Origin of the sequence: Rhizobium sp. WSM1274 (genome assembly GCF_025200775.1) — a bacterium.
Taxonomy (GTDB): domain Bacteria; phylum Pseudomonadota; class Alphaproteobacteria; order Rhizobiales; family Rhizobiaceae; genus Rhizobium; species Rhizobium leguminosarum_I.
The window spans coordinates 4155654-4212487 of record NZ_CP104138.1 but is presented as its reverse complement, the minus strand read 5'-3'; the positions used below and the strand labels follow the sequence as shown (position 1 = coordinate 4212487).

The 56834-nt window shown below is 61.1% G+C and carries 53 protein-coding genes and 1 tRNA gene (2 of these 54 cut by a window edge); 29 read left to right on the top strand and 25 right to left on the bottom strand.

The genetic code is table 11. The features are described 5' to 3' along the window. Positions 1-544, bottom strand: partial view of an arginase gene (rocF, locus tag N2600_RS20830; RefSeq protein WP_170257092.1) — the 5' portion only. 392 nt of this gene lie to the left of the window's left edge; only the first 544 of its 936 coding nucleotides appear in the window; it begins with the start codon at positions 542-544; its stop codon lies off the left edge, out of view. Between the two features lie 124 nt (positions 545-668). Between rocF and N2600_RS20825 the strand changes: the two genes are divergently transcribed. Beyond that, positions 669-1106 (top strand): Lrp/AsnC family transcriptional regulator, encoded by a 438-nt coding sequence (locus tag N2600_RS20825; protein ID WP_260297287.1) that lies wholly within the window; start codon positions 669-671, stop codon positions 1104-1106. Between the two features lie 59 nt (positions 1107-1165). On the opposite strand, the gene N2600_RS20820 is transcribed toward N2600_RS20825, so the two are convergent. The 3 genes from N2600_RS20820 to N2600_RS20810 form a co-directional block, all read right to left on the bottom strand. Further along, on the bottom strand, positions 1166-7909 hold the full coding sequence (locus tag N2600_RS20820; protein WP_260298854.1) for a translocation/assembly module TamB domain-containing protein: 6744 nt from the start codon (positions 7907-7909) through the stop codon (positions 1166-1168). A gap of 66 nt (positions 7910-7975) precedes the next feature. Further along, on the bottom strand, positions 7976-9904 hold the full coding sequence (locus tag N2600_RS20815; protein WP_260297286.1) for an autotransporter assembly complex protein TamA: 1929 nt from the start codon (positions 9902-9904) through the stop codon (positions 7976-7978). 169 nt (positions 9905-10073) lie between these two features. Beyond that, the gene (locus N2600_RS20810; protein WP_017966299.1) at positions 10074-10331 is read right to left on the bottom strand and encodes a YMGG-like glycine zipper-containing protein; all 258 of its coding nucleotides are present in this window, start codon (positions 10329-10331) and stop codon (positions 10074-10076) included. A 326-nt stretch (positions 10332-10657) separates the two neighbouring features. On the opposite strand from N2600_RS20810, the gene hemA reads away from it, so the two are divergent. The 7 genes from hemA to N2600_RS20775 all read left to right on the top strand — a co-directional run bounded on the left by hemA (position 10658) and on the right by N2600_RS20775 (position 19395). Beyond that, a complete protein-coding gene (gene hemA, locus N2600_RS20805; protein WP_260296825.1) occupies positions 10658-11872 on the top strand; it encodes a 5-aminolevulinate synthase in 1215 nt (404 codons plus the stop codon). 360 nt (positions 11873-12232) lie between these two features. Further along, complete coding sequence (locus N2600_RS20800; RefSeq protein ID WP_260298853.1) at positions 12233-13195, top strand: LacI family DNA-binding transcriptional regulator; 963 nt, start codon at positions 12233-12235, stop codon at positions 13193-13195. Positions 13196-13264: 69 nt separating this feature from the next. Then, the gene (locus N2600_RS20795) at positions 13265-14503 is read left to right on the top strand and encodes an ABC transporter substrate-binding protein (RefSeq protein WP_162116829.1); all 1239 of its coding nucleotides are present in this window, start codon (positions 13265-13267) and stop codon (positions 14501-14503) included. Between the two features lie 74 nt (positions 14504-14577). Next, a complete protein-coding gene (locus N2600_RS20790) occupies positions 14578-15495 on the top strand; it encodes a carbohydrate ABC transporter permease (protein ID WP_020486161.1) in 918 nt (305 codons plus the stop codon). Continuing rightward, positions 15492-16355 (top strand): carbohydrate ABC transporter permease, encoded by an 864-nt coding sequence (locus tag N2600_RS20785; protein ID WP_260297284.1) that lies wholly within the window; start codon positions 15492-15494, stop codon positions 16353-16355. Before N2600_RS20790 ends, N2600_RS20785 begins: the two co-directional genes overlap by 4 nt. A 20-nt stretch (positions 16356-16375) precedes the next feature. Then, positions 16376-18298: a glycoside hydrolase family 127 protein gene (locus N2600_RS20780; protein ID WP_260297283.1), complete on the top strand. Its 1923-nt coding sequence runs from the start codon at positions 16376-16378 to the stop codon at positions 18296-18298. A 23-nt stretch (positions 18299-18321) separates the two neighbouring features. Then, positions 18322-19395, top strand: a complete 1074-nt coding sequence (locus tag N2600_RS20775; protein ID WP_260297282.1) for an ABC transporter ATP-binding protein — start codon at positions 18322-18324, stop codon at positions 19393-19395. A gap of 56 nt (positions 19396-19451) precedes the next feature. Here the strand turns inward: N2600_RS20775 and dxr are convergent, their stop codons facing one another. Beyond that, positions 19452-20642 (bottom strand): 1-deoxy-D-xylulose-5-phosphate reductoisomerase, encoded by a 1191-nt coding sequence (gene dxr, locus N2600_RS20770; RefSeq protein WP_260297280.1) that lies wholly within the window; start codon positions 20640-20642, stop codon positions 19452-19454. A 383-nt stretch (positions 20643-21025) separates the two neighbouring features. On the opposite strand from dxr, the gene N2600_RS20765 reads away from it, so the two are divergent. Together N2600_RS20765 and N2600_RS20760 are read left to right on the top strand one after the other, a co-directional pair. After that, positions 21026-21676, top strand: a complete 651-nt coding sequence (locus N2600_RS20765; protein WP_162116823.1) for a hypothetical protein — start codon at positions 21026-21028, stop codon at positions 21674-21676. Positions 21677-21739: 63 nt separating this feature from the next. After that, complete coding sequence (locus tag N2600_RS20760) at positions 21740-22030, top strand: BON domain-containing protein (RefSeq protein ID WP_017966309.1); 291 nt, start codon at positions 21740-21742, stop codon at positions 22028-22030. Between the two features lie 79 nt (positions 22031-22109). Here the strand turns inward: N2600_RS20760 and N2600_RS20755 are convergent, their stop codons facing one another. Then, positions 22110-22262 (bottom strand): hypothetical protein, encoded by a 153-nt coding sequence (locus tag N2600_RS20755; RefSeq protein ID WP_017966311.1) that lies wholly within the window; start codon positions 22260-22262, stop codon positions 22110-22112. A 129-nt stretch (positions 22263-22391) separates the two neighbouring features. Continuing rightward, entirely contained in the window at positions 22392-22634 is a 243-nt protein-coding gene (locus tag N2600_RS20750) for a hypothetical protein (protein ID WP_162116822.1), read from the bottom strand. 159 nt (positions 22635-22793) lie between these two features. Here N2600_RS20750 and N2600_RS20745 point away from each other — a divergent pair, with 159 nt between their 5' ends. Next, positions 22794-23312 carry a DUF2937 family protein gene (locus N2600_RS20745; RefSeq protein WP_260297279.1) on the top strand — a complete coding sequence of 173 codons (519 nt, stop codon included), beginning with the start codon at positions 22794-22796 and terminating at the stop codon, positions 23310-23312. A gap of 159 nt (positions 23313-23471) precedes the next feature. On the opposite strand, the gene eat is transcribed toward N2600_RS20745, so the two are convergent. From eat to N2600_RS20730, 3 genes are read right to left on the bottom strand one after another with little or no spacing between them, the layout of a single operon-like run. Next, positions 23472-24836, bottom strand: coding sequence for an ethanolamine permease (gene eat / locus N2600_RS20740; RefSeq protein ID WP_260297278.1), 1365 nt, complete (start codon positions 24834-24836; stop codon positions 23472-23474). 29 nt (positions 24837-24865) lie between these two features. Then, on the bottom strand, positions 24866-25612 hold the full coding sequence (gene eutC, locus N2600_RS20735) for an ethanolamine ammonia-lyase subunit EutC (protein ID WP_260297277.1): 747 nt from the start codon (positions 25610-25612) through the stop codon (positions 24866-24868). Then, entirely contained in the window at positions 25609-27006 is a 1398-nt protein-coding gene (locus N2600_RS20730; protein ID WP_260297276.1) for an ethanolamine ammonia-lyase subunit EutB, read from the bottom strand. Before N2600_RS20730 ends, eutC begins: the two co-directional genes overlap by 4 nt. 912 nt (positions 27007-27918) lie before the next feature. On the opposite strand from N2600_RS20730, the gene N2600_RS20725 reads away from it, so the two are divergent. Beyond that, positions 27919-28107, top strand: coding sequence for a hypothetical protein (locus N2600_RS20725; protein ID WP_260297270.1), 189 nt, complete (start codon positions 27919-27921; stop codon positions 28105-28107). Between the two features lie 107 nt (positions 28108-28214). Here the strand turns inward: N2600_RS20725 and N2600_RS20720 are convergent, their stop codons facing one another. From N2600_RS20720 to N2600_RS20705, 4 genes are all read right to left on the bottom strand, one after another. Beyond that, positions 28215-28640: a hypothetical protein gene (locus N2600_RS20720; protein ID WP_260297268.1), complete on the bottom strand. Its 426-nt coding sequence runs from the start codon at positions 28638-28640 to the stop codon at positions 28215-28217. Between the two features lie 268 nt (positions 28641-28908). After that, positions 28909-30630, bottom strand: coding sequence for an AAA family ATPase (locus tag N2600_RS20715; protein ID WP_260297266.1), 1722 nt, complete (start codon positions 30628-30630; stop codon positions 28909-28911). Between the two features lie 351 nt (positions 30631-30981). Beyond that, a tRNA-Arg gene (locus tag N2600_RS20710) sits at positions 30982-31058 on the bottom strand. A gap of 54 nt (positions 31059-31112) precedes the next feature. Next, entirely contained in the window at positions 31113-32276 is a 1164-nt protein-coding gene (locus N2600_RS20705; RefSeq protein WP_260297265.1) for a M20 aminoacylase family protein, read from the bottom strand. A gap of 156 nt (positions 32277-32432) precedes the next feature. On the opposite strand from N2600_RS20705, the gene N2600_RS20700 reads away from it, so the two are divergent. Continuing rightward, positions 32433-33566: a D-alanyl-D-alanine carboxypeptidase family protein gene (locus tag N2600_RS20700; RefSeq protein ID WP_260297264.1), complete on the top strand. Its 1134-nt coding sequence runs from the start codon at positions 32433-32435 to the stop codon at positions 33564-33566. Positions 33567-33584: 18 nt separating this feature from the next. After that, positions 33585-34769 (top strand): CobW family GTP-binding protein, encoded by a 1185-nt coding sequence (locus N2600_RS20695; RefSeq protein ID WP_260297263.1) that lies wholly within the window; start codon positions 33585-33587, stop codon positions 34767-34769. A gap of 98 nt (positions 34770-34867) precedes the next feature. Here the strand turns inward: N2600_RS20695 and N2600_RS20690 are convergent, their stop codons facing one another. From N2600_RS20690 to N2600_RS20670, 5 genes are all read right to left on the bottom strand, one after another. Beyond that, complete coding sequence (locus N2600_RS20690; protein WP_064247684.1) at positions 34868-35092, bottom strand: sulfurtransferase TusA family protein; 225 nt, start codon at positions 35090-35092, stop codon at positions 34868-34870. Between the two features lie 5 nt (positions 35093-35097). Next, positions 35098-36318, bottom strand: a complete 1221-nt coding sequence (locus tag N2600_RS20685; protein ID WP_260297262.1) for a L,D-transpeptidase family protein — start codon at positions 36316-36318, stop codon at positions 35098-35100. A 197-nt stretch (positions 36319-36515) separates the two neighbouring features. After that, positions 36516-37469, bottom strand: coding sequence for an acetyl-CoA carboxylase carboxyltransferase subunit alpha (locus tag N2600_RS20680; RefSeq protein WP_222279671.1), 954 nt, complete (start codon positions 37467-37469; stop codon positions 36516-36518). Positions 37470-37531: 62 nt separating this feature from the next. Next, positions 37532-38485, bottom strand: coding sequence for a site-specific tyrosine recombinase XerD (xerD, locus tag N2600_RS20675; RefSeq protein WP_260297261.1), 954 nt, complete (start codon positions 38483-38485; stop codon positions 37532-37534). 5 nt (positions 38486-38490) lie between these two features. Next, the gene (locus tag N2600_RS20670) at positions 38491-38667 is read right to left on the bottom strand and encodes a hypothetical protein (RefSeq protein WP_017966325.1); all 177 of its coding nucleotides are present in this window, start codon (positions 38665-38667) and stop codon (positions 38491-38493) included. A gap of 148 nt (positions 38668-38815) precedes the next feature. Between N2600_RS20670 and N2600_RS20665 the strand changes: the two genes are divergently transcribed. From N2600_RS20665 to N2600_RS20655, 3 genes are read left to right on the top strand one after another with little or no spacing between them, the layout of a single operon-like run. Next, positions 38816-39406, top strand: a complete 591-nt coding sequence (locus tag N2600_RS20665) for a shikimate kinase (protein ID WP_260297260.1) — start codon at positions 38816-38818, stop codon at positions 39404-39406. Continuing rightward, a complete protein-coding gene (gene aroB, locus N2600_RS20660) occupies positions 39403-40533 on the top strand; it encodes a 3-dehydroquinate synthase (RefSeq protein ID WP_260297259.1) in 1131 nt (376 codons plus the stop codon). Before N2600_RS20665 ends, aroB begins: the two co-directional genes overlap by 4 nt. Beyond that, positions 40533-41843 carry an HlyC/CorC family transporter gene (locus N2600_RS20655; protein ID WP_170260984.1) on the top strand — a complete coding sequence of 437 codons (1311 nt, stop codon included), beginning with the start codon at positions 40533-40535 and terminating at the stop codon, positions 41841-41843. The genes aroB and N2600_RS20655 overlap by 1 nt, the downstream gene beginning before the upstream one ends. A gap of 48 nt (positions 41844-41891) precedes the next feature. On the opposite strand, the gene N2600_RS20650 is transcribed toward N2600_RS20655, so the two are convergent. Then, on the bottom strand, positions 41892-42176 hold the full coding sequence (locus N2600_RS20650; RefSeq protein WP_260297258.1) for a BolA family protein: 285 nt from the start codon (positions 42174-42176) through the stop codon (positions 41892-41894). A gap of 102 nt (positions 42177-42278) precedes the next feature. On the opposite strand from N2600_RS20650, the gene N2600_RS20645 reads away from it, so the two are divergent. From N2600_RS20645 to N2600_RS20625, 5 genes are all read left to right on the top strand, one after another. Then, positions 42279-42896: a J domain-containing protein gene (locus tag N2600_RS20645; RefSeq protein WP_017966330.1), complete on the top strand. Its 618-nt coding sequence runs from the start codon at positions 42279-42281 to the stop codon at positions 42894-42896. Between the two features lie 310 nt (positions 42897-43206). Then, the gene (gene cobS / locus N2600_RS20640; protein WP_170260985.1) at positions 43207-44199 is read left to right on the top strand and encodes a cobaltochelatase subunit CobS; all 993 of its coding nucleotides are present in this window, start codon (positions 43207-43209) and stop codon (positions 44197-44199) included. 12 nt (positions 44200-44211) lie between these two features. Next, positions 44212-46113, top strand: coding sequence for a cobaltochelatase subunit CobT (gene cobT, locus N2600_RS20635; protein WP_162116807.1), 1902 nt, complete (start codon positions 44212-44214; stop codon positions 46111-46113). 13 nt (positions 46114-46126) lie between these two features. After that, complete coding sequence (locus N2600_RS20630; RefSeq protein ID WP_260297257.1) at positions 46127-47149, top strand: esterase-like activity of phytase family protein; 1023 nt, start codon at positions 46127-46129, stop codon at positions 47147-47149. A gap of 58 nt (positions 47150-47207) precedes the next feature. Next, positions 47208-47774 carry an ATP-binding protein gene (locus N2600_RS20625; protein WP_222293066.1) on the top strand — a complete coding sequence of 189 codons (567 nt, stop codon included), beginning with the start codon at positions 47208-47210 and terminating at the stop codon, positions 47772-47774. 6 nt (positions 47775-47780) lie between these two features. On the opposite strand, the gene N2600_RS20620 is transcribed toward N2600_RS20625, so the two are convergent. Both N2600_RS20620 and rpmB read right to left on the bottom strand, forming a co-directional pair. Then, entirely contained in the window at positions 47781-48416 is a 636-nt protein-coding gene (locus tag N2600_RS20620) for a VUT family protein (RefSeq protein WP_260297256.1), read from the bottom strand. Positions 48417-48528: 112 nt separating this feature from the next. Continuing rightward, positions 48529-48825: a 50S ribosomal protein L28 gene (gene rpmB / locus N2600_RS20615; protein ID WP_003543341.1), complete on the bottom strand. Its 297-nt coding sequence runs from the start codon at positions 48823-48825 to the stop codon at positions 48529-48531. A 242-nt stretch (positions 48826-49067) separates the two neighbouring features. On the opposite strand from rpmB, the gene N2600_RS20610 reads away from it, so the two are divergent. Next, positions 49068-49850: a DUF3108 domain-containing protein gene (locus tag N2600_RS20610; protein ID WP_162116804.1), complete on the top strand. Its 783-nt coding sequence runs from the start codon at positions 49068-49070 to the stop codon at positions 49848-49850. Between the two features lie 30 nt (positions 49851-49880). Beyond that, on the top strand, positions 49881-50771 hold the full coding sequence (yddG, locus tag N2600_RS20605) for an aromatic amino acid exporter YddG (protein WP_222293068.1): 891 nt from the start codon (positions 49881-49883) through the stop codon (positions 50769-50771). A gap of 81 nt (positions 50772-50852) precedes the next feature. Here yddG and N2600_RS20600 read toward each other — a convergent pair whose 3' ends face one another. Next, complete coding sequence (locus N2600_RS20600; protein ID WP_168324669.1) at positions 50853-51275, bottom strand: cupin domain-containing protein; 423 nt, start codon at positions 51273-51275, stop codon at positions 50853-50855. Continuing rightward, the gene (gloB, locus tag N2600_RS20595) at positions 51275-52045 is read right to left on the bottom strand and encodes a hydroxyacylglutathione hydrolase (RefSeq protein WP_170257065.1); all 771 of its coding nucleotides are present in this window, start codon (positions 52043-52045) and stop codon (positions 51275-51277) included. Before gloB ends, N2600_RS20600 begins: the two co-directional genes overlap by 1 nt. 53 nt (positions 52046-52098) lie before the next feature. On the opposite strand from gloB, the gene N2600_RS20590 reads away from it, so the two are divergent. From N2600_RS20590 to N2600_RS20575, 4 genes are all read left to right on the top strand, one after another. Further along, positions 52099-52890 carry a class I SAM-dependent methyltransferase gene (locus N2600_RS20590; RefSeq protein ID WP_162116800.1) on the top strand — a complete coding sequence of 264 codons (792 nt, stop codon included), beginning with the start codon at positions 52099-52101 and terminating at the stop codon, positions 52888-52890. Positions 52891-53113: 223 nt separating this feature from the next. Continuing rightward, positions 53114-54211, top strand: a complete 1098-nt coding sequence (hisC, locus tag N2600_RS20585) for a histidinol-phosphate transaminase (protein WP_260109578.1) — start codon at positions 53114-53116, stop codon at positions 54209-54211. Continuing rightward, complete coding sequence (locus N2600_RS20580) at positions 54208-55131, top strand: prephenate/arogenate dehydrogenase family protein (RefSeq protein WP_018482773.1); 924 nt, start codon at positions 54208-54210, stop codon at positions 55129-55131. The genes hisC and N2600_RS20580 overlap by 4 nt, the downstream gene beginning before the upstream one ends. 8 nt (positions 55132-55139) lie before the next feature. Next, a complete protein-coding gene (locus tag N2600_RS20575; protein WP_222279651.1) occupies positions 55140-55559 on the top strand; it encodes a GNAT family N-acetyltransferase in 420 nt (139 codons plus the stop codon). Here the strand turns inward: N2600_RS20575 and N2600_RS20570 are convergent. Then, positions 55556-56572 (bottom strand): DUF2125 domain-containing protein, encoded by a 1017-nt coding sequence (locus tag N2600_RS20570; RefSeq protein WP_260109577.1) that lies wholly within the window; start codon positions 56570-56572, stop codon positions 55556-55558. The genes N2600_RS20575 and N2600_RS20570 overlap by 4 nt on opposite strands. A gap of 51 nt (positions 56573-56623) precedes the next feature. Here N2600_RS20570 and N2600_RS20565 point away from each other — a divergent pair, with 51 nt between their 5' ends. Next, positions 56624-56834 carry the beginning of a gamma-glutamylcyclotransferase gene (locus N2600_RS20565; RefSeq protein WP_162116796.1) on the top strand. Its footprint extends 320 nt past the window's final position, so only the first 211 of its 531 coding nucleotides appear in the window; the start codon lies at positions 56624-56626; its stop codon lies off the right edge, out of view.

Sequence of the window (56834 nt, the reverse complement as noted above, 5' to 3'; positions counted from 1 at the left end):
CCGAACGGATGCCGACCTGGAAGACGTTCTTTGGATCGACGAACGGACGGTCCTTCGGCAGGATCTCGGCGAACTCCGCCTCGCCGCAGAAGAAGGCGACGGGCATGCCGTGAATATTGCCGGAGGGCGACGTTGCCGGAGAATTGAAATCGGCATGGGCATCAAGCCAGAGCACGAAGAGCGGGCGGCCTTTGCTGGCGGCATAGCGGGCCATGCCGGAGACGGTGCCCATAGAAAGGCTGTGGTCGCCGCCGAGAATTAGCGGAAAACGGCCGGAGGCGGCCACGTCGTGGACGCTGCTTTCGAGCGCGCGGGTGAAGGCGCCGACAATCCTCAAATTGTGAGCCTTCGGGTGATTCGGCAGGTCCATCGCCGGCACGATCCTGAGATCACCGATATCGGCGACGTCATGGCCAAGCTCGATCAACGTCTGGTCGACGCCGGCAATGCGCAGGGCGGAAGGGCCCATGGCAGCCCCTCTGCGGCCGGAGCCTTCTTCCAGCGGCGCGCCGATGAGGGTGACAGATCGCGATTGGGCATCCATTTCGAGGGCTCCGTGGTTGTGGCCTGTTTCGACCGATATTGGGGTAAAGTGCTGGTAGCAAAAAGATGGAAAAACGTCAGAAATGGAATATGATTGCGCAGATTGATAAATCTATTTTGACAAAGTGGGCAGCGTGGACGATCTCGACACCGAACTTCTCAGTGCACTTCGCCATAACGCCCGGATTTCCGTCTCGTCGCTTGCCGCGATGACAGGTGCATCGCGGGCGACAGTTGCCGCCCGTATCGACCGGCTGGTCGCCAGCGGCACCATTGTCGGCTTCACCATTCGCACCGGCCATGAGACGCGGTCCGCCGGCGTGCGCGCCATCGTCATGATCGAGGTGCTGGGCAAGCTCGCCGACAGGGTGGCCGATCAGTTGAGGGGCCTGCCGCAGGTGCGCGCGCTTCACAGCACCAACGGCAAATGGGATTTCGTCGCCGAGCTCGAGGATCGCGATCTTGCCGCCTTCGACGAGACGCTGCGCCGCGTCCGGCTGATCAACGGCATCAATTCGACCGAGACCAACATCCTTCTCAAGACAAGCAAAACCGGTTTTTAAGCCGGCTTAAAGCTTGTGCATGCTGTCCGCAAACTGCTGCATAGCTTCGGGAGGATGCATCAGTATTCTCGTTCGTAGACAATCCCGGCTTCGCCCTCACCGTTGCCACCGGCCCCTCCGCGCAGCTTGACGCCGCGGCCGACATCGAGGTTGATCACCGCCTTGGCGCCGGCCGAACCGCCCTGCTGCAATTCGAAATAGGTGCGATCGTTGAGATAGCGGCCGACGCTGACGCTCGTCTGGCCCTTGGAATCGGTGCTGACGTCGAAATCGTCGACGCCGAGTTGATTGCGTAGGCCTTCGAAAAGCGAGGTGGAGCGGTTGCCGGCCAGCTGACTGACGGCATCGGCGAGCTGAGCGATCTGCACCGGCGAGAGCTTCGACATCGACTGGCCGAAGATCAGCTGTGCCAGCACCTCGTCCTGCGGCAGCTCGGGCGAGGAGGAGAAAGTGATTGCGGGATCGGTGGCAAGGCCCGCGACGTCGACGGTCAGCGTCGTCGTGCCGGAGGACGATGTCGCTTCCATATCGAGCGCCGGCGTCAAGTCGCCGGCAAAGGTGATCCTGCTCTTGTCAGAGAAGTCCAGGCGGCGGTTGAGAATGGTCAGGCGGCCGCGGCGCATGGTGAAACCGCCGGTCACGATGGGTGCAGCCGCCGTTCCGCGGATCGTCACCTGGCCGCCGAGTTCGGCGTCGATGCCGCGGCCGCGAACGAAGATATGCGAAGGCGCGTCGATTTCGAGATCCAGCGTGATCACGGAGGATTTCTCCCCAGGTTTGCGCTCGCCGTTATCGCGCATCTGCGCAAGCACGGCGCGCGGCGCATTCTTGTGCCGGATGTCGATTTCTCTCAGCGAGGTCGGCAGTTTTTCCGGGACCGTGATTGAGGTCTTATCCAGCAGCAGTTTGCCGCTCAGCGTCGCACTGGCGATCGGCCCGCGCAGGCCGACCGTGCCGTTGACGGTCGAGACGACAAGCGTTCCATCGACGTAGACCGCTTTGTCGAGCTTGATCGAAATGTCGGCGGGAAAGCCGCCAGCCGGCTGGATGCCGATCGTGCCGCTTGCAGAAATCGTGCCGCCGCCGCCAAGGTTGCCGCTGAGACGCGATATTACGGCCTGGCTGCCATTGAAGGTTACGGTTGCCGCGAGATTGTTGACCGCCAGATTGCGCCGGACGTCGACGAGCTTGGCGCCGTTGGTCGAGACCGTGCCATTGATGACGGGTGCTGCGGCCGTTCCGCCAATCTGGAGATTGACAGTGGCGACGCCGTCCGCGACGAGGCCCTGCTGCGCGAGCGGGGCGCCGAGCACGGCAAAGGGAAGATTGCCTGTGAAGTGCATGTCGATGGCGCGATTGCCTGTGATCACGACACTGCCGCCGCCCTTCAGCGACATGCCGGCGTCACCGGCAAGGCTGGTGTCGACCGTCAGCTTGTTTCCGGCAAGTTTGCCTGACGCACCGATGGTGAACGGCGAAAGGCCGGCGCCTTTTGTCTGGCTCGTCCCTGCGTTCTTCCAATCGACCTTGAAATCGACCGACGGCGCCGATAGCGCGCCGGTGGCCTTTACGGTCGCCGAGACCGCGCCTTCAGCGGCAAGGCCGGGAACGAAGCCGTTGGCGATGCCGGCCGGAACATTGGTGGCGTTCGCCGTGACGTCGACCGAGCGGATCGACGTGCCTGCGATCGAAAGATCGCCGGCTGCTTTCAGCGCAATGCCGCCGCCGCCAGTCAGGTTCGCGTCGAAATCCAGCCTGTCACCGGCATATTTTCCCGTTGCCGCCAGCGCGAGGCGGGACAGGCCGGCTGCCTTGGTGTGGCTGGTCGCGGCATCCTTCCAGTCGAGCTTGAAATCGACGATCGGATTGGCCGGCGTTCCCGACGTTATGGCGCTTGCCGAAAGCGTGCCTTCGGCACCGAGGCCGGGAACGAAGGCATTTGCGATATTTGCCGGCAGCGCCGGGATATCGGCATTGATCGAAAGGTCCCGGATGGCGGTTCCCGCGATCGTGACGCCGCCCTTTGCCTTGGCCAACACGCCGTCCTTGCCGGCGAGATTAGCGTCGAAATCGACCCGGTCATTGGCGAACTTGCCGGATGCCGCAGCGTTCAAGCCCGAAAGGCCGCTGCTCTTGGTCTGGGCGGTCGCGGCGTTCTTCCAGTCGAGCTTGAAATCGACCGCCGGCTTTGGAAGTGTGCCAGAAGCCGATGCCGTTCCCGAGACGGTGCCTTCTGCGGCAAGACCCGGGACGAAGCCGTCGGCGAGGCCTGCCGGAAGGTTGGCGAGATCGGCCTTGACGTCAAGGTTGCGAACCGACGTGCCTGAAATCGCAACGTTGCCGGCGGCCTTCAGCGAAAGGCCGCCCTGGCCGGCGAGATTGGTATCGAAATCGAGCCGGTTGTCGGCAAAGCGTCCCGATGCGGCAAGTGCCAGGCCGGAGAGGTGCGCGAGTCGGGTCTGGCTGGTCGCAGCGTCGGTCCAGTCGAGCTTGAAGTCGGCTTTCAGTGCGGCGAATGTTCCGGCGGCGGACATGGTGCCGGAAATCGTGCCGCCGGCCGCGAGATCGGGAACGAAGGCATTTGCGAGGCTGGCGGGAAGCTTGGCGATCTCGGCATCGACCTTGATGCTGTCGATCGCCGTACCAGCCAATGCGACATTGCACATGGCCTTTAGTGAAAGGTCTTTATCGCCGCTGACCGCCGCGTTGAAATCGAGCTTGTTTTCGGCAAATTTTCCCGATGCGGTCACGCCGAGCGCTGCAAGGCCGGCCCGTTTCGTATGGCTCGTCGCAGCATCTTTCCAATTGAGATCGAAATCGGCATTCGGGGCGGAGAGCGACCCCCTAGTCACAATCTTTCCCGAGATCGTACCTTCGGCGGCGAGATCGGCGACGAAGCCGTTTGCGATGTTTGCCGGAACATTGGCCAGCACGGCATCGACGTTCACGGTGTCGATTGTCGTGCCTTTTACGGCAACATTGCCGTTTGCTTTCAGGGAAAGGTTGTCGGCGCCCTCTATCGCTGTGTCGAAATTGAGCTTGTTTTCGGCGAATTTTCCCGAGGCGCTCACGTCGAGCGCTGCAAGGCCGGCGCGTTTCGTATGGCTGGTCGCGGCGTTTTTCCAATCAAGATCGAAGTTGGCGTTCGGGGCGGAAAGAGAGCCGATAGCCGCGATGCTTCCCGAGATCGTGCCTTCGGCGGCGAGATCGGCTGCGAAGCTGTTTGCTATGTTTGCCGGAACGTTGGCCAGTGCGGCATCGACCTTGACATTGTCGATCGTCGTGCCTTTTAGGGCAACATTGCCGTTTGCCTTCAGCGACAGGCTGTTGGCACCGCCGATCACTGTGTCGAAATCGAGCTTGCTGTCGGCGAATTTTCCGGATGCCTTGACGGCGAGGTCGGCAAGGCCCGCACGCTTCGTCTGGCTCGTCGCAGCGTCTTTCCAATTGAGATCGAAATCGGCACTCGGGGCGGAGAGCGACCCGCTGGCGGAGATCTTTCCAGAGATCGCGCCTTCGGCGGCGAGATCGGGGACGAAGCTGTTTGCGATATTTGCCGGAACATTCGCTAGTGCGGCGTCGACCGTGAGGTTGCCGATCGTCGTGCCCGTGGTGGCGATATTGCCGTTTGCCTTTAAGGAGAGGCTGTTGGCGCCGCCGATCACTGCGTCGAAATCGAGCTTGCTGTCGGCGAATTTTCCGGATGCCTTGACGGCGAGGTCGGCAAGGCCCGCACGCTTCGTCTGGCTGGTCGCAGCACTTTTCCAATCGAGATCGAAATTGGCGGTGGGAGCAGCGAGCGAGCCGGAGGCGGCCAGTTTTCCTGTAATCGTGCCTTCGGCGGCGAGATCGGGAACGAAGCCATTGGCAATGCGGGCAGGCAGGTTGAGGATATCGGCATTGACATCAAGCACCGGCGCCTTCGGGTCGGCGAGCGCGACATTGCCGGCGGCCTTCAGCGACAGGCCGTCATTGCTGCCAATCGTCGTGTCGAAATCGAGCTTGCTGTCGGCGAATTTGCCGCCGGCGGTGATGCCGAGCGGTGCCAGGCCCGCCCCCTTGGTCTGGCCCGTCGTCGCATCCTTCCAGTCGAGCTTGAAGTCGGCGACCGGTGCTGCCGCCGTTCCGGTTACGGCAATCGTTCCGGAGATCGTGCCGCCGGCTGAAAGGTTGGGCACGAAACCGTTGGCGAGCGCTGCTGGCAGCTCGTGGATGTCTGCATCGAGCTTCAGCGTTTCACCGGCGGAACCGGTGACGGTCACCGAACCGGTGCCGGTCTTCAGCGTCAGTCCGTTCAGACTGGCGGCACCGCCGCCGATGGCGACCTGCGTCGGTGCGGCAAGCTCGATCGGGATATTGCGGGGGCTTGCCGAAAAGCGATCGAGGTTCAGCTGCATCGTACCGGCCGCCGCCTCGATATTGCCGGCCGCCAGCACGGGATTGCCGTCATAGGCAGCATCGAGATCGAAGTCGGTATGGTCTTGCTGCTTGGCAAAATCGAGCGAAAACCCGGCCAGCCTGTTCGTTCCGACACTCACCTCCGCGGCCTTGACCGTACCTTTTGCGGCAAGGGCTTTGAGATCGCTGACCGTGACATCGATATCCGGCTTGGCGATCGCAAGCGTATCACGGCGGATCGATCCGCCTGTTGCAAGCAGCTTGAGCGCAATCCTGCCGCTATCGCTGCTCACGCCAAGCGACCCCTTGAGATCACCGTCGGCTTTCTGTCCGCCGAGTGCGGCAAGCAGGCCGACATTGGGGAAATCGAAGGTCAGTGCGCCTGTTGGCTCCAGGGAAGGCGAGAATTCCACATTGCCGGTCAGCCGGTTGCCGCCGATATCAGCGGTCAAAGCCGGAATACTCGTCTTGCCGTCCCGCGAACTGATGTCACCGTTGATGCCGATCGGCTGGCCGTCGATCGTGCCGGTGGCGGCGATCCTGCCCTGCGGCGCCTTGGGATCGGCGAGCCCTGACAGGTCGATATTCAGATTGCCGAGCACGCGGTCGGCCATTTCAAGGCTGGCGGCCTTCAGATTGGCCGTCACCGAGATTGCCGGGAGCTCACCGCCAACTCTCAATGCATAACCCGCGCCACCACTGGCGCCGGGGATGAGCTTGCCGATGTCAGGCAACCGGCCGGAGAGATCGGCATTCAACATCCCGTCGTCGAGCGCGACGTTGCCGGCGGCTTCGAGCGTGCCGGATTTCAGGACGATGTTGGACAGCGCGAATTTTGACGGGATGGTGCCGACCATCTGGCTTTCGAGCGAGATCGGTCCGTCGAACCTGCTTGTCACCGCAGCCGGCAGGGCTGCCGGGTCGATGGTGAGCTTGAGGTTGCCGGTCAGCGCCTTGTCTGCCAGCCGATAGGATCCGTTGAGGCCGCCGTTGATATTGGCGCTTTCGACGGTGGTGGCGTTGAAGCCCATGCCACTGGGCGAGATCTGCAGCGGCGAGGCGATCGTGACCGGGCCCTGGACGGCGCGATTGAGGTTCGGGTCGGAGAAGGTTACGTCGCCGGCAACGAGGCGCAGCTGGACGCTGCCGGAACGCGCGGCGAGATTGAAGGCGTCGCTCTTTGCGGTCAGCTTGATGTTGCCGATATTGGCCTGCGGAAGGGTTGCGGTGTCGAGTGAGCCGCTGACGTTCAGCCGGGCGGCCTGCGCATCGCCTGTGAGCGCCAGGTTGAGGCCTGATATAAGAAAGCGCGCTTCGCCTTCGGCGAGCGGCCAGCGGAAATCGACAGGCCCCGACGTGCCGAGCAGATTGGCGTTCAGGCTGTTATTGCCGGCCGGATCGAGGGTGCCCGAGGCGGCGATCACCACGCTGCCGGTGGCGATATTGCCGGTCTGGATATCGATCTTGCCGTGATTGTCGAAGGTCGTGGCAAGATCGATATTGGTCTGGCCGGCAAAAAGCGGCCGGAATGCCGATGGAAGCAGCGAGCTCAAGTCACCGCCACCCTTGAGGTCGAGATGGTGCAGCCCGTCTGCCGTGATCTGATGCCGGGCCTCGATTGCGGCGCGCTGCTGCCCGTCGAGGGCGGCCTGCACTTTGCCTTTCCAATCGGATATCGGCCCCTGGCCGTCGAGATCAATGTTGACCGCCGGGCTGTCCGGCAAGCCGAGAAAGCCCGCCAGCAGCCCGCCCTTCGGCTCGGACAGCTGCGCCTTCAACCGCAGCCGGTTTTCGGCCGGCGCAAAGGCGATGTCGGCGGCAAGCCGCGCATCCGGGACCGCGTGACGGCTGACATTGACGACGGCCTCGCCGCCATCGCCATTTGCCGCAAGGCTGCCTTCGGCGGCGAGCGCAAAGGCGCGGCCGGCAACAGGTGCGGCAAGTTTGATATCGGGCAGCGCGACACGGTCTATATCGACCTTGATCGGAAGATTAAATCCGCCTGAATTTTCAGCTCCGGGCCGCGAGGGCAGGGTGCGCACCGGCTTGCGCAGCACGTTGATCGCTTCGATCTCGAAGCGTTTGGCATGGAAAGTTCCCGTCAGCAGCGCAAGCGGATTCCAGTCGATCGCGACGCCATGAATTTCCGCAAAGACGCCCCTGGTGTCGGAGATGGAAATCTCGGCGGCCCGCAGACCGCCGGTCAAAAGGCCTTGCGGTTCGCGAACCTCGATCGTCATGTCGCGGTTGGAAAGCGTGGAGGCTACCTTTTCGGTGACGATGCGAGCGCCAAAACTGGTGAAGCCGAAGATCGCCAGTGCCACGACCGCGAGAATCAAAGTGGCACCGACGGCATAGCCGGTGAGCCGTACGATCCAGTTAACGATTTTTGCCAGCGTTTGCATCGGCGCGGACACTACCCCGTTTTCATGACGGCTCACAGATCGGTAAACACAGCGGAAACGGCAACCCTAGAAGGATTGGCCAATGCCGGCGTAGATTCCGTAATCTGTGCCATCTTCGTACTTGTTTAGCGGCACGGCAAAATCAAGCCGCAGCGGGCCGAAAGGCGTTGCATATCGTATTCCGGCGCCGGCGCCGGCGCGGATATCGGAAAAACCCGGAAAGGTGCTGTCCGATACCGTGCCGACATCGACGAAGGGCACGATGCCGATCGTATCGGTGATCTTGATGCGGGCCTCCAACGAACCGGTCACATAAGAGCGGCCGCCGGTGGCATCGCCATTGTCGTTATAAGGCGAGATTTCCTGATAGCTGTATCCGCGCACAGAACCGCCGCCGCCGGCAAAGAAGCGTTGGGTGGCGGGAATGTCCCCAATGCTATCGCCGCCGATCAGGACGCCGGCGGCAACCTTGCCGGCAAGCACCAGGCCGTCTTCCTGGCCGAACGGCAAATAGCCGGAAATCGAGCCCTCGAATGCCGCATAGGGCGTGGCGTTGAAGATTTCGTAGCCAGGCTTTGCCGAGAGCGTCGCGCGATAGCCTTCCGTTGGGTTGAACTTGTCGTCGCGTGCATCGCGATCATATTTGATCGGCAGGGTGAAGGTCAGATAGTCGTTCGTGCCAAAGGCGTCGTCGTCGCGCTCCCAGCTGACCTCGCCGCTCGCCGAGACGGTGTCCCGGTCGGTCAGCTCGTAGGAAAGGCCGAGCGAGGCGGTGACCAGCGTCGCGTTGTAAGCATCCGGATTTTCGGTCTTGGCGACGATGCCGGCCTTCAAGGTGGCGGCGGGGAAGAAGGCGCCGGGCTTGGTGAAGAGGATGCCGGCGGAATAGTCGAGGCTGCCGACATCCGTCGTTTCGCCAAGCCTGGAGACCGATCCCTCGATCCTCAGCGTTTCGGCTTCGCCGAACAGGTTGCGGTGGCCCCAATAACCCTGAACACCGAAGCCGTCGGTGGTGGAATATTGCGCGCCGACGCCGAAGTAGCGCCTCTTGCCTTCGGAAACCTCGATCGTCATCGGCAGCGTGCCATCGGATGCCAGCGCATCGCCTTGGTGGATGGTGACGCTCGAAAAGACACCGAGGGCGCGCAACCGCTCGCCGGCTTTCTTCAGTGCTTCCGGGGAATAGGCTTCGCCCTTGTTCAGCCGGGAATAACGCTGGATGAAAGCCGGCTTGACGGTCTTTTCGCCGGTGACGCCGACATCGCCGATCGGGGCGACGGGACCGCCCTCGGCAGCAAGGACGATATCGACGGTATCGCTGTTGTGATCGGCGACGACCTTGCGTTCGGTTAACTTGGCAAACGGCCGGCCTTCGCTCTTCAATTGTTCGACGATCTTGTCGCCGGCCTTGATGATGGCGAGCGAGCCGGCCTCAGCGCCCGGGGCGAGATCGTAATCGGCGGGATTATGGTTCGCAGCATCGCCGCCGAACTGTACTTCCCTGACCTTGAAAACGGGGCCGGGAGCAATGTCGACGGTGACGGGGATCGGGCCTGACCGGTCGAATGTCGGATTGGGTGGCAGGTCGTCGATATTCTTGCCGTCGATGGTGATCGTCACCAGGCCGCCATAACGGGCCTTTTCATAGAGAGTGGCGATCAGGCGCTCTCGGTCGTCGCGCGCCTTGACGACGATGCCGAGATCGCCGGACACCGGCTGCTTCTGGTCGCTGACGAGACGGGAACTGTTTTCCAGCGCTTCTTTCAGGTCGGGATCGGCGGTATCGGCTTTAAGGTCGACGTGGTAGCGCACCGGATCGGGCACCTGTTCGCCTTCGTCTTCTTCTTTGCCGAAAATGGTGATGCCGAAAAGCTTGAAGGCGTAAGCGTCGCCGATCAGGACCGGTGAGAACGCAGCTGCCGCTGCGACCACCATCATGGTGCCTGTTCGCCGATACGCAGTACTTGTTTTCGGACCTGTCCCTCTAATCCGCATCCGCCGCTTTTGGTTACGCCTATGATGAAGCTTCGTTGCCCAGCCGTGAACAGCTTAGCGATAAAATCGCGCGGGGTGTACCATTTTAAATTGCCAACGCACTAATTTAGCACAAAAAATCCCGGACCTGTGTCCGGGATTTCCTGGATTTAGCGATTTCAGGGTGCTCTCACCGAGGGCAACTATCGATGTAGCGGCGACCGTAGCGGTCGCGATAGTAGCATTGGCCGGGCTGTTCGGCGACGCTGCCGATAAGGGCGCCGGACACGCCGCCGATCGCGGCGCCGACTGCCGCGCCACGAACATTGCCGGTGACTGCGCCGCCGATGACGGCGCCTGATGCAGCGCCGATGCCGGCGCCCTGCTGCGTCGGCGTGCAGCTTGCAATCGACAGGCCGACCAATGCGAGTATGACAGCTTTCTTCATCTTTTCTCTCCGAGGTTGTTGCCCAGCGGGCAAAGGCCGTCCCTTCTATTTTTTTGTCAGGCTAGACCGAAAACTATGTCGGAAGAAAGGGTTGTCCATCCGGTGTGCTGATTTTTTTGCGATCGGGCCGGGTCGCCTTTTGCACGGTGCGCAAGCTCCCCCTGCCTTCTGCGGCATCAATTTCGTTGATCGCGGCGCGCATATTTTTTATCTGGAATCATTCAAAAATCTGGGCCTTTTGCCGCAGTTGATGTTAAAGCAAAGGGTAAGCATTGACGCGCGGACGTCCAGTCATCAAGAACATCTGCGCGATACTGGAGCACATGATGGATTTCGAAGCGTTTTTCAAAGACGAGCTGGACGGGCTTCATAGCGAAGGCCGTTACCGCGTTTTTGCCGATCTCGAGCGTCACCGCGGCAATTTCCCCCGCGCGACGCGTCACACCGCGGATGGCCAAAAGGAAGTCACGGTCTGGTGCTCCAACGACTATCTCGGCATGGGCCAGCATCCGAAGGTGATCGAGGCGATGAAGAACGCCATCGACCACTGTGGCGCGGGTGCGGGAGGCACCCGCAATATTTCTGGCACCAACCATCATCACGTCATGCTCGAGCGTGAGCTTGCCGATCTGCACGGCAAGGAAGCAGCGCTGATCTTCACCTCGGGCTATGTCTCCAACTGGGCAGCGCTCGGCACGCTCGGCGCCAAGATCCCCGGCCTGATCATCTTCTCCGACGCGTTGAACCATGCCTCGATGATCGAGGGCATCCGCTACGCCAAGTGCGACAAGGTGATCTGGAAGCACAATGACGTGGCCGATCTCGAAGCCAAGCTCAAGGCCGCCGATCCGAAGGCGCCGAAGCTGATCGCCTTCGAGAGCGTCTATTCGATGGATGGCGATATCGCCCCGATCAAGGAAATCTGCGACCTCGCCGACAAATACGGGGCGATGACCTATCTCGACGAAGTGCATGGCGTCGGCATGTATGGCCCGCGCGGCGGCGGCATTGCCGAGCGCGAAGGGCTGATGGACCGGCTGACCGTGATCGAGGGCACGCTCGGCAAGGCGTTCGGGGTGATGGGCGGCTATATCGCCGCGTCGACGGCGCTTTGCGATTTCATCCGCTCGTTTGCGTCCGGCTTCATCTTCACCACGGCGCTGCCGCCGGCGCTGGCAGCCGGCGCCGTCGCCTCGATCCAGCACCTGAAGGTCAGCCAGTTCGAGCGCGCCCGCCATCAGGACCGTGTCCGCAAGCTGAGGGCGCTGCTCGACCAGCGCGGCATTCCGCATATGCCCAATCCGAGCCATATCGTGCCGGTGCTGGTCGGCGATGCGGCCAAGTGCAAGTGGATCTCCGACCTGCTGCTCGACAATTGCGGCGTTTACGTTCAGCCGATCAACTATCCCACCGTGCCGAAGAAGACCGAGCGCCTGCGCATCACGCCGACGCCGCTGCATTCCGACGCCGATATCGCCCATCTGGTCGAGGCGCTGCATTCGCTCTGGTCGCGCTGCGCGCTCGCAAGGCACGTCGCCTGACTTTTTCGATGATCGCTTGGTTCGAACCGTAATTCAGGGCCTCCGCCGGAGGCTCTGACAGCGATCGATCTTGCTCTCGCAAGACGCCGCAACAGGCCCCTTTGCCCGCCCAATCTCATCCGCTCTGCACTTGGTCTGAACGCCGATAACACGTCGCAATCGGCCTGACCGATACGCATGGATCTTTTCCCTGTGCTTGCCCTTCCCGCAAACTGCATTGCCGATCCGGCCTTTGTGCCGCATGAGAAAACCTTTTCTCACTTGACATAAGGTTTGGTAAAAGCTTTTCTCAGATCACTTCAGAAGGAGGACGTTCTGAACATATCGGGAGGAAAAAGAGGCAGGATCACCATCCACGAGGTGGCGGCGGCTGCCGCGGTGAGCATCTCCACGGCGTCGAAAGCTCTCAACGATACCGGCCGGATGGGCTCGGAAACGCGCGAACGGGTGAAACGGATTGCCGCGGAAATTGGATACCGGCCGAATGCGCTGGCCAGAGGTCTTCTCAGCAAGCGCAGCTTCACCATCGGGCTGCTGACGAACGACACTTACGGCCGGTTCACGCTGCCTGTTATGGCGGGGATCTCCGACGCTCTCGTCGATCACGGTGTTTCGGTCTTCCTGTGCGCGATCGAAGACGATCCGGCGCTCGCCCAGATCCATGTCGACGCGATGCTGGACAAACAGGTCGATGGCATCATCGCAACCGGCAAGCGGCTGGACAGGCGCCTGCCTGTCGACCTGTCGAATTTGCATGTGCCTGTCGTCTACGCGTTCACGGAGGGGACGCAGAACAGCGTTACTTTTCGTTCGGACGATGAACAGGGTGCGAGGCTCGCCGTCGAGTGGCTCGCGAACATCGGGCGGCGGCGGATTGCCCATATCACCGGGCCGGAAGAGTTCTTCTCGGTGCGGGAGCGTGCCGGCGCCTATCACGAGGTGGCCGGTCACCGCGAGCCAGTGCTCTACGGCGTCTGGTCGGAAAGCTGGGGCCATGACGCAGTCGAGCAGCTTTGGAAGAGACCCGGAGAAAAACCGGATGCGCTCTTCTGCGGCAATGATCAGATCGCCCGAGGTGCTGTGGATGCGTTGCGCGAGCGCGGCGTCAAGGTGCCGCAGGACGTCTCGGTCATCGGCTTCGACAATTGGGAGATTGTCGCGGCCCAGACGCGGCCGCCGCTGACGACGGTGGATATGGAATTGAAGGAGCTCGGGCGGCAAGCCGGATTGACGGTGCTTGCGCTTGCTGAAGGACGGCCTGTCGAGCCGGGCGTGAGGAAATTGCCGTGCCGGCTGATCGTCCGGCAATCATGCGGGGGGTAAAGCCCTCGGGGATGAGAACACGTGAATGAGCAAAGGCGCGAGGAGATGCGCCATATCGGGAGGAGTGTCATGATCAAGCGTCTATTGGCGGCGACCAGCATCGCTACCTTATGTCTGGTGTCGGCCGCGTCGGCCGCCGAAAATGTCGAAATGTGGGTTCGCTCGGGGATCGGCGACGCCTTCAAGAAGGTCGTCGAAGCCTATAATTCGGGTCACGAGAACAAGGTCGTGATGACCGAAGTGCCGTTTTCCGAGCTCGTGCAGAAATATGCGACGGCAATCGCCGGCGGACAGGCGCCGGACGCGCTGTCGATGGATCTCATCTATAACCCGGCCTTTGCTGCGGCCGGCCAGCTGGAAGACCTGACGGACTGGGCGAAATCGCTGCCCTATTTCAACTCGCTGTCGCCCTCGCATGTGCGCCTCGGCACCTATCAGGGCCGGATCTACGGCCTGCCGCTGTCGGTCGAGACATCGGTCTTTGCCTGGAACAAGGATCTCTACAAGAAGGCGGGTCTCGACCCGGAAAAGGCGCCGGCCAACTGGGATGAAATCACCGCCAATGCCGAGAAGATCCGGGCCTTGGGTGACGATACCTACGGCTTTTATTTCTCCGGCGGCGGCTGCGGCGGCTGCATGATCTTCACCTTCACGCCGCTCACCTGGGGTGCCGGCGCCGATATCCTGTCGGCCGACAGCAAGACGGCAACGCTCGATACCCCTCAGATGCGCAAGGCCGTCGATATCTACCGCAACATGGTCAAGAAGGACTTGGTGCCGGCGGGTGCGGCCAGCGACACCGGCGCCAACTTCCTGACCTTTACCAACGGCAAGATCGGCCAGCAAAGCCTCGGCGCCTTTGCCATCGGCACGCTGGTGACCGAGCATCCCGATATCAACTTCGGCGTGACGCTCATCCCCGGCGTTGACGGCAAGCCTTCGTCCTTTGCCGGCGGCGACAACTTCGTCATCACCAAGGGCACGAAGAAGATCGACGCGGTGAAGGGCTTCCTCGAATATGTCTATTCGATGGACGGCCAGAAGATCATGGCGAAATACGGCAGCCTGCCGACGCGCGGCGATATCGCCGACAAGGTGCTTGAGGGCCTCGATCCGCGCATGCAGGTTGGCCTGAAGGCGATCAGCGTCGCTAAGACACCCTATACGCTGCAATTCAACGACCTGATCAACAGCGCCAACGGGCCATGGGCAAGCTTCACCAATGCCGCGATCTTCGGCGACGATGTCGACGGCGCGTTTTCGAGCGCCCAGTCGGAAATGCAATCGATCATCGATAGCGGCCAGTAATCTCTCCCCGGCCGCGGCCGGGGAGCGGTGGCAGCTTCCCGGCCAATCCCACTCGACAGACGCGGAGCGTTTTGATGACCGGTTCCGGTTCAGAGACTCTATTGCCTCAGCGCAGGCGACGGCGCAGATCGAACTGGCGGGGTCTTGCCTATATCGCGCCGGCCATGGCGCTCGTCATGGTCTTCTTCATCATGCCGGTTCTCTTCACCGGATGGATGAGCCTTCACAACTGGCCGCTGATGGGGGCGTCGCGCTGGATCGGCTTCAACAATTATTTTCGCATGGCCAACGACACCCGCTTCATGGCGGCGCTGAATTTCACGGCCTACTATACCGTGATCGTCACCATCGCGATCTTCGCGATCGCCTTTCCGCTCGCCATCTTCGTCGAAAAGGAACGGCAGTTCGTCAGCGCCTATCGCACGATCATCTTCCTGCCCGTCGTGGTCGGTCTTGCCACCGCCTCCCTGCTCTGGGTCTGGCTCGCCAATGTCGATAGCGGCTTCATCGGGCCGGCCTTGAAGGCGCTCGGTCTTCTGGAAAAGAGCCCCAATCTGCTGGCGACTTTCGACACCGCCTTTCTGACGATCGTGGTGATGGTCGTCTGGAAGATCGCCGGCTTCACCATGATCATTCTTTTGACTGGGCTTCAGGCCATTCCGTCCGAGCTGACGGAGGCCGCCCGCATCGACGGCGCCGGGCGCTGGCAGCGTTTCCGGCATCTGACGCTGCCGCTGATGCGCAAGACGATCGCGCTGGCGCTGATCGTCTCCGTCACCGGTTCGATCCTCGCTTTCGACCAGTTCTACATCATGACGTCAGGCGGACCGCAGAACAAAATGATCTCGGTGGTCTATTACATCTTCAATCAGTCCTTCGTGTCGTTCAATCTCGGCTATGGAGCAGCACTGTCGATCGTACTTCTCGCCATCCTGGTGGCGATCAGCATCGTGCAGCTCTGGCTGCTTCGCGTCGGGGAGGAGCGTCCATGACCACCTCAAGGGAACGCCGCGCGCGCAAGGCCATCCGTGCGAAATCGGCCTATCATCTGACCGGTATCGTCATATCGATCTTCTTTCTCGCCCCTTTCGTGATCACGCTATTGTCATCCTTCCGGCATGGCACGGAGGCCAGCCTGCCGCCCTTGCCGCCATGGCCGACCTCCGGCGTCAGCATCGATTCCTATGCGCTGCTCGATACGTTCGGCGCCGGCATCTGGCGGCACATGATCAATTCGCTGTTCGTTTCGGTCGCCACCGTGGTGCTCACCGTCGCCGTCAGCCTGCTCGCCGGCTACGGTTTCTCGCGGTATCGGTTCCCGCTGAAGAATGCGCTCTTCGTGCTGATCATCGCGACGCTGATGATCCCGTTCCAGTCGATCCTGACGCCGCTCTTCATCATCCTGGCAAAGCTCGGCCTCAACAATTCGCTGATTGGGCTGACGCTCGTTTATGTGACGCTGCAACTGCCCTTCTCGGTCTTCATGATGCGCAACGCCTTCGACGCCGTGCCGAAGGAGATCGAAGAGGCCGCGCGCATCGACGGCGCGCGCGACCTCAGGCTTCTGGTGCGGGTTCTCCTGCCGCTGGTGCTTCCCGGCGTCGCGACGGTGGCGATCTTTGCCTTTCTCAATGCCTGGAACGAGTTTCTCGCAGCACTCGTGCTGCTCTCCAGCAATGAGAAATACACCCTGCCGGTGCTGATGACGGCGGTTCGCGCCGGACGGCTCGGCGCCATCAACTGGGGAGCGGTCCAGGCCGGTGTCGTCGTCATGACGATTCCTTGCCTGATCGTCTTCCTGCTCCTGCAACGCTATTACATGCGCGGGCTGATGGCCGGCGCGGTGAAATGATCTTAGAGAAAGTGGAGCCCATGACCAAACCAAGCAACGACCGCCAGTTTCGTCCCGTCGCCGTTCCCGATGTGGAACTCGGCGGCTTCTGGGGCAAATGGCAGGACGCCGTCTGCAATTCCACCGCCGAGACCTTGCTCGACCGCTGTGTCGAGGCCGGCATGCTCAAGGCGATCGACGTCGATCAGCCGAGCCCCGGGGTCGTCATTCCCATTCAGCCATGGGGCGGGACGACCCAGATGTTCTGGGATTCCGACCTCGGCAAGTCGATCGAGACGATTGCCTATTCGCTCTATCGCCGGCCGAACCCAAAGCTGGAAGCGCGTGCCGACGAGATCATCGACATGTATGAGAAGCTGCAGGACGAAGACGGCTATCTGAACGCCTGGTTCCAGCGCGTGCAACCGAACCGCCGCTGGACCAACCTGCGCGACCATCATGAGCTCTATTGCGCCGGCCATCTGATCGAAGCCGCGGTCGCCTATTACCAGGCGACCGGCAAACGCAAGCTGCTCGATATCATGAGCCGCTATGCCGATTATATGATCAAGATTTTCGGGCACGGCGAAGGCCAGATCCCCGGCTATTGCGGCCATGAGGAAGTCGAGCTCGCGCTGGTCAAGCTCGCCCGCGTGACGGGAGAAAAGAAATATCTCGAGCTATCGAAATACTTCATCGACGAACGCGGCACCGAACCGCATTTCTTCACCGCCGAGGCAAGCCGCGACGGCCGCGATGTCTCCGAATACCACCAGAAGACCTATGAATATGCGCAGGCGCACCAGCCGGTGCGCGCGCAGACAAAGGTCGTCGGCCACGCCGTGCGCGCCATGTATCTTTATTCGGGCATGGCCGATATCGCCACCGAATACCAGGACGACAGCCTGACGGCGGCGCTGGAAACGCTCTGGGACGATCTGACGACCAAGCAGATGTACATCACCGGCGGCATTGGGCCGGCGGCCTCCAACGAAGGCTTTACCGATTATTTCGATCTGCCGAACGATACCGCCTATGCGGAGACCTGCGCCTCGGTCGGCCTGGTGTTCTGGGCAAGCCGCATGCTCGGCCGCGGGCCAGATCGGCGCTATGCCGACATCATGGAGCAGGCGCTTTACAACGGCGCGCTACCGGGGCTTTCCACGGACGGCAAGACGTTCTTCTATGACAATCCGCTCGAAAGTGCTGGTAAGCACCATCGGTGGAAGTGGCACCATTGCCCCTGCTGCCCGCCGAACGTCGCCCGGCTGGTGACCTCGATCGGCTCCTACATGTACGCCGTTTCGGATAACGAGATCGCCGTGCACCTCTATGGCGAAAGCACCGCGCGGCTGAAGCTTGCTAACGGTGCCGAGGTCGAAGTCGAGCAGACCACCAACTATCCGTGGGACGGTGCGGTCGCCTTTACCACCAGGTTGGAGAAGCCGGCGCGGTTTGCGCTGTCGCTGCGCATTCCGGACTGGGCCGAAGGCGCAACCCTCAGCGTCAACGGAGAGATGCTCGATCTCAATGCCAATATGCGGGACGGATATGCCAGGATCGATCGTGACTGGGCCGCGGGCGATCGTGTCGCCCTCTACCTGCCGCTGGCGCTTCGGCCGCAATATGCCAATCCGAAGGTGCGCCAGGATGCCGGCCGGGTCGCATTGATGCGCGGGCCGCTGGTCTATTGTCTGGAAACAACGGACAATGGCGAAGACCTCAATGCCATCGTCCTGCCGCGTGAGCTCTCCACAGCCGAAACCGTCGTGCTGAAGGATCTCAATGATGCCGTCGCCCTCGATCTCAAGGTCGAGCGCGAGGAAACATCGAACTGGGGAACAGCGCTCTACCGCAAGGCGCCGGCCGAAAGGCAGGTCGCCACCGCGCGTTTCGTGCCCTATCATCTCTGGGACAACCGCGCGCCCGGAGAGATGCTCGTCTGGGTCCAGTCGGACAGATAGGTCTTTTGGGGATGTCGAACGGTATGGCTAACAAGAGCGTCGTGCTCCAGGACGTGCGAAAAAGCTATGGCAATCTGCAGGTGGTCCACGGCATCGACCTGACGATCGCGGAGGGCGAATTCGTCGTCTTCGTCGGCCCTTCCGGCTGCGGAAAATCGACGCTTCTGCGCATGATCGCCGGCCTGGAAGACGTGACCGACGGGGAGGTCGAGATCAAGGGACGTGTTGTCACCGATCTCGATCCATCCGAGCGCGGTATCGCCATGGTCTTCCAGTCCTACGCGCTCTATCCGCATATGAGCGTGCGCGACAACCTGGCCTTCGGCTTGAAGATGGCGCGCACCAGTGCCGCCGAGATAGAGACGCGCGTCAAGGCCGCTTCCGCCATCCTGAAGATCGACCATCTTCTCGACCGGCGGCCGGGACAGCTTTCCGGCGGCCAGCGGCAGCGTGTAGCGATCGGCCGGGCGATCGTGCGCAAGCCCGATGTCTTCCTGTTCGACGAACCGCTGTCCAATCTCGATGCGGAACTGCGCGTTTCGATGCGCATCGAGATCGCCCGGCTCCATCGCGAACTCGGCAATACGATGATCTATGTCACGCACGATCAGACGGAGGCGATGACGCTCGCCGACAAGATCGTCGTGCTGCGCGACGGCCGAGTCGAACAGGCCGGAACGCCGCGGGAAATCTACGAGAATCCCTCGAATACCTTCGTGGCGGGCTTCATCGGCTCGCCGAGGATGAATCTGCTGAATGCCCGTTGGGGTGAGGGAGGCATGGTCGAAGTCGCCGGCCGGCAGATCGAAAGCGGCCTGCCGCCGGCAGACAGGCCGGTTGGTGGCGCGGTGACGCTCGGCCTGCGGCCGGAGCATCTGAGGGTGGCCTCCGATCTATCGGGCAGCCTGACGGCCAGGGTCGATTTTTCGGAATATCTCGGCGGGACGCAATATCTCTATTGCCAGCTTGCCGATGGCCAGTCGCTCACCGTCGAGCATCGCTCGCCGATCAGCATCGCGGCAGGCGAGCAGGTGAGCCTGCTGTTTGAGCCGTCGGATTGCCGGTTGTTCGACGAGGGCGGGAGCCGGTTGCGGTAATGGCGGCGCTCACGGTAACAAGCAGGCGACCACTCGGCGATCGGTCGGTCTGAACTTTACTCGGCGATCGCTAGTGTCATCAGCTCCGCCGCCCTTTGCCGGGCTTCCCTGTCGGCGGCGAAGACATCGTCCATCCCGGAAGCGGGCGGCAGGCCGGCCAGATCGTCCATCACCCTCTCGGTGACCTCGGCCATGGCGAGGAAGGACAGCCGCCCTTCGATGAAGGCTTCGAGCGCCACTTCCTTGGCGCCGTTCAGCACCGCGCCCTGAACGCCGCCGCGCGTCATCGCCAGGCGTGCAAGCCGCAGCGCCGGAAACCGCGTCTCATCCGGCGCCTCGAAATCCAGCCTGGCGAGCTTGGCGAAATCCAGCCGCTCGACGGGTAGGTTCGGCCGGCGCGGAAAGGATAGGGCATAACCGATGGCAGTGCGCATATCCGGCGCGCCAAGCTGCGCCAGAACCGACCCATCGGTATAGCCGACCATGGAGTGGATGATCGATTGCGGATGGAAGATGACCTCGATCTGTTCGGGTCTGAGACCGAAAAGGTGCCGGGCTTCGATCATCTCCAGCGCCTTGTTGAACATCGAGGCGCTGTCGATCGAGATCTTCAATCCCATCGACCAGTTCGGGTGGGCACGTGCGGTTTCCACCGTCACGTCCGCCATGTCACGCAGCGAGGCGGTGCGGAAGGGGCCACCCGACGCCGTCAGGATGACCCGCTCGACGGCGTGGCGCTGGTTCTCTTCCAGCACCTGGAAAATCGCGTTGTGTTCGCTGTCGACCGGAAGCAGCCTGCCGCCGCCCGCCCGGATCGCTGCGATGAAGAGATCGCCGGCCGATACCAGGCATTCCTTGTTGGCAAGGGCGATATCGGCGCCGCGGCGGGCGGCCGCAAGGGTCGGCGCCAAGCCCGCGGTGCCGACGATTGCCGCCATCACCCAGTCGGCTTCGCGGTCGGCGGCTTCCATCAGCCCGGATTTTCCCGAAGCGACCGCGATGCCGCTGCCGGAAAGTTCGCTCTTCAGTGATTCGTAATGGCGGTCGTTTGCCGTCACCGCCAGCCGCGCGCCGGATGATTTCGCCTGCCGAGCCAGCAATTCGACATTGCCGTTGCCGGTCAGCACGGAGATTTCGAAGTTCTCCCGTCCGCCCAGGTGATCGACGACATTGAGTGTATTCTGGCCGATCGAACCCGTCGAACCGAAGATGCTGAGGCGCCGCGGCGCGCTTTTGCCGGTTATCATGTGGTATTTCGCGAAAATTTCTCTCGTAGGCTCAGGCTCTACTAGGCTTTGGAGGGGGCGGCAAGTGTGCGGTGCAGCAGATTTCAACCCGCGAGGGGTTTACAGAGCGGCGGTTGGATGTGATCCTTACAACAATCCTCATGGGGATTGGGAGGTTCCGCCGCGGCCGTTCACGGTCGCATGCGCAATCGGGACGCTGCGGCGTCCATTGAAGAACAGGCACGCGGTGCCACAGGCCTTCCGGCCAAAATCAAATCGAGGTTGAAACCGGGATTGGCGGCTTGGCCGCAATCCCCCATCGCGTTCGCTGCGAGCGCCTTCATATGTGCCGTCGCGTCGGTTCGGCGCTAGAGCCCTGTGTCAGGTCAAAACGATCGGATTTCATGAAGATACTTAAAACAGCATGCATTCTTTTCGCTGTCCTGCCCTCGGTCACCGCCACAGCCAGGGCGGACGACCTGGTGATCTGGTCGCCGGCCAAGCTTTCGGACCGGTCCTACAAGGCGACAATGGGTTTTCGCTTGCCGGCGGAATGGGAAACGAGCGCTGGCGCCGACATCGCACTGGCCTCGACCAAAAGCGGGGCGCTGCTGCCCGATTCCGAACAGGCAATGCTTTGGGGTAGGATCAGCAGGACCAGCGTCACCCCGGCAGGCCAGTCACAGCAGGGTGCCAGCGTCAGCGTCGATACGCTGCGCGGCAGCGGCGCGCTGACGCTTAGCCGCTCGCGCAGCTGGATACTCTCCGATTCGCTCGACATGCAATCGAGCCGGTCCATCAGCGTGCAATATGACGCGGTCGAAGCCCGGCAGGCCTCGGTGACGGCATCGCAGGCGCTGAAGCTGATCCATCCCTGGACGGGAACCTCGCTTTCGGCAGGGACGGGCGTCAGCAATGCCAGCGGCGACTTCTCGAGCACGGTGGGGGTCAGCCAGACCATCCTGCCGAACCTCAATCTCGATGCCTCGGTGAGCAATCCATTTTCGGGGGGTGAGGCAGGCAGCGTCAATCTCCGCTATCGCGTGCAGTGGTAGCGGCGCTGAACCAAACTCCGCCGATCAGCGTTTCCTCCGCAGGTTTTCACGGAGGAACGGATCATGGTTTTCAAGGAGCAGACATTTCACGGGCTCGAACCCGAAATGGAAGCGGAAATCGCCAATCGCGCATCGGTCGAGGCGGCCGTTGCCAATGCGCTGGCGATCGCCGGCGGCATCGATGCCTCTGATGTCGAGGTGACGATGGAGAACGACCAGATCGTGCTGAGCGGCACCGTCGGCACGGTCGGCGAAATCGAACGGGCAACCGCGGTCGCCAAGGCCGTCGAGGGTGTGCATGCGGTGCAGAACCGGATATTGCTCGGCGGATCCTCGATCGATGGCACGCATTAACGAGATGGCGGGCCGCTCCCAGACCCTGCCAGACGAGGACTATTTCCACGTCGTCGCCTATCAGCCGGCACTGAGCTAATCAACCGGCGAAGCGTTCAACGAGGAAGGACGAGCCGGCCAGACGATCCGTCTTCTGCATGGCGCCCGACCCTTGTGGGTGATAGGCAGTGGCAAGCAACACGGCGCTGACGGCGACATAGGCGATGGCCAAAAGAATCATCTTGATACGCATGATGAGTACTCCTGTTTTCGCAATAAACGCGGCTGATATGGTGAAGTTCCTCATCGGCGCGATCAGGGCGCGATCAGATGAAAAGCCCGGCTGGGGAGGATCAGCCGGGCTTTTCCTGCATGGATTGCCTTATCGGCAGATTCGGGTTTCCTTGACGATCGTGTGACCGTGGCGGCGGATTTTTTCCACCCTGGTGAAGCACTCCTCGGAGATGTGGCGCGGCCTCATGTGATGGCGGTAATAGGGCCGGTCCGAATGGCGATAATAGGGACGCGCATCATCCGTGGTGATGGTCACACTTGCCGCCTGGGACGGCATTGCGGAAAAGATGGACGCAGCAGCGAGCGTGCAGGCAAGAATAATCCGTTTCATGACGAGCCTCTCTTTCTGAGTTTGTCACGAGATCAACTCGCCGGAAGTGCTGTCGGTTCAATCACATAGAGTTACCGATTGTGTCGACGGCAGAAACCTTTAGGGCCGCGGATCGTTAGCGCTGGGTTAGCCGGAGGCGCCAATGGGACTGATGAGATCATGGGACTGATTGCAAGGATCATCGCCATTGTGGCCGGGCTTGCCGGCGGTACGATTTTTTCGCAGGCGCCGGAATTTGCGCAGCAATACCGCCAGCGGATCGGCGGGGCGATCGACGAATTGCGCGTCATCGTCGAGGATTTCAACCGCCAAGCCGCCGAGCACCATCTCGATCGCCAGCAGGCGCTGAGCGCCTATGCCCAATCATCCGACGATTTCCTGCGCGACCGCGGCGTCTCGATGCAGAGCACGATCTCGCGCTACGAAACGCTGCAGTCGCAGCAACTCCACCTCGGCACCGCCGCACCCGTCGCTAAGCCCTTTGTTCTGCTAGGGAATGCGGATGACGTCGTTTTCGCCAATACCTGGCGCGACTTCGTGCCCGGCGTGCCGGTCAGCTTTGCCGGCCTTGTCTGGGGTGCGATTGGTTTTATCGGTGGGTGGATTGTAGCGGCGCTGCTCGGGTTGGGCGCGCGGCGGGTCGTGAGGAGACCGCGAGTCCATCGTCAGGTGCGGTGAACCAATCGGCGGCGAACGCGGCCCTGGCCCCGGAACGGGATGATATCGGTCAAGCTTTGCGCTGAAATGACCCCCCGCCAAACTTCGGCGGGGGCGTCGATGTTGATCGGAACCGGTTCGTGCAGTCGCCTTTCCGGGTGATCGGGTCAGAGAGCCTTGTTACGTCGACGCTGCCGCTTCCTTGATGATGCCACCTGAAAGCAAACGCCAAATGCCGAATGCCACCACGCCCATCGCGAGGAAGATCACAAAGATCAGGAAGTTGTAGTAGATCATCGCCGCTAGCGCGACGAGGGCGAGCCCGAGGGCAATGGCTGGCACCACGGGATAACCCCAAGCCCTGAAGGGGCGGGCGAGTTCAGGTTCGGCCTGGCGCAGCTTGAACAGCGATGCCATCGAGACGATGTACATGATGATCGCGCCGAACACCGACATGGTGACAATATTGGCGGTCAGCGGCAAACCGCCGATCTGGATCAGGCTGTCGGAAAAGATGGCTGCGATGCCGACGGCGCCACCTGCAAGGACTGCGAGATAAGGCGTGCGGAATTTCGGATGGATTTTTGCAAGAACTTCCGGGAGGTAGCCGGCGCGGCCCAGCGCAAAAATCTGCCTGGAATAGCCCATGATGATGCCGTGAAAGGAAGCAATCAGACCGAACAGGCCGATCCAGACCAGCATATGCAGCCAACCGGAGGATTCGCCCACCACTGCCTTCATCGCCTGCGGTAGCGGATCGTTGATGTTGGACAGCGTGCGCCAGTCGCCGACGCCACCGGCGAAGATCATGGTGCCGAAGGCGAGGAAGACGAGTGTCAGAATACCCGCAATATAGGCAATGGGAACGGTGCGGGCGGGGTTCTTGGTCTCCTCAGCCGCCATCGCCGCGCCTTCGATCGCCAGGAAAAACCAGATGGCAAATGGAATGGCGGCAAAGATGCCTCCAATGGCACCGACTGAGAATTCAGGGGCGCCAGCCCAGCCATTGGCCGCGAAATTGGCAAAAGAGAAGCCCGGCGCGACGACACCCATAAAGATCAGCAGTTCGGCAATCGCCAAAATGGTGATGAAGAGTTCGAAGGTTGCCGCGATGGTAACTCCGACGATATTGAGCGCCATGAAAATGATATAGGCGCCGACAGCTGCCACTTTCGGATCGAGCCCCGGGAACTGCACATTGAGATAGGCGCCGATGGCCAGCGCGATGGCCGGAGGGGCGAAGACGAATTCAACCAATGTCGCAAAGCCCGCAACGAAACCGCCGAGCGGGCCGAAAGCCCTGAGCGCATAGGCAAAAGGGCCGCCGGCATGCGGAATGGCCGTCGTCAATTCCGTGAAGGAAAAGATAAAGGTGGTGTACATCACGGCGATCAGGATCGTGGTGATCAAGAAGCCGAGTGTGCCGGCAGCCGCCCAGCCATAGCTCCAGCCGAAATATTCGCCCGAGATGACGAGGCCGACGGCAAGTCCCCATAAATGCAGCCCGGTCAGGCTTTTGGCGAGCGTCGGTTGAGGATTTGACATGATTGTTCCCCTTTTTTGTAGATTGAACTTCATGGTTCTTGGTGTGGCAGCGCTTCTATGGCGCCTTCGGCATTTTCCTTGAGATCGACACCGGTCAGCTGCAAGCGAAGCGCCTCCCGAACGATCCAAACGATCTTGTCCGCTGCGACCTCGTAGCTGAGCCCGTCGGCATGAATATTCGAAATGCAGTTGCGCTCACTGTCGCGCCGTCCCGATTGCGGGCGGAACGTGATGTAGGCACCGAGACTGTCAGGCACGCTGAGTCCCGGCCTCTCGCCGATCAGCACGATGGCAACTTCCGCACCAAACGCTGCGGCTGCCTCATCGCCAAATGCCACCCGCGCCTGCTCGCCCAATATCACCGGGGCGACGCTGAAGTCGCCGAGACGCTTCATGCATGCCTTAAACAGCGGCACCGCGTGGTGCTCGACCGCCGAGGCCGAAAGTCCGTCTGCGATGATGAAGGCGATATCATAACGATCGCCTGGGCTCGGCAGATCGGCTGCATTGGTCTGACGGCCGAGATCCGGGCGCGCCAGATAGATCGTGCGGTCTTTGGCGCGAGAGCGAATGCGGACCGTAGCCACCGGCGCAAGCTGCTTGGCAAGGGCGACAAAATCCACCTGCCCATGCACGGCGTCCCGCGCCCGGGCATGGGCGAGCTGGAAGTCGAGGATTGCCGATGTCGGCAAGGCGTCGCCCGCCCTGCCAAGCCCGATCCGGGCGCGTGTGGCATTGCGGAATCGCGCAAACGGATCTCGTTCGAAGGGAGTCATGCCGATGCCCTGTAGCTCAAGAGATTGCGGGAGAAGGCGCCCGACGCGCTGGCCGGCGCAAGACGACCCGTGTGATCAAGCATGCCCATGCGATGGAGCCAGGCTTCAAATTCCGGAGCGGGCGGACGATTGAACTGGTGCCTGAGGCCGACAATATCGTGGTAGGAAAGGCTCTGATAATTGAGCATGACGTCATCGGCGCCGGGCACGGCGATCAGAAAGCTGACGCCCGCGACAGTCAGCAACACCATCAGATTGTCCATATCGTCCTGGTCGGCTTCGGCATGGTTGGTGTAGCAGACGTCGACCCCCATCGGCACACCAAGCAGTTTGCCGCAGAAATGATCTTCGAGCCCGGCGCGGATAATTTGCTTGGCGTCGAACAGATATTCGGGGCCAATGAAGCCGACCACGGTATTGACGAGCAACGGATTGAGTTCACGTGCAACGGCATAGGCCCGCGCCTCGACCGTCTGTTCGTCGACACCATGATGGGCGTCGGCCGAGAGCGCGCTGCCCTGGCCGGTCTCCAGATACATCACATTGTTTCCGACCGTTCCGCGCTTCATGGAAAGGGCTGCCTGCTCGCCTTCCCGGAGGACGGCCAGATCGACGCCGAAACCCTTGTTGGCGGCCTCCGAGCCGGCGATTGACTGGAACACCAGATCGAGCGGCGCGCCGGCCTCGATTGCCTTGATCGAGGTGGTGACATGGGTCAACACGCAGGATTGGGTGGGGATCTCGAACCGCTCGCGTAGCCGGTCGAAAAGAACCATCAATCTTGTGCAGGCCTCGAGATTGTCGGTCGCCGGGTTGATGCCGATCACCGCATCGCCGATCCCATAGAGAAGTCCGTCGAGCGTCGAGCCGGCGACGCCTTCGGGATCGTCGGTGGGATGATTGGGCTGAAGACGGCTCGACAGTCGGCCGGGCAGACCGATCGTGGAACGAAAGCCAGTGACCACCCTGCATTTGCCGGCGACGGTGATCAGATCATGGTTGCGCATGATCTTGGAGACCGCCGCAACCATTTCGGGGGTGAGGCCTGGTGCAATGGCCAGCAGTTTTTCGGAGGTCGCGTCATAAGAGAGAAGCCAATCGCGAAACTCACCGACCGTCATGTGAGATACCGACGCGAATGCCATCCAATCATGGCGGTCGACGATCAGCCGACTGACCTCGTCGACCTCGTATGGGATGACGAGGTCTTCCAGGAAAGTCTTGAGAGGCATATCCGCGAGCAGGTAGCGGGCGGCCACCCGCCGCTCGTTGCTCGACGCTGCGATCCCGGCCAGCACGTCACCTGACTTCAGCGGCGAAGCGCAAGCCAATACCGATTTCAGATCCTGAAAGACATGGCGTTCGCGTCCTAGAACGATCGAATATGTTGTCATCTGCTCCTGGCCGTCGACCGGCCTTTTCTCGATGCCCGAGAACTCGTCCGATTTTTGTGGGCATTCGCGGGCTTCCGCCGAGCATGTTGCCCGGCCCCACGCCAAGCAACGCAAGAAGCGTGCCATTCTTGCTGGCTAAGATGCCGAGGCGGCCACGCCGGAGGCTTCGCATGGCTGGACCATGACCGCTTACGGGACGCGGCTACCGCAGAGACTGCTTTCAATTTGGGGTTGTTAATTCGCTATGGTGGTTGTATCCACTTTACGAAAACGTGCTCCGATGTGCGCAGATTGGCGCCCGGCTCGACACTGATTGCGCAAATATTCGTTGATCGTCCTCATCCAGTGGTTCTGGCCCGAGTGCTTTTTCGGTGGGGTGATATGCGCTGAGACGCGATCGTCCATTTTGAGCAAACTGACCGTGGATCGGCGCCGATGTTGAAAAACTAGCCAGTTGAACGAAACCAATTGATCGCCAATTTCTTGCGCTAAGAGTTCAGACGTTTCGCGACCGGCTGAGATCTTCAACCATTACCGCCAGGAGGATGCGCGCGATCGTCTGCGTTTGCCGATAATCCGGCGCCAAAAATGCGAGGAGAATATAACCGAATCTCATGAATACCCCCAATTGAGGGGCGTCATGTTGGGAGGTCCGGGTTGAATATCTGAATCAACCGGCACAACATACAACATGGAATCCACGGCGAAAGAGGCCGGTTTGGCTGTAAAGGCGTGGATGGATCATCCTCGGTCGGTGCTTGCGTCGAAACAGACTCTGGCCCCCCACACCAAGCTCTCGCGATAAACGCTGTTTTCCGCTCCGTTATGGCGTCACCTTTCATCTCATCTTAAGATTGCATATTCTAATGGTCCCTGCGCGACTGCGAAGTTCACAGTTAGGGAGAAATAACGATGAACGAGACCGAGGACCAAAAGCTCAACAGGGCTTATCGTGAAGGCAAGGATGCTTTCCTCAACGATTCGCAGAACGGATTCAAATCTAACCCTTACGAAGATACAGGGGATGGTGATCTTGAAGAGAAGATGCACGATGAGTTTGCACGCGGCTTCAACGAAGCGCAGCGCAGTGATCAGAAGTGAACCCTAGCAGGCGAGGTGTGGCTGCGATGGCCACATCTTCCCTCCACTCGCACAGGAGATGTCATTCACCTTACTGCGCTCTGGATGCCGCGCAAGCGCTCGTGTCTTCACCCCTTCGTCAACATCTCGATGGCAGAGTAATATTTCCGCGTTAGCCGGGCACGCTGATCGTCTTGCAACATCGAGAGCCTGGCAGGGTCCGAGTTGTCTCGCAGATCGGCAAGCTTGACGTGCCGGGCAATCTCATCACGACCGGCGCGCGCCACGAAAGCCTCGTAGCTCTCACCGTCGCGCTTGGTCATCGCGTCGATGCTGACGCACACTCGATCGCTAAAGCCTCGCTCCTTTAGGCGCTGGAGCGACCAGCCGGGGCAATCCCCGACCAGATCGTGGAGGACGCCGACGGTTTTGATTTCAGGGTCCATCGGACAGTTCTGCATGACGCGAATGACGTGCTCGATATATGGCCGGCCGGCCTTGTCGGTTTGTCTCGAATGCTCTTCCGCAGTGATCGAAATCGCTACGCCAAGCATCCCCCATGGCTCCGCAGATCCCTGCGGTGGGTTGTTCAGATTTTCAGTTGTGGGCAAGTTTGTCTACCGTTCAAGCCGGAAGCCATCGTTTCCGACTTCCAGTTCAATTTAGTCCGCCGCTTAGGATTATTCAACGGCCATCAATCGGCGTAACCCGCAACATTCGCACGCCATGCTGCCAATCATCTATCGCCGAAGAACCTCGCCAAAGGCTGATGCACGCGGCGGCTTCCTCGCCAATGAGATTTTATCGCCTCTAGCAAAAAGACTAGTCCCTGTTCCAGCTTCTGATGTGACATGCAAGTTCAGACACTCGCCTTTCCAAGTCAGCGACCGCACGCAAATCGTCAAGCTTGAAGTTCGCAGCAACTGCATGGGCAAGCTCAACCTTGTTTTTATTGAATTGTTTTAGATAGTCATGCTCCGGCAGCTCGTCATAGATGCCGACGTTGAATTTCCCATTCCCCACTATGCGCTCGTAGACTGCGTTTGGAACATAGTTTTCTATCTCCCTACCTTCGGTCACCCAGACGAAGCCGTTCATTCTTTCGACTTCCTCTTTGATCCTCGTCTTCGTGGCGTTGATGTTCATACGTGGCCTGCGAGCTTTCTTCTCGTCATTCGCTACTCGCCCTTGATGCCGATCGCTGTCTATGACCATTGCCGCGTTTCTGTTCAGTGACAAGATTGAGATCAACTCCCCTTCCTGCTGTAGTCCTGCACTTTCCAGATGAGATAGAAGCCGGCCACCATAGAACATCATCGAGTAGTGCACTCCTTCCTTGATTTCTCCATCGGTGAAAAGATCAAGCCATGCTCGGATGTAGATTCGATCAGATGGCCCTTCGATCCAAATGATGCCGTTAGCCTGGAGCATATCGGACGCGCGAATATCAAGGTCATCTAGGATTGCTCGATTGCTAAGGTACTCTGTAGAGGTCACAGCCGTCGCCACACCCTCGACGTTTTGAACATGGATGATCTGACTGTCGGTTCGTCGGGATGCCCAATCGATGCCCACTGGCGAGTGAGTTGTCAGCACCAGTACGAAACCTTCTTCATCGCGTCTGCGGGACAGAAAGTTGAGCAGCCGCCTCAATAGAGCCGGATGGAGATTGTTTTCGGGCTCTTCGACCGCGAACACGATCTTGGTCCAGTTCAGGGCTTTCAATCGCGGCTGTAGACGCAAAAAAGCGAGAATAATAAATACACTTTTGAGACTGCTGCCGGACTGCGATAGCCTTATTTCGCCTTTCGCTTCTTCCTCAAGGAAAATTTCCCACAGACCGTTATTGTCTTCGCGAGTGGAAATACGCAGGAATGCGCTGTCACCTGCGTATATCTCGTTCAACTCACGAAGCAGTTCAACTTCCACTTCATGCCGCGGGTAGTCATCCTGATTGATAAACGCCCGAACCAAGTTGGTGGTGCCAGAACCATCTGATGAAATCGAGGGCTCAGCATTGCGCCCTTCCGGTTTTACGTCTCTTTCCGCAGCAATTCTTACAAACGCAAAATCATCCAGTGGCCACTTTGCGTTTGACGCTATGCCATCGCCCCATTGTTTTCGACTGCCTATCTCTATCTCATCAAGTTTTATACCGCCCGCCAGTGTGGTCTTCCAATCGGCCCCGAGGTCGATATCGATTTTCGCACCAACGAAGCGTTTGCCGTATATCCAGTGACTACCGAATGCTGGGATGGCACCACCGGCAGTGTTCTCCGGGAAAACTTTCCTCAATTCCGTTTCAGTCAGCACCGCGGTAGTGCGAAACCGGAAATCTGACTGCGCTCTTCTGTGAAGCTTAGGCTTGTAGTCCCGCCCTCGACTGAGTGCCAAAGCAAGCGCATCTACCAAAGCCGATTTGCCAGAGTTGTTGCGCCCTATAATCAGGTTGATCGGCGAAATACGCTCGAAGCCCGTGGCCTCTGCGCCAAAGCACTTGAAATTACTGATTTTGAGGGAGAACCCGGGAAACATGTCGTTCATGATTTTAGCTCTGATGATTGGTAGCCAGTCACTTAAATCGTGAATCTTGACATTGAGCAATCTGCTGTCAGATGCCGACACGCCGACCTTGCTGCGTTAAGGAGCCTACCAGCCGCGCGGGCGTGAATCGGCACTTCGATGACCGCAACGGGCGGCGTCGCACTGCTAGTCATATCGGCAATTGCCATTGTATCGCCTGTAGGATGTGAATCCGCGCAATTTGTTCGACGTGGAACTGGGCTATCGATTCGCTATCCGTTTAATTTTCCGGACATTACGCGGACACGAGCCGAACGCGATACTGAAGTTTCTCGGATCGCCAAGTTAAGTCTTTGATTTTTATCATTGTTTTGGTGATCCCGGCGCGATTCGAACGCGCGACCCCCAGATTAGGAATCTGGTGCTCTATCCTGCTGAGCTACGGGACCACTTGAGTGCCATGCATACAAAAGGCTTAGCGGGAAGCCAAGCCTTAATTGTTGCTAGAGGCCGAGGCGCTGTTCGGCGAGGCGGACCCAGTAGGAGATGCCGTGGGCGATGGCTTCGTCGTTGAAGTCGTAGGCCGGGTTGTGGAGGCCGGCGCTGTCGCCGTTGCCGATGAAAATGAAGGCGCCGGGGCGGGCGTTCAGCATATAGGAGAAATCCTCGCCGCCCATCATCGGATCGATCTCGGCGTTGACGTTCGCCTCGCCGGCGATGGCGCTGGCGGTGGCCACAGCATGCCCGGTCTCATCGGGGTGGTTGACGGTGACGGGATAGTTGCGGTGGAAGCTGATTTCGGCCTCGGCCCCGTGGGCTGCGACCAGGCCCTCAATGATCTGCCGGAACCGGGTTTCGGCGAGCGTGCGCACTTCGGGGTCGAGGGTGCGGACCGTACCGGCGAAGGTCGCATCGTTCGGAATGACGTTATGGGCGAAACCGGCATTGAACTTGGTCACCGAGACGACGACCGAGCGCAGCGGATCGGCGGTGCGCGAGGCGATCATCTGCAGATTGGCGATGATCTGGGCGCCGATGGCGATCGGGTCGATCGTCCGGTGCGGCTGGGCGGCGTGGCCGCCGCGGCCCTTGACGGTGACGATGAATTCGTCGGTCGCCGCCATGATCGCGCCCTTGCGGGTGGCGAACTGGCCGACCGGCAGGCCCGGCAGATTGTGCATGCCGTAGACCTCTTCGATGTCGAAGCGCTCCATCATGCCGTCCTTGACCATCAGATTGCCGCCGCCGCCGCCTTCTTCGGCGGGCTGGAAGATGACGGCGACATTGCCGTTGAAGTTGCGGGTTTCGGCCAGGTATTTCGCGGCGCCGAGCAGCATGGCGGTGTGGCCGTCATGGCCGCAGGCATGCATCTTGCCCGGCGTCTTCGAAGCCCAGGGCTTGCCTGATATTTCGGTGAGCGGCAGGGCGTCCATGTCGGCGCGCAGGCCGACCGTACGGGAGCCTTCGCCCTTGCCCTTGATCAGGCCGACGACGCCGGTGCGGCCGATACCGGTGACGATCTCGTCGACGCCGAATTCCTTGAGTTTTTCGGCGACGAAGGCGGCTGTATTTTCCACCGCGAAGAGGAGCTCGGGCCGGGCGTGGATGTGGCGACGCCATTCGGCGACTTCGTCCTGCAGTTCCGCGGCTCTGTTCAAAATCGGCATATCGGCGTTCCTGTTATGAAATCTCGACAATCTTTCATCGCATCACAAGGGTGTGAGGCTGTGGAAATTACTTAGTCAATGACCTTTGCCATGTCATAGCCATATAGGCTAAATAGGGAAGATTTCGAGATTTTCCTGATATCTGAAGGACGAACCGTGTCGACGCGCCACTTCCGTTTGTTTGCTGCCTTGCGGCCGCTTTCTTTCGTATCCGCGGCGACTGCCGTTTTTCTGGGCTCCGTTTCGCTTGCCCAGGCCAATCCGCATATTCTCGTCGATGTGCAGACCGGCCGCGTGCTCGAGCATGAGGAAGCCTTCCGCAAATGGTATCCGGCCTCGCTCACCAAGCTGATGACCGTCTATACCGTGTTCGACGCGATCCGCGCCGGCCAGATCAGCCTCGATACGCCCATTGTCATGAGCAAGCGCGCCGCCGCGCAGCCGGCAGCCAAGATGTATTTCAAGCCAGGCCAGAAGCTGACGCTCGACAGCGCGCTGAAGATCCTGATGGTCAAATCGGCCAACGACATCGCGGTTGCGGTTGCCGAAGCCATCGGCGGCACGCAGGAAGGCTTCGTGACGCGGATGAACGGCGAGGCGCTGAAGCTCGGCATGACGGATTCGCATTTCGTCAATCCGAACGGGCTGCCCGGCAAAGGGCAATATACGACGGCGCGTGACCTTGCAGTGCTGACGGTGGCGCTGCGCCGCGATTTTCCGCAATATGCCGGCTATTTCGCGCTGGAGGGCTTCACCACCGGCCAGCAGAACGTGCCGAGCCTCAACATGCTGATTGGCCGCTTCGCCGGCGCCGATGGCATGAAGACCGGCTTCATCTGCGCCTCGGGCTTCAACCAGATCGGTTCGGCGACGCGCAACGGCCGCACGCTGATCTCCGTCGTGCTCGGCACCGACAGCCTTGCAGCGCGCGCCGATGCGACGGCGAACCTCTTGCAGAAGGGCTTCACCACCCAGCCTGCCAGCAACGACACGCTGGGTTCGCTGAGACCCTATGGCCCAGGACAAGACCAGGTTGCCGACATCACCGCCGATATCTGCAGCGCCAAGGGCGCCAAGGTGCGCAGCGAAACGCGCGACGAGGTCGGCCGCATGCGAGTGCAGTCACCCTATATCCAGCCAATGGACCACGATCCGCAATTCGTCTTTGCCGGCCTCATTCCGGGCCAAGACCCGCAGCCGGCAGCGCAGCCGGAAAAAATGGCGCGCGGCGATATGGCGGGAGCAATCGCCAACGTGCCGGTGCCGATGCCGCGCCCGACATCCTTCTAAGCTTTAAGGTAAAATGACATGAGCGCGCTCAACGACAGGATTCCGGTCACCATCCTGACCGGCTTTCTCGGAGCCGGCAAATCGACGCTGCTCAACCGCATCCTCAAAGATCCGGTCATGAAAGATGCGGCGGTCATCATCAATGAATTCGGCGATGTCGGCATCGACCATCTGCTGGTCGAAAGTTCCGGCGATTCGATCATCGAGCTTTCCGATGGATGCCTCTGCTGCACGGTGCGCGGCGAACTTGTGGATACGCTGGCGAACCTCATGGACGCGGTGCAGACGGGCCGCGTCAAGCCGGTCAAGCGCGTCGTCATCGAGACGACGGGCCTTGCCGATCCTTCACCGGTCATGCAGGCGATCATGGGCAATCCCGTCATCGCCACGAATTTCGAGCTCGACGGCGTCGTCACCGTCGTCGACGCCGTGAATGGGCTGCAGACGCTCGACAATCACGAGGAAGCGCGCAAGCAAGCGGCGGTCGCCGATCGGCTGATCGTCTCGAAAAAGGCGATGATCGAGGCAACGGACGGGCTGGAAAAGCGCCTGCGGGCGCTCAATCCGCGCGCCGTGATGATGGATGCCGACAGCGCCGAGGCGGGCAGTGCCGCGGTGCTGGTCAACGGGCTCTACGATCCGGCGACGAAGATTGCCGATGTCGGCCGCTGGCTGCAGGACGAGGATGCGCACGAGGCGCATCACGATCACGATCATGATCATGATCGTGATGGCGATGGCGATCACCACGGTCACCACCATGATGGTCATCACCATCTTGGTGATCAGGGACATGCGCACCAGGACCCGCACGACGTCAATCGTCACGATGCCTCGATCCGCTCTTTCTCGATCATCGAGGAGAAGCCGATCGATCCGATGGCGATCGAGATGTTCATCGATCTCCTGCGCTCTGCCCATGGCGAGAAGCTGTTGAGGATGAAGGCAATCGTCTCCGTCTCCGACCGGCCGGATCGGCCGCTGGTGCTGCATGGGGTGCAGAGCATCTTCCATCCGCCGGTTCGGCTTCCCGCCTGGCCGGGGGAAGACCGGCGCACACGCATGGTGCTGATTACCCGGGATCTGCCGGAAGTCTTCGTGAAGGATCTCTTCGACGCCTTCCTCGGCAAGCCTCGCATCGACATGCCGGATCGTGCGGCGCTGTCGGACAATCCGCTGGCCATTCCCGGCCTCAGAATTTAAAGCATGTCGCGCAAAAGAGTGCAGCGGTTTTGCGCCAAGGACATGCGGAAAACAAAGGCCTAAAGTGCGGCAGCGAATCTGAAAGATCGCGACGCCCTTTAGCGCTTTCGAATCAGGAAGCGGTGGCCGTTTTCGGTCGTCTCCGTCTCGACCAGTTCGTGGCCATCCTCATTGCAGAAATGCGGCATGTCGATCACAGCAAGCGGATCGGTGGTGTCGACGCGAATGAGCGTGCCGCTCGCCATGGCGGCAAGCTTCTTGCGCGTCTTGATCACGGGGAATGGGCATTTCAGGCCGCGAAGATCGTAGAGAACGGGGTTCAAGCCGTTCAATTCCTCGCCCAGAATTTCCAGAACGGCTTCTTTGCCGTGGCTTCCGCCGTTTCCTGCGGTTCGGGCGCCGCAAAGGCCAGCGGGTTCTGCATCGGCACCGGCACGACTGCAGGTGCCGCGGCAGCGACGGCTTGCGGCTGGGCAGGTGCGACAGGCGTGGCGCCCGGTGCCGTCTTGGCGGCGAGGCCCTGCTCGGTGCGCTTGGCCATCAGGTCTTCGAGTTCGGCGACCTTGACCATGCGGCCGGCTTCCAGCGACGTGCCGGTCGGGGCGTAAGCGAGTTCACGGCCCTTGCGCGTCTTGGCGACCACCGCCTTGCGCTCGGCTTCCGTGGGATCGTACCAGGCCATGCCGTCAAATTTGCTCATCGCCTTGGCATAATCGGCATCGTAGGTCTTGCCGTAGGAGGCAAGTGCCGCCGTCAGTGCCGGCGGCGTCGACATGGCAGGGCACTTGCCGGAGGCGTTAAAGGCGCTGCCGTCGGTTGCCTGCTGGTTGAAGACGTATTTCTTCTCGCAGACGTTCACCTCAGGCGGGCGCTTCGTCACTTCGAAATTGTCGTAGCCGACCTTCAGCATCTTCCAGAAGTCGTAACTGCTGTCGAGGCGATGTTTGACCATATTTTCCGCCGTCATGCGGAAGGGGAAGGCCTGCAGCTGCACGGTCGACTGGCCGCCCTTGAAGGCGTCGCGGGCGAAGGCGTAGATCTCCAGCACCTGCTGGTCGGTCATCGAGTAGCAGCCGGAGGACGAGCAGGCGCCGTGGATCATCAGATCGGAGCCGGTGCGGCCGTTCGCCGCGTCGTAGCGGTTCGGGAAGCCGGTGTTGATCGCCAGATAATATTTCGAATTGGGATTCAGGTTGGCGCGCGTCAGGTCGTAGAAACCTTCCGGCGCCTGCCGGTCGCCGGTCTTTACCTTCGGGCCGAGACGGCCGGACCAGGCGCAGATCTTGTAATCGGCGATCTTGTCGAAACGGTTGTCGGTCTTCGCCTTCCAGATCTCCATGGCACCTTCTTCCTTGAAGATGCGGATCATGATCGGCGAATTGCGGTCCATGCCCTTGGCGGACATCTCAGCGAGGATATGGCTGGGAAGCGGCTGCTCGACCTTGTTCTTGACCTTGGAAAGATCGACCTGCGCGGTTTCCAACGCGTCATTGCAGCCGGACAGAACCAGCGCCATAAGGGAAATATAGGCAAAATGACGTATGCGCATCCCAACTAGCCCATAAAGATAATGCGACCCGGTCCGCCCATGGAGTCCGGGCATCAAACGGAATCATAGACGGCTTATACTTTATAAGTCCTTACCAGCCTATGACGTGCCTGGAACATCCCCGCAAGCGCGAATGCTACAGATAACATCAATGTGGCCAAGATTTGGCCGCAATCGATGAGAAACCGAATTGTCTGTTAGAGATTGCGGCCCATGGCGAGGAATTTCTGGCGGCGGTCGTTGCGCAGCTGCTCGCCGGAGCGGGGTGCCATTTCGGCCAGAGCATTGGCGATCACGTCGCCGGTTGCGGCGATTACACTGTCCGGATCGCGATGCGCGCCGCCGAGCGGCTCGGAAATGATGCCGTCGATGACGCCGAGCGATTTCAGGTCTTCGGCGGTGATCTTCATGTTGGTCGCCGCTTCCCGGGCGCGGGTGGAATCGCGCCAGAGGATGGAGGCTGCCCCTTCCGGCGAGATGACGCTGTAGATCGAATGCTCGAGCATATAGACCCTGTTGCCGGTGGCGATGGCGATCGCGCCGCCCGAGCCGCCTTCGCCGATGACGACGGAGACGAGGGGAACCTTGACGCCCAGGCACATTTCCGTGGAGCGGGCGATCGCCTCGGCCTGGCCGCGCTCTTCGGCGCCGACGCCGGGATAGGCGCCTGCCGTATCCACCAGCGAAATCACCGGCAGACCGAAACGGTCGGCCATCTCAAGGATGCGGATCGCCTTGCGATAGCCTTCCGGCCGGGGGCTGCCGAAATTGTGCTTCAGGCGGCTCTTGGTGTCATTGCCCTTCTCCTGGCCGATGACGGCGACGGGCTGGCCGCGGAAACGGGCAAGCCCCGCCTGGATCGCGGCATCCTCGGAAAATTTGCGGTCGCCGGCAAGCGGCGTGAATTCCTGGAACAGCGTCTTGGCGTAATCGACGAAATGCGGGCGCTGCGGATGGCGGGCGACCTGCGTCTTCTGCCAGGGATTGAGCCTGGAATAGATTTCAACGATGGCCTCACGGACGCGAACCTCAAGCCTGCCGATCTCATCGGTGGTGTCGATGCTCTCGTCTTCCGTTGCGAGCTTCTTCAGCTCGATGATCTTGCCTTCGAGGTCGGAGATCGGCTTTTCGAAGTCGAGATAATTGTGCATGAGGTGCGTTTCCGTTCCTTGTGCCCGGGGCGTTTTCCTGGCTCCGCCCCTTGTCGCCGGTCCTATTCGTGCTTTTTCGCCTGTTTGGCAAGGGGGTGATGCGTCTGGACAAGCTGCTGCAGCCTCTCTTCGAGGACATGGGTGTAAATCTGTGTGGTCGAAATGTCCGAATGGCCGAGGAGTTCCTGTACGACGCGCAGATCGGCGCCGTTGGCAAGCAGGTGGCTGGCAAAGGCGTGGCGCATGACATGCGGCGAGATCAGCGACGGCGTCAGGCCGGCGCGTATGGCCAGGTTCTTGAGGTCGCGGGCGAAAACCTGGCGCGGCAGGTATCCCTCCTTCGAGGCGGAGGGAAACAGCCAGGGGCTTTCCTGCGGCTCCTTCGCTGCTGCATTTTCGGCCGCCAGCAGGCGCCCATAGGATTTCAGCGCTGATATCGCCGATTGCGACAGCGGCACCAGCCGCTCCTTGTTGCCCTTGCCGCGGATCATCAGGAAACGACCTTCCTGATCGAGCACGCGGGCAGGAAGCGAGACAAGTTCGCTGACCCGCATTCCGGTGGCATAGAGCAGCTCCAGCAGTGCCAGCATGCGCAGGCGCTGCAGCTGGCCCGGAGCCGCATCATCGGCTTCGGCCTCGGCCTGCGAAAGCAACCTGCCGACCTCCTCGACGCCCATCGTCTTCGGCAGCGGACGGCCCTTTTTCGGCGCGTCGAGAATGCCAGTGGGGTCGTCAGTCCTCAGGCCTTCGGCGTAGAGAAACTTGTAGAACTGCCGCATGGCCGCAAGCCGGCGCGCCTGGGAGGAGGGTTTGAAGCCCTTTCGGGCGAGCGAGGAGAGATAGGCGGCGAGATCGGCGGAGGCGGCTTCGGTGAGCCGTATGCTGCGCTCCTTCAGGAAGGATCTGATATCGTCGAGATCGCGTTCATAGGATTGCAGCGTGTTGACGGCAGCACCCCGCTCGGCGCTCATCATCTCCAGGAAGGATTCCACATGAACGCGGCCAAGATCCACCATGCCGGTCACTTCCTGGTCGTGTTGATCGCGCCCGTTGCGGGCGGATTGACGCGCTCGGACGGAATGCGGATCGTCACGTCGCGCGGCTCGGGCTCGACGAAGGTCACAAGCGCCAGCATCGCTCCGTAGACCGTCCCGGCGAGGATCGCGCAGACGAACAGGAAACGGAACAGGGTTGGCATTCAGTAACTCCTTCATGCTCTGCTTCTGTTATAAGAAGCCTATCTGCAAGTGCAAGAAGCGGTATTCAAGCCATGATTCCCTTGTCCGCGACTTGACGCTCCACCTGCATTTGTCGATACCGTTTGCAAACAAAGTGTGAATGGACCGATGAGTGAACAACTGCTGACCGTTGCTGACAGCTTGAAAGACAGAGCTCGCGCCGCGCTCGGTTCACGCAATCTCATCCTTGTCGGCCTGATGGGTGCCGGAAAATCCTCCGTCGGGCGCATCATCGCCAACCAGCTCGCCATTCCCTTCATAGACAGCGATCTCGAGATCGAGCGGGTTTCGCGCATGACGATCGCCGAGCTTTTTGCCGCCTATGGCGAGCAGGAGTTCCGGGCGCTGGAGGCGCGGGTGATGAAGCGGTTGCTGAAGAGCGGGCCGCGGGTCGTCTCCACCGGAGGCGGCGCCTTCATCAACGATCGCACACGCAAACATATCAAGAGGGGCGGCCTTTCCGTCTGGTTGAAGGCCGATCTCGACGTGCTCTGGGACCGGGTCGCCAAGCGCGACACGCGGCCGCTGCTCAAGACCGAAAATCCGAAGCAGACGCTCGAGGGCCTGATGAATGCGCGTTACCCGATCTATGCGCAGGCTGATCTGACCGTGCTTTCGCGCGATGTGCGCAAGGAAATCATGGCCGACGAGGTGTTGAAGGCCTTGATCGAAGCTCAGAAGGAAAGTGCAGCGTCATGAATGCGATAACCTCCGCCTCCGCCATCCGAACGGTGCATGTGCCGCTCGGCGAGCGCGCCTACGACATACTGATCGGGCCGGGGCTGATTGCGCGAGCCGGCGCCGAGATAGCCTCCCGGCTCAAGGGCCGCAAGGCGGCTGTTATCACCGACGAAAATGTCGCGCCGCTCTATCTCAAGGCCCTCGTCGCAAGTCTGGATGAAGCGGGTATCGCCTCGGCTGAGGTCGTCCTGCCGGCCGGCGAGAAGACCAAGAGCTTCGAGCATCTGATCACGGTCTGCGACCAGGTGCTCGAAGCCCGCGTCGAGCGCAACGATTACGTCATCGCGCTCGGTGGCGGCGTCATCGGCGATCTTTCCGGATTTGCGGCCGGCATCGTCCGCCGCGGCGTGCGTTTCGTCCAGGTGCCGACCTCGCTTTTGTCGCAGGTCGATTCCTCCGTCGGCGGCAAGACCGGCATCAATTCCCGCCACGGCAAGAACCTGATCGGCGTGTTCCACCAGCCGGACCTGGTTCTGGCCGATACGGATGTGCTGAATTCGCTGAGCGCGCGCGAATTCCGCGCAGGCTACGCCGAGGTCGCGAAATACGGGCTGATCGACAAGCCGGATTTCTTTGCCTGGCTGGAAGCGAACTGGAAGGCGGTTTTTACAGGCGGTTCCGCGCGCATCGAGGCGATTGCCGCGAGCTGCCAGGCTAAGGCCGACGTCGTCGTTGCCGACGAGCGCGAGAACGGGCCGCGGGCGCTGCTCAATCTCGGCCATACCTTCGGCCATGCGCTGGAAGCGGCGACTGCTTATGACAGCTCCCGCCTCGTGCATGGCGAGGGCGTTTCGATCGGCATGGTGCTGGCGCACGAATTCTCCGCACGAATGAACCTTGCAAGCCCTGACGATGCGCGCCGCGTCGAGCGGCATCTGAAGGAGGTCGGCCTGCCGACCCGCATCTCCGACATTCCGGGCGACCTGCCGCCGGCCGAAAAGTTAATGGACGCGATCGCCCAGGACAAGAAGGTCAAGGGCGGCAAGCTCACCTTCATCCTGACGCGCGGCATCGGCCAGTCCTTCGTCGCCGACGACGTTCCGGCGTCCGAAGTGATCAGCTTTCTCCAGGAAAAACACGCCTGATGACGGTCGAAGGCGCTCTGGCATTTCTCGCGACATACTGGCCGGAGATCCTTTCGATCACGGCGCTCGTGCTGATGTCCGCCTTCTTTTCCGGCTCGGAGACGGCGCTGACCGCCGTTTCGCGCAGCCGTATCCATACGCTCGAGGCCAACGGCGACGACCGCGCCGGCCTCGTCCGGCAGTTGATCGAGCGGCGCGACCGGCTGATCGGCGCGCTGCTCATCGGCAATAATCTCGCCAATATCCTGTCCTCCTCGATCGCCACCAGCCTCTTCCTCGGACTGTTCGGCAGTTCCGGGGTGGCACTGGCGACGCTCGCGATGACCGTCATCCTGGTCATCTTCGCCGAAGTGCTGCCGAAGAGCTGGGCGATTTCAGCGCCCGAGCGTTTCGCACTCGCTATCGCGCTGCCGGCCAGGCTGTTCGTTGCCGTCGTCGGCCCGGTTTCCTCCTTTGTCAATGCGATCGTGCGGCAGATTCTTTCGCTGTTCGGCATCAATCTCTCACGCGAGATATCGATGCTGACGGCGCATGAAGAGCTGCGCGGCGCCGTCGATCTGCTCCACCGCGAGGGATCGGTGGTCAAGGCCGACCGCGACCGTCTCGGCGGCGTGCTCGATCTAGGCGAGCTCGAACTCTCGGACATCATGGTCCATCGCACCGCGATGCGGGCGATCAACGCCGACGATCCGCCGGAAGCGGTGGTGCGCGTCATCCTCGAAAGCCCCTATACGCGCATGCCGTTGTGGCGCGGCACGATCGACAACATCATCGGCGTCGTCCATGCCAAGGACCTGCTGCGGGCGCTTGCCGAGCCGAACATGGAGCCGCAGAACCTCGATATCGTGAAGATCGCGCAGAAGCCGTGGTTCGTGCCCGACAGCACCAACCTCGAGGACCAGCTCAACGCCTTCCTGCGGCGCAAGCAGCATTTCGCCGTCGTCGTCGACGAATATGGCGAGGTGCAGGGCATCGTCACGCTGGAGGATATTCTCGAGGAAATCGTCGGCGATATTTCCGACGAGCACGATATCGAGATACAGGGCGTGCGTCAGGAGGCTGACGGTTCCGTCGTCGTCGATGGCGGCGTGCCGATCCGCGACCTGAACCGGGCACTCGACTGGAATCTGCCCGACGAGGAGGCGACGACGATCGCCGGCCTCGTCATCCACGAATCGATGACCATCCCGGAAGAGCGCCAAGCCTTCACCTTCTACGGCAAGCGTTTCGTCGTCATGAAGCGCGAAAAGAATCGCATCACCAAGCTGCGCATCCGCCCGGCCGGAGAAGACGGCGCAAAGCCAGGCTGATTCCACTTGGATCTTGGACGGCCAACGCCTATATGGGCTTGCGTGCCGCTACCAGCGGGTCGGTTCATCAGGTGCAGCCGGTTCGACGGCCAGCGCATGCAGGCCGGCATCGAGCTCCGGTTTCAACAGGTTGGTGATTGCCCGATGGCGCGCCAGTCGCGACATGCCGGCGAATTTTCCGGAAACGATCCTCACCCGCATATGGGTTTCGCCGGTGCCCGTGATATCAGGCTGGTGGCCGGCATGCAGATGGCTTTCGTCGATGACGCTCAGGCGTTCGGGCGCGAAGGCTTTGATAAGTTTTTCTTCGATGCGGGTTCGCAGGGTCATCATCCGGTCTTGCTGGTTCGCGAAAAGGGTTCCTACCAAGCCTGCAACATTCCCGTTTGTCAATTCTTGTTGTCGCTTCGCGACAGCCCCATAATTAGCGCCGTCATGAGACTTGATTCCAAATATTTCGATCGCATCCGAACACGCCGCAAACGCGAGCCGGAGACAGAGCAGGCACCGCCTACCTGTCAATGGGACGGGTGCGACAAGAAGGGGGCGCATCGCGCTCCGGTCGGCCGCAATGCCGAAGGCCAGTTCTTCTTGTTCTGCTTCGAGCACGTCAAGGAATACAACAAGGGCTACAATTATTTCTCCGGTCTTTCGGACGGCGAGATCGCGCGATACCAGAAAGAGGCGATCACCGGCCACCGGCCGACATGGACGGTCGGCGTCAACAAGGCGGCGAAGGACAGTCCGCTGCATTCGGAGATCCGCTCCGGTGCCTATACCCGCGTTCGCGATCCCTTCGGCTTCGTCAAGGAAGGCGGCAAGGGCAGCGGACCGCGTTTCCCCCAGGCGCGCAAGCTAAAATCGCTGGAGACCAAGGCCTTCGAAACGATGGCCCTCGACGCCAATGCGACATCGGCGGAGATCAAGAGCCGCTACAAGGAACTGGTGAAGAAGCACCATCCGGATGCGAATGGCGGCGACCGTGGCTCGGAGGAGCGTTTCCGCGCGGTCATCCAGGCCTATCAATTGTTGAAGCAGAACGGTTTTTGTTAATTCCCGTCCTTGCTCTTGGGCTTCAATCGGGTATGGTCCAAATCGGCTGAGGCCGCAGGCAAACGCGGCTCATATTTGTGCGTTTTCCCGACATCGCCTCCGCCGACCTTCCGGACGCGGCGTTTCTTGTCTGGGACTCTTTCAAGAATGCTCGCACGCGGTCATTTTCCCGCCGAGGTTTCGTTTCAGTCCCGGAGAAGCATCGCCGACGTTCCGACCCGGACGGGCGCGGAATAAAAAACGCGGCGTCTGGGTTGCGACATGGCCTGAGACAGTATGGCCGGGTGGCAGCACCCGCCTTGGAGACATGATGAGCAAGATCGACCTGGATATATCAGAACTGCCCGATACCACCGTTTCGGTCCGAGAGGTCTTCGGTATCGATTCCGACATCCGCGTTCCCGCCTACAGCAAGGGCGACGCCTATGTGCCGGACCTCGATAACGACTACCTTTTCGACCGCGACACGACGCTCGCCATTCTCGCAGGCTTCGCCCATAACCGCCGCGTGATGATCTCCGGCTATCACGGCACGGGCAAGTCTTCGCATATCGAGCAGGTGGCGGCGCGGCTCAACTGGCCTTGCGTGCGCATCAACCTCGACAGCCATGTCAGCCGTATCGATCTCGTCGGCAAGGATGCGATCGTCGTCAAGGACGGGCTGCAGGTCACCGAATTCAAGGACGGCATCCTGCCCTGGGCCTATCAGCACAATGTCGCGCTCGTCTTCGACGAATATGATGCCGGCCGTCCCGATGTGATGTTCGTCATCCAGCGCGTGCTCGAATCCTCCGGCCGCTTGACACTGCTCGATCAGAGCCGCGTCATCCGGCCGCACCCGGCCTTTCGCCTGTTTGCGACCGCCAATACGATCGGCCTCGGCGACACGACCGGCCTCTATCACGGCACGCAGCAGATCAACCAGGCGCAGATGGACCGCTGGTCGATCGTCACGACGCTGAACTACCTGCCGCATGATCACGAAGTGAATATCGTCGCCGCCAAGGTGAAGAGCTTCGGCAAGGACAAGGGCGGCCGTGAGACCGTTTCGAAGATGGTTCGTGTCGCCGACCTGACGCGCGCCGCCTTCATGAACGGTGATCTGTCCACAGTCATGAGCCCACGCACCGTCATCACCTGGGCCGAAAACGCCGACATTTTCGGCGATCTGGCCTTCGCCTTCCGCGTCACCTTCCTCAACAAGTGCGACGAGCTGGAGCGTCCGCTGGTCGCCGAGCACTATCAGCGCGCCTTCGGCGTCGAGCTGAAGGAAAGTGCCGCCAATATCGTTCTCGGAGCTTGAGACCGACCGATCATGGCAGCTCGTGGTGACAATTCGAAAGCAAAACCCGGCGCGCCTGTCGACGTCGAGCCACTGCGCCGGGCGATAACCGGCTGCGTGCGCTCGATCGCCGGCGACGGCGATGTCGAGGTGACCTTCGCCAATGAACGGCCGGGGATGACCGGTGAGCGCATCCGGCTGCCGGAACTTTCCAAGCGGCCGACGGCGCATGAGCTGGCGGTCACCCGCGGGCTCGGCGATTCGATGGCGTTGCGCCTTGCCTGCCATGACGAGAAAGTGCACACAACGATGGCGCCGCAGGGCTCGGATGCCCGGGCGATCTTCGATGTGGTCGAGCAGGCGCGCGTCGAATCGATCGGCGCGCTGCGCATGGAGGGCATGGCGTCGAACCTGCGCTCCATGACGGAAGAGAAATATTCCAAGGCGAATTTCACCGGCATCGAGCGCCAGGAAGACGCACCGGTCGGCGAAGCCGTTGCGATGATGGTGCGCGAGAAGCTGACCGGCCAGCGCCCGCCTGAAACCGCCGGCAAGGTGCTCGACCTCTGGCGGGGCTTCATCGAAGACAAGGCAGGGTCCGAACTCGATAATCTGTCGAGCGCGATCAACGACCAGCAGGCCTTCGCCAAGGTTATCCGCAACATGCTGTCGGCCATGGAAATGGCCGAGGAATACGGCGACGACGACAGCGATGCCGACAATGACGACCAGTCGGAGCAGGAAGACCAGTCGAGCGGCGACGAGCAGGATCAGGACGAGGTCGACGAGGATGCCGGCACGGATGCCGCCCCTGTCGAGGACAGCGAGGTCGCCGACGAGCAGATGGAGGACGGCGAGACCGAAGGCGCCGAAATCTCCGACGACGACATGATGGAAGAGGGCGAGGACGATTCGGAAACGCCGGGCGAGACCCGCCGTCCAAATACGCCCTTCGCCGATTTCAACGAGAAGGTCGATTATCACGTCTTTACCGAAGAGTTCGACGAGATCATCACCGCCGAGGAACTTTGCGACGCTGCCGAGCTGGAGCGCCTGCGCGCCTTCCTCGACAAGCAGCTGGCGCATCTGCAAGGTGCCGTCGGCCGTCTCGCCAACCGGCTGCAGCGCCGCCTGATGGCGCAGCAGAACCGCTCCTGGGATTTCGATTTGGAAGAGGGCTATCTCGATCCGGCCCGGCTGCAGCGCATCATCATCGATCCGATGCAGGCTCTTTCCTTCAAGATGGAGCGCGACACCCAGTTCCGCGACACCGTCGTCACCCTGCTCATCGACAATTCCGGCTCGATGCGCGGCCGGCCGATCACGGTGGCCGCCACCTGCGCCGACATTCTCGCGCGCACGCTGGAGCGCTGCGGCGTCAAGGTCGAGATCCTCGGCTTTACGACGAAGGCCTGGAAGGGCGGGCAGGCGCGTGAAAACTGGCTTGCCGGCGGCAAGCCGCAAACGCCGGGCCGCCTCAACGACCTGCGCCATATCATCTACAAATCGGCCGACGCGCCGTGGCGGCGGGCACGCGCTAATCTCGGGCTGATGATGCGCGAGGGTCTGCTCAAGGAAAATATCGACGGCGAGGCGCTGATCTGGGCGCATAATCGTCTGCTTGCACGCCGCGAGCAGCGCCGCATCCTGATGATGATCTCGGACGGCGCGCCGGTCGACGATTCGACGCTGTCGGTCAATCCGGGCAATTATCTGGAGCGGCACCTGCGCGCCGTTATCGAGCAGATCGAGACGCGTTCGCCTGTCGAACTGCTGGCGATCGGCATCGGTCACGACGTGACGCGCTACTATCGCCGCGCCGTGACGATCGTCGATGCGGACGAACTTGCCGGTGCGATGACCGAGCAGCTTGCCTCGCTGTTCGAGGACCAATCCGTCCAGCCGCGCGGCGGCCGGATACGCCGTGCCGGCTGACGCCGCTGGAAGAATGACGGTCAAGCGCCTCTGCCGTGCGGCGTCGATCGCTCTTTGCCTCGCAGCCGGCGCTTCCTCGTCATGGGCCGGCGACGACGTGCCGGTCATTAGCCGGCAAATCTCCGATTTCAGGATCGGCTCTTCGGAGACGACATTCGGCTCGCTGGAATTTCTCGGTGGGCTGGAGATGGTCTCCAGCAGAGCGCTGTTCGGCTCGCTCTCCTCCATCCGTTTCCGGCAGGACCAGAAACATTTCGTCGTTGCGCTCGATACCGGCCAGTGGCTGACCGGCGGCATCGAGCGTGACGTCAAGGGTAGGCTTTCGGGTCTCTCGGATGTCGAGATCACGCCGATGAAGAACAGCGCCGGGCGCAGCTTCGAGGGCAAGGGACATATGGATGCCGAGGGCCTGGCACTCGACGGCGACCGGATTCTGGTCTCCTTCGAGCAGGATCATCGCGTCGATATCTATCCCGATCCTGGCTTTACCGGCTCGGGAGCGATCGCCACTCTGCCGATTATTATCCCGCGGAAGATGCTGAACGACAACCGCGGCATCGAGACTATCGCCGTGGCGCCGGCATCCAGCCCGCTGCGGGGCGGTGTGGTCATCGTCACCGAACGCGGTCTCGACAGCGACGGCAACCGGTTGGCGGCCATTCTCAGCGGGCCGCTGAAAGGGCGTTTCTCGGTCGAGCGGGACGGCAGCTTCGACATCACCGATGGTGCTTTCCTGCCGAACGGCGACCTGCTGCTGCTGGAGCGCCGCTTCAACATAGCCGAAGGCATCGGCATGCGTCTTCGGCGCATCAAGGGTGCCGATATCAGGCCCGGCGCCATTGTTGACGGCGAATTGCTGCTGGAAGGCAATTTCAACTCGCAGATCGACAATATGGAAGGGCTCGATGCCTTTCAGGCCGCAGACGGCACCACCCATATCATCCTGGTGTCGGACGACAATCATTCGATCCTGCAGCGCAATCTGATGCTGGAGTTCCGGCTTTCCGAACAGGCCGAACACAAAGCGTCAAACTGATGTCATAGGTCGCGGCTATCCCGCCCGCGGCATCGGTGGCTGGCCTGCGGAGGAAATCATGGTGCATATTCACGTTATGGGCGCGTCCGGTTCCGGCACCACATCGCTCGGCCTTGTGCTCGCCCAGAAGCTCGATATTGCCCATCTCGACACCGACGATTTCTTCTGGCTGCCGACCGATCCGCCGTTCACGACGCCGAGGGATGCCGACGACCGCATCAGGCTGCTGCTCGATGAGGTGGCGCGGCATGAAGGCTGGGTTCTCTCCGGATCGGCGCTGAAATGGGGAGGGCCGATTGAGCCACTCTACGATCTGATCGTGTTCCTCAGGATCGATCCGGAGCTTAGAATGACGCGCATCCTCACGCGGGAGATTGCCCGATACGGAAACAGAATCAGGCCCGGCGGCGACATGGCCGTCAAGAGCGGGGAGTTTCTGGAATGGGCGGCGAGCTACGATACGGCCGGCCCCGAACGCCGCAGCCTTGCGGCACATGAGCAATGGCTGGAAACGCAGACAGTGCCGGTGCTGCGGCTCGATTCATCGCTAGGTATCGACGATCTGGCGGCAGAGGTGCTGCTGCACCCGGCCATCGCCGCCGGTGCGATCCGGCGGCGTCGGTAACTTCAATTAGCTGGCGCGAGCGGCCTGCATCGGCCGCAGCACGTTCATCAGCGCGCCATAGGGCAGCAGCATGACGAGGCCGACGATCATCTTCACGGCGAAATCGCCGATCGCCCAGGAAATCCAGCGCGGAGCCTCCGTGGCGAAGACGCCGAGGACGGGGGCTGCTTCGAGCGCAAAGGGATCGTTGGGGCCGAGGAGGACGAAAAACGCGGCGAAGGAAAGCGAAAAGAACATCACCGTATCGAGCGCCGAGCCGATCAGCGAGCCGACCAGTGGGGCGCGCCACCAGGCCTGACGGCGAAGGCGGTTGAAGACGGCGATATCGAGCAGCTGGCCGGCGAGATAGGCCGAGCCGGAGGCTATGTCGATGCGCGGCACCGAAGTGAAGAAGGAGAGCGTCACGCCGACGACGAAGCCGGCAAAGACGACCTTGCGGGCTGCCTGCGGGCCGAACTGACGATTGGTCAGATCGGTGATCAGGAAGGCGATCGGATAGGAGAAGGCGCCCCAGGTCAGGATGTCGGCGAGGTTGATGCCGGCGACTTCGGCGTTCAGCGGAAACTGGACGAGAAAGTTGGAGGCGACGACGACGAGCGTCATCAGCGCGACATAGGCAATGGTAGAGCGGGTCTTCAGCATTTTTTTATCCTGGGTGATGCCACCAGTTGGAGAGACGGACCGGTAAAGCAAAAGGCTTGTCCGGTTTTATCCGTTCAAGCCTTTTGAAGCCGTATGAAAGAAGGGCAGAAGCTTACGCAGCAGCGGCTTCGGCGGTCTTCTTGGCGATCTGACGGCGCAGCAGACGGGCGCGCATCGACAGTTCGTTTTCGCTGGCCTTCAGCAGGAAGGCATCGAGGCCGCCACGATGCTCGACGGTGCGAAGAGCGGCAGCCGAAACGCGAAGACGGTAACGCTGGTTGAGAGCGTCGGAAATCAGCGTGACCTGGCACAGGTTCGGCAGGAACCGGCGCTTGGTCTTGTTGTTGGCATGGCTGACATTGTTACCAGTCAGGACGGCCTTGCCGGTCAATTCGCACACGCGGGACATGGAACACCTATTCTTGTTTTTTCTCGGGCCATCGAATTGCCATTCCCGGCAAAGCCAGGCGCGCAATCCAACGGGCATGATTGGAAAGTTGCGGTTCTATAGTCAGACAGGCTGCTCGCGTCAAGCCAAACCTTGGCCTTTCCCGCAATTCTGTCAAAAAGCTGCTGTTTTCTTCCCTTCGCGGCAGGAGTATAGAGCGCTTAACAAGAGCTGCCGGCGCGCGGCAAGACAAGGCTTGATTCATGGCTCATTCGGGCAGACGGATTTTCATTTCGGCCATTGCCGCGCTCCTTGCCATACCGGCATCGGCGGCCGAAATCCAGCATCGGACGGAATACCGGGTGGCGCTCGCCGGCCTGCCGATCGCGCGCGCAGCGTTCCTGACGCAGATCGAGGACGATCACAGTTACAAGATCGCCGGCGACATCAATTCCGCCGGTCTTGCCGATCTCGTCACGACGATTTCGGCAAAGACCAGCGTCACCGGTGTCGTGCGCAATGACAGACTGCAGGCGCAGAAATATTCGCTCTACTACAAGAGCGGCAAGAAGAAGGCCCGCGTCTACGAGGTCAGCTACCGCAACGGCAATATCATCTCGGCGACGACGACACCGGCGCCGAAGCGTCCGAAGAACTGGATCGACGTCACACCGCGCGACATGCGCTCGGTGCTCGACCCGATCTCCGGCCTGGTCTTCACCGGCGATACCAAGGTCTGCTCGCAGACGCTGCCGATCTTCGACGGCGAGACGCGCATGGATCTGGTGCTGTCGCCGAAGGGCGATGAGGATTTTTCCACCAATGGCTTCAAGGGCAAGGCAACCGTCTGCAGCGTGCGCTTCGTGCCGCGCTCGGGCTACAAGAAGGGCCGCAAGGACATCGACTATCTCAGCAAGAGCAACCGGATGGAAATCTGGTTTGCCAAGTCGGACGCGGCAAATGTATACGCTCCTGTCTATGTGCGCATTCCAACAGAATATGGAATGGTGACGATCACTGCCGTCAAATACGGCAGCAACAGCTGACGGGGCTTCTGCCTCCGTGAAGGGGGACAGGTGAAGCTTCGCGCGACGTTGATCGGTTTTACGGCCATTCTGATGTGGTCGTTTCTGGCGTTGTTCACAGCCGCCTCCGGCAAGATGCCGCCATTCCAGCTTTCGGCCATCTGCTTTGCGATCGGTAGCATTCCCGGCCTTGTGGTGCTTATCCTCAATCCTTCGCGGCTAGCGCTGCTGAAGCAGCCGGCCAAGGTTTGGATAACAGGCATTGCGGGGCTGTTCGGCTATCATTTCCTCTACTTCACCGCGCTCCGGAACGCACCGGCGGTGGAGGCGGGGCTGATTGCCTATCTCTGGCCGCTGCTGATCGTCGTCGGTTCGGCGCTGCTGCCGGGCGAACGGCTGCGTTGGTATCATGTGGCGGGTGCGCTTGCCGGACTTTGCGGCACCTTCCTGATCGTTAGCCGCAACGGCATCGATTTCGACGGCGCCTATGCCATCGGTTACGGGGCTGCCGTTCTCTGCGCCTTCACATGGTCCGGCTATTCGCTGCTGACGCGGCGCTTCGACGCCGTCTCCACGGATGTCGTCACCGGCTTCTGCCTTGCGACCTCCATCCTGTCGTTCTTCTGCCATCTCGGACTGGAGACGACCGTCTGGCCGGCAACGGGTTTCGAGTGGGTCGCCGTCGCCGGGCTCGGGCTCTTTCCGGTCGGGGCTGCCTTCTACGCCTGGGATTACGGCGTCAAGAACGGCGATATCCAGATCCTCGGCGCGGCCAGTTACGCAGCACCACTGCTATCGACACTGATTCTGGTGCTGTTCGGATATGCCGAGCCGAACTGGCGCATCGCCCTTGCCTGTCTGCTCGTCACCGGCGGGGCGGTGCTCGCCGCCCAAGAGATGTTGCGCCGCAAAATTCCGGCGCAGTCCGCGGCAGCAGAGTAGGCCTTAGGACAGGATGTTCGAAATTAGATAGTTTGAGCATGATGTTGCCCGAAAACCGCTCACACTTTTCGACATCATGCTCTAGCCGCCGGGCTTCCAATCGGGCGGCGCCATCTCGAAGCTCGAAAATTCGAAGCCGGGAGAGACGGTGCAGCCGACCAGGGTGAAATCGCCGAGGGTTTCGGCCGATTGCCACCAATTGGCGGGAATGATCGCCTGCGGCCGCTCGCCGGCAGGAAGATTCGTTCCAAGCGTCAGGGTCTCGCTTGCCGTTCCGTCTTCCGAGCGGTGCAGCGAGAGCGGCGCGCCGGCGTAATAATGCCAGACCTCCGCCGCGTCATGAACGCGATGCCAATGCGAACGCTGTCCCCTGGTCAGCAGATAATAGATCGCCGTCGAATGGCCGCGTTCCCCGCCCGCCGTATCGCGGAATGTCTGCACGTACCAACCACCTTCAGGATGCGGCTGCATGCCGAGTTCGCGGATGATGTCCTCGGGCGACATCAGAAATGGTCCTTGCGCTTGCGGATCTCGGCAAAGACTTCCTCGTTCGTCTTGCCTTCCATCAGCAGATTGCGGCGGATCGCCGGATCGGCGGCGCGCAGGAACGGGTTGGTTTCCTTTTCCAGCCCCAATGTCGTCGGGATGGTGAATTTGCCGTCGGCGCGCAAGGCTTCGATCTCGGCGGCGCGACTCTTGAGGCGCTCATTGTCCGGATCGACGGTCAGTGCGAAACGGGCATTGGACAATGTGTATTCATGGCCGAAATAGACGGCGGTTTCATCGGGCAGCACGGCGAGTTTCTGCAGGGAATGCCACATATCGGCGGCAGGGCGTTCGAACAGCCGGCCGCAGCCGAGCGCAAACAGCGTGTCGGCGGCAAACAGCAGCTTATCGTCGACGAAGTGATAGCAGATGTGGCCGGCGGTGTGGCCGGGCGTCTCGATGACGTTGACCGTGTGATCGCCGAAAAGGAAGCTGTCGCCATCGGCCATCGCCCGATCGAGGCCGGGAATGGCGATGGCCTCGTTGATCGGGCCGATGATCTCGCAGCCGAACTGCTCCTTCAGCGCCAGGTTGGCAGTGACATGGTCGGTGTGATGATGAGTGGTGAAGATATGGGTGATCTTCCAGCCGCGACGTGTCGCCGCTTCCAGGATCGGCGCCTCTTCCGGTGCATCGATCGCCGCGGTAAAGCCTGTCTCCGGATCGTGCACGAGAACGCCGAAATTGTCGGTGCGGCAGAGAAAAACGTCTAATTCCAAAGGTTTCATCGTTCAATAATCCCTTATCCCAGGAGTCTCGCGGAAATGTAGAGGTTCCGGCCTTGAAGTCCAACCGCCCGCTGATAACATTTGTCGCAATGCACGCCGATATCGTCGACCTACGCCAGTTCTATCACTCCGAGCTCGGACGTCTTGCCGAGCAGTCGATCGCCATGGCGCTGTCATCGCTCTGGGTGCGGCTGCCGCAAGAGCGTCTGGTCGGCCTCGGTTATGCCGTGCCCTTCCTCGACCGCTTCCAGGCCGATACCGAACGCACCTTCGCCTTCATGCCGGCCGGGCAGGGCGCGGTGAACTGGCCGATGGGCTCGCTCTCGACGACGGCGCTGATTTTCGACGAGGAACTGCCGCTGCCGGATTCCTCGATCGACCGGGTGCTGATGGTGCATTCGCTGGAATTCGCCGAAAGCCCGCGCGAGACGCTGAAGGAGCTCTGGCGGGTGCTGGCACCGGGCGGGCGGCTGGTCATCGTCGTGCCGAACCGGCGCGGCGTCTGGGCACGGATGGAACATACGCCCTTCGGTTCGGGCCGGCCCTATTCCCGCGGTCAGCTGACAAGTCTGCTGCGCGAGACGAATTTCACCCCGGGCGCGACGGCTGAAGCGCTGTTCTTCCCGCCCTCGAAGCTCAGGGCCATATTGCGCCTTCGCCGCGCCTTCGAGCGGATCGGCCGAACGCTATGGCCGGCCTTCTCAGGCGTCATTATCGTCGAGGCGCAGAAGCGGCTTTATCAGGGGCTGCCGGTTGCGGCGCGGGCCTCGCGCCGCGTTTTCGTGCCGGTTCTCGCACCGCATGGCGTGCCGACCACACGCACGACAGCGCCGCGCGTCTTTTGAGACGCGCAAAGAACGTTGTAGCACTTTGAATGCTGCATAATTTTATCCTTAAATCGATTCCGATTTAAGGAATTATGCAGGAGGTGACGCCGCTCTCGGCGTTCCCCAACTGCTTGTGACACGCCCGTAGCTCTCGACAACAATCGCATTCCGCTTTAATGCCACTTGGTGTTTTTCAGCCCGGATTTCCGGCAATTCCAAGGTCGAACCCATGAGCGTTGAGATGAGCAAGCCCGTTCCGCGTCCCGGTATTCTCGATATCGCAGCCTATGTGCCGGGCAAGGAACATGCGCCGGGCGTCGCCCACGTCTACAAGCTTTCGTCCAACGAAACGCCGCTCGGCCCCAGCCCAAAGGCGATCGAAGCCTTCAAGGCGGTTGCCGACAATCTAGGGCGTTATCCTGACGGGCAGGCGATCGAACTGCGCGAGGCAATCGCCGCCGTGCACGGTCTCAATCCGGCAAACATCCTCTGCGGCAACGGTTCCGACGAGCTGCTCGGCCTGCTTTGCCATGTCTATCTCGGCGCCGGCGACGAGGGCATCATCACCGAGCACGGCTTCCTCGTCTACAAGATCCAGATCCTGGGTGCGGGTGCTACGCCTGTCGTCGCCAAGGAGAGGGACTATACCGTCGACGTCGATGCCATTCTTGCCGCGGTGACGGAGAGGACGAAGATCGTCTTCATCGCCAATCCCGGCAACCCCACAGGCACCTATGTTTCCGTTAGCGAGATCCGCCGCCTGCAGGCCGGACTGCCGAAACATGTCGTCCTCGTGCTCGATGCCGCCTATGCCGAATATGTGCGCCGCAACGATTATGAAGCCGGCATCGAGGTCGTATCCTCCAATGCCAACGTGGTGATGACCCGCACCTTCTCGAAGGCCTATGGTCTTGCGGCGTTGCGCGTCGGCTGGATGTATGCGCCGGCCGAGATCGTCGACGCGCTGAACCGGGTGCGCGCACCATTCAACTTAAACGCGCCGGCAATCGCTGCCGGTGCCGCTGCCATCCGCGACCAGGCCTTCATCCAGCAGGCGGTTTCCTTCAACCAGCTGTGGGTCGAGACGCTCACCCAGGCGCTCGAGGCGATCGGGCTGAAAGTGACGCCGTCCGTCGCCAATTTCATCCTCATTCATTTCCCCGAGATCGACGGCAAGCGCGCCGCGGATGCCGACGATTTCCTGACGGGCCGCGGCTACATCCTGCGCGCCGTGCGCGGCTATGGTTTCGCCAATGCGCTGCGCATGAGCATCGGCCCCGAAGAGGCCAACCGCGGCGTGATTGCCGCGCTCACCGAATTCATGGGACATCAGGCATGAGCGTGCAGTTCGATCGGATTGCGCTGATCGGCATCGGCCTGATCGGCTCTTCGCTTGCCTACGACATCAGACGGCTTGGTCTTGCAAGGGAGATCGTCGTCGCCACGCGCAGCCCCGATACGCTGAAGCGTGCGGAAGAGCTCGGCCTCGGCGACCGCTACACGACGTCCTCGCAGGATGCCGTCAAGGATGCCGATCTGGTGATCGTCTCGGTGCCAGTCGGCGCTTCGGAAAGTGTGGCGAAGGAGATTTCTGGAAGCCTGAAGCCCGGGGCTGTTGTCACCGATGTCGGTTCGACAAAGGCTTCTGTCATCGCACAGATGCTACCGCATATGCCGGATAATGTGCATTTCATTCCCGGCCATCCGCTGGCAGGTACCGAGAAATCCGGCCCGGATGCCGGCTTCCCCGGCCTCTTCGAAGGCCGCTGGTGCATCTTCACGCCGGTCGCGGATACCGATGAGACTGCGCTGAAGCGGCTGCGCAGCTTCTGGGAGGCGCTCGGCTCGAAGGTCGACGAAATGGATGCCGAGCATCACGACAAGGTGCTCGCCATCGTCTCGCACCTGCCGCATATCATCGCTTACAATATCGTCGGCACGGCCGACGATCTGGAGACGGTGACGGAGTCTGAGGTCATCAAATATTCCGCCTCTGGCTTTCGTGATTTCACCCGCCTCGCCGCCTCCGACCCGACCATGTGGCGTGATGTTTGCCTGCACAACCGCGATGCGATCCTCGAAATGCTGGCGCGCTTCTCGGAGGACCTCGCCTATCTGCAGCGCGCCATCCGCTGGGGCGAGGGCGACAAGATTTTCGAACTCTTCACCCGCACCCGCGCCATCCGCCGTTCGATCGTCCAGGCCGGCCAGGATGTCGACGCGCCTGATTTCGGCCGGCACGCGCTGGACAAGAAGTAGCCACCGCGATGGTTGAGGTGGCACGCGCCGGCTCGGCGGATATCGACTGGCTGGTGCGCGAGGATGCCAGCGCCAGTAAGGCGTGGATATCGCGTTGCGTGGCGCTCGGCGAATATCTGGTTGCCAGGGAGGCCGATGAGATTGTCGGCTTCCTGCGCTTCTCCCGCTTCTGGGGCAGGGTTCCCTATATGGAAATGATCCGCGTTCTGCCCGGCCATCGCCGGTCGGGCGTTGGAACGGCGCTGTTTCTCGCCTGGGAAGAGGCCATGCGCGGCGACGGCTTCCGCCTGCTGATGACGTCGAGCGAATGCGACGAAAGCCGGCCTCAGGACTGGCACCGCCGCAACGGATTTTGCGAAACCGGCGCGATCGAGCTGCCCGGCCTGCAATCGGTGCCGGAAGTCTTCTTCATCAAGCGAATCGGCTAGATCGGCGGAATCCGGCCGAGCGGAATGAAACCGCTGACGGTGGCATTGCCACGATCGACGACGAGATCGACAGAGACCTTGTCGCCGCCACCGGCGAGCGACTTCAGCAGTTTTGTCGCCGTGTTGACGGTCGAGGCGATATCCGGAAAGGCCTGTTTCAGGCTGTCGCCCCAGGGGCCGAGCTGTTCGATCTCCAGCTTGAATTTTCCCGAGAGCAGACCCCGTTCGTCAAAGGAGAAGGGGCCAGTCAGCGTCATCACCTTGCCGTCGCCGATGTCGGCGACGATGCGGCGCAGGTTGCCGGTGGCGCCATTGAGCCCGTTCGGATCACTGCCGTCGATCAGGCCGGCCTTGCCGGCGATGGTCAGATCGATGCTGGCAGACATTTTTGGAAAGATCTGCGGCCAGTCCTTGATCGCCGTATTCGCATCCTGCACGGAGATCGCGCCATCGAGATCGGCGCCGTTCTGGCGCAGATGGATTTCGGTGCGGACGGCATCGAAGCTGATGGTCTGGCCGGTGTAGGAGGAGACGGCTATCGCCTTCAGACCCTCGATGACGGTCGAGCTGTGGTCGATGCCCTGCAGTCGGGTTGCAAGACTCGCCTGCAAGTTCGTCCATTGGGCCGAGATCGAAAGGCCGTTGCTGGTGCGGATTTCGGCCGGCGAATCGAGTTCCCAGACAATCTTGCCGGGTGCATAGACCTGTGCTGCCGAGCGCAACGCGCCGAAGGTGGCGGAGACGCCGTTGACATTGTCGTCGACGTCGATCTTCGAGCAGAACAGGCCGATACGGAAGGGATAGCCGCGGAATTCGATATCGGAGCATTCGCCGCTGACGCCTGCCTGGTCGCGTGGCGCGATCGCCTTCAGCACCGTGGTCTTCAATGCCGACGCCGCATAGAACCAGCCGCCGGTATAAAGCGCGATCACCAGGAGGATACCTCCACCCAGCAACCAGAATTTCTTACCGCTGCCGGATTGGCTGCTGCCGGATCGGCTTGACGCTGCCATGATGTTCTCCAATGGTGAATCGCAAATGTGATTCCCGGTCTGGCGTGCGATATGGACGAATTTTGGGTATTTGGCTACGGTTCGCTGATGTGGAATCCGGGCTTCGAGTTCATGGAGCGGGCAGAGGCTCTGGTTTACGGCTACAGGCGTTCGCTTTGTGTCCGCTCCTTTGTCCATCGTGGCACACGCGACAATCCGGGCCTGGTTCTCGGACTCGACAGGGGTGGCGCCTGCCGCGGCATGGCTTTCCGCATTTCGCCTG

Coding starts and splice junctions, on each gene's coding strand:
- N2600_RS20670 (WP_017966325.1), bottom strand. CDS start 38,667: ATGCCAACCCTGTTCCGTTTCCTGTTCGTCTGCGCGATCCTCGCCGGG.
- N2600_RS20580 (WP_018482773.1), top strand. CDS start 54,208: ATGAGCGTGCAGTTCGATCGGATTGCGCTGATCGGCATCGGCCTGATC.
- N2600_RS20785 (WP_260297284.1), top strand. CDS start 15,492: ATGACCACCTCAAGGGAACGCCGCGCGCGCAAGGCCATCCGTGCGAAA.
- hemA (WP_260296825.1), top strand. CDS start 10,658: ATGGATTTCGAAGCGTTTTTCAAAGACGAGCTGGACGGGCTTCATAGC.
- N2600_RS20685 (WP_260297262.1), bottom strand. CDS start 36,318: ATGCGCATACGTCATTTTGCCTATATTTCCCTTATGGCGCTGGTTCTG.
- N2600_RS20600 (WP_168324669.1), bottom strand. CDS start 51,275: ATGTCGCCCGAGGACATCATCCGCGAACTCGGCATGCAGCCGCATCCT.
- N2600_RS20610 (WP_162116804.1), top strand. CDS start 49,068: ATGGCTCATTCGGGCAGACGGATTTTCATTTCGGCCATTGCCGCGCTC.
- N2600_RS20630 (WP_260297257.1), top strand. CDS start 46,127: ATGACGGTCAAGCGCCTCTGCCGTGCGGCGTCGATCGCTCTTTGCCTC.
- N2600_RS20765 (WP_162116823.1), top strand. CDS start 21,026: ATGAAGATACTTAAAACAGCATGCATTCTTTTCGCTGTCCTGCCCTCG.
- N2600_RS20720 (WP_260297268.1), bottom strand. CDS start 28,640: ATGCTTGGCGTAGCGATTTCGATCACTGCGGAAGAGCATTCGAGACAA.
- hisC (WP_260109578.1), top strand. CDS start 53,114: ATGAGCAAGCCCGTTCCGCGTCCCGGTATTCTCGATATCGCAGCCTAT.
- N2600_RS20705 (WP_260297265.1), bottom strand. CDS start 32,276: ATGCCGATTTTGAACAGAGCCGCGGAACTGCAGGACGAAGTCGCCGAA.
- N2600_RS20620 (WP_260297256.1), bottom strand. CDS start 48,416: ATGCTGAAGACCCGCTCTACCATTGCCTATGTCGCGCTGATGACGCTC.
- aroB (WP_260297259.1), top strand. CDS start 39,403: ATGAATGCGATAACCTCCGCCTCCGCCATCCGAACGGTGCATGTGCCG.
- N2600_RS20815 (WP_260297286.1), bottom strand. CDS start 9,904: ATGCGGATTAGAGGGACAGGTCCGAAAACAAGTACTGCGTATCGGCGA.
- N2600_RS20760 (WP_017966309.1), top strand. CDS start 21,740: ATGGTTTTCAAGGAGCAGACATTTCACGGGCTCGAACCCGAAATGGAA.
- N2600_RS20790 (WP_020486161.1), top strand. CDS start 14,578: ATGACCGGTTCCGGTTCAGAGACTCTATTGCCTCAGCGCAGGCGACGG.
- N2600_RS20725 (WP_260297270.1), top strand. CDS start 27,919: ATGAACGAGACCGAGGACCAAAAGCTCAACAGGGCTTATCGTGAAGGC.
- N2600_RS20655 (WP_170260984.1), top strand. CDS start 40,533: ATGACGGTCGAAGGCGCTCTGGCATTTCTCGCGACATACTGGCCGGAG.
- N2600_RS20575 (WP_222279651.1), top strand. CDS start 55,140: ATGGTTGAGGTGGCACGCGCCGGCTCGGCGGATATCGACTGGCTGGTG.
- N2600_RS20650 (WP_260297258.1), bottom strand. CDS start 42,176: ATGATGACCCTGCGAACCCGCATCGAAGAAAAACTTATCAAAGCCTTC.
- N2600_RS20810 (WP_017966299.1), bottom strand. CDS start 10,331: ATGAAGAAAGCTGTCATACTCGCATTGGTCGGCCTGTCGATTGCAAGC.
- N2600_RS20750 (WP_162116822.1), bottom strand. CDS start 22,634: ATGAAACGGATTATTCTTGCCTGCACGCTCGCTGCTGCGTCCATCTTT.
- N2600_RS20625 (WP_222293066.1), top strand. CDS start 47,208: ATGGTGCATATTCACGTTATGGGCGCGTCCGGTTCCGGCACCACATCG.
- N2600_RS20775 (WP_260297282.1), top strand. CDS start 18,322: ATGGCTAACAAGAGCGTCGTGCTCCAGGACGTGCGAAAAAGCTATGGC.
- N2600_RS20695 (WP_260297263.1), top strand. CDS start 33,585: ATGAGCGCGCTCAACGACAGGATTCCGGTCACCATCCTGACCGGCTTT.
- N2600_RS20780 (WP_260297283.1), top strand. CDS start 16,376: ATGACCAAACCAAGCAACGACCGCCAGTTTCGTCCCGTCGCCGTTCCC.
- N2600_RS20820 (WP_260298854.1), bottom strand. CDS start 7,909: ATGCAAACGCTGGCAAAAATCGTTAACTGGATCGTACGGCTCACCGGC.
- dxr (WP_260297280.1), bottom strand. CDS start 20,642: ATGATAACCGGCAAAAGCGCGCCGCGGCGCCTCAGCATCTTCGGTTCG.
- N2600_RS20730 (WP_260297276.1), bottom strand. CDS start 27,006: ATGACAACATATTCGATCGTTCTAGGACGCGAACGCCATGTCTTTCAG.
- N2600_RS20795 (WP_162116829.1), top strand. CDS start 13,265: ATGATCAAGCGTCTATTGGCGGCGACCAGCATCGCTACCTTATGTCTG.
- N2600_RS20755 (WP_017966311.1), bottom strand. CDS start 22,262: ATGCGTATCAAGATGATTCTTTTGGCCATCGCCTATGTCGCCGTCAGC.
- N2600_RS20665 (WP_260297260.1), top strand. CDS start 38,816: ATGAGTGAACAACTGCTGACCGTTGCTGACAGCTTGAAAGACAGAGCT.
- N2600_RS20570 (WP_260109577.1), bottom strand. CDS start 56,572: ATGGCAGCGTCAAGCCGATCCGGCAGCAGCCAATCCGGCAGCGGTAAG.
- cobS (WP_170260985.1), top strand. CDS start 43,207: ATGAGCAAGATCGACCTGGATATATCAGAACTGCCCGATACCACCGTT.
- N2600_RS20745 (WP_260297279.1), top strand. CDS start 22,794: ATGGGACTGATTGCAAGGATCATCGCCATTGTGGCCGGGCTTGCCGGC.
- N2600_RS20645 (WP_017966330.1), top strand. CDS start 42,279: ATGAGACTTGATTCCAAATATTTCGATCGCATCCGAACACGCCGCAAA.
- xerD (WP_260297261.1), bottom strand. CDS start 38,485: ATGGTGGATCTTGGCCGCGTTCATGTGGAATCCTTCCTGGAGATGATG.
- eutC (WP_260297277.1), bottom strand. CDS start 25,612: ATGACTCCCTTCGAACGAGATCCGTTTGCGCGATTCCGCAATGCCACA.
- rpmB (WP_003543341.1), bottom strand. CDS start 48,825: ATGTCCCGCGTGTGCGAATTGACCGGCAAGGCCGTCCTGACTGGTAAC.
- gloB (WP_170257065.1), bottom strand. CDS start 52,045: ATGAAACCTTTGGAATTAGACGTTTTTCTCTGCCGCACCGACAATTTC.
- cobT (WP_162116807.1), top strand. CDS start 44,212: ATGGCAGCTCGTGGTGACAATTCGAAAGCAAAACCCGGCGCGCCTGTC.
- eat (WP_260297278.1), bottom strand. CDS start 24,836: ATGTCAAATCCTCAACCGACGCTCGCCAAAAGCCTGACCGGGCTGCAT.
- N2600_RS20680 (WP_222279671.1), bottom strand. CDS start 37,469: ATGCACAATTATCTCGACTTCGAAAAGCCGATCTCCGACCTCGAAGGC.
- N2600_RS20715 (WP_260297266.1), bottom strand. CDS start 30,630: ATGAACGACATGTTTCCCGGGTTCTCCCTCAAAATCAGTAATTTCAAG.